54 protein-coding genes, 6 tRNA genes and 1 other RNA gene (1 of these 61 only partly in view) are annotated in these 55,721 nt (G+C 54.1%); 34 read left to right on the top strand and 27 right to left on the bottom strand.

Annotated features, from left to right (window positions below):
* Window positions 1-659, bottom strand: partial view of an N-acetylmuramoyl-L-alanine amidase AmiA gene (gene amiA, locus HVX72_RS06280; protein WP_181822782.1) — the 5' portion only. It extends 211 nt beyond the left edge of the window; 659 of the gene's 870 nt are visible here — the first part of the coding sequence; it begins with the start codon at window positions 657-659; its stop codon lies off the left edge, out of view.
* Between the two features lie 213 nt (window positions 660-872).
* Here amiA and HVX72_RS06285 point away from each other — a divergent pair, with 213 nt between their 5' ends.
* The 4 genes from HVX72_RS06285 to HVX72_RS06300 all read left to right on the top strand — a co-directional run bounded on the left by HVX72_RS06285 (window position 873) and on the right by HVX72_RS06300 (window position 3,364).
* Window positions 873-1,298: a GNAT family acetyltransferase gene (locus HVX72_RS06285; protein WP_181822783.1), complete on the top strand. Its 426-nt coding sequence runs from the start codon at window positions 873-875 to the stop codon at window positions 1,296-1,298.
* Window positions 1,285-1,734: a DUF2919 domain-containing protein gene (locus HVX72_RS06290; protein ID WP_060570560.1), complete on the top strand. Its 450-nt coding sequence runs from the start codon at window positions 1,285-1,287 to the stop codon at window positions 1,732-1,734. The genes HVX72_RS06285 and HVX72_RS06290 overlap by 14 nt, the downstream gene beginning before the upstream one ends.
* Window positions 1,735-1,793: 59 nt before the next feature.
* A complete protein-coding gene (locus tag HVX72_RS06295) occupies window positions 1,794-2,369 on the top strand; it encodes an RpoE-regulated lipoprotein (protein ID WP_042290861.1) in 576 nt (191 codons plus the stop codon).
* A 95-nt stretch (window positions 2,370-2,464) separates the two neighbouring features.
* Window positions 2,465-3,364, top strand: a complete 900-nt coding sequence (locus tag HVX72_RS06300; RefSeq protein ID WP_042290859.1) for a Dyp-type peroxidase — start codon at window positions 2,465-2,467, stop codon at window positions 3,362-3,364.
* Window positions 3,365-3,455: 91 nt separating this feature from the next.
* Here the strand turns inward: HVX72_RS06300 and pbp4b are convergent, their stop codons facing one another.
* Both pbp4b and murP read right to left on the bottom strand, forming a co-directional pair.
* Window positions 3,456-4,754 (bottom strand): penicillin binding protein PBP4B, encoded by a 1,299-nt coding sequence (gene pbp4b / locus HVX72_RS06305; RefSeq protein WP_181822784.1) that lies wholly within the window; start codon window positions 4,752-4,754, stop codon window positions 3,456-3,458.
* Between the two features lie 3 nt (window positions 4,755-4,757).
* A complete protein-coding gene (murP, locus tag HVX72_RS06310; protein WP_181822785.1) occupies window positions 4,758-6,191 on the bottom strand; it encodes a PTS N-acetylmuramic acid transporter subunit IIBC in 1,434 nt (477 codons plus the stop codon).
* 257 nt (window positions 6,192-6,448) lie between these two features.
* Between murP and murR the strand changes: the two genes are divergently transcribed.
* The 7 genes from murR (at window position 6,449) to cysM (ending at window position 13,166) form a co-directional block, all read left to right on the top strand.
* On the top strand, window positions 6,449-7,309 hold the full coding sequence (gene murR / locus HVX72_RS06315; protein WP_042290854.1) for an HTH-type transcriptional regulator MurR: 861 nt from the start codon (window positions 6,449-6,451) through the stop codon (window positions 7,307-7,309).
* A 125-nt stretch (window positions 7,310-7,434) separates the two neighbouring features.
* Window positions 7,435-8,226 (top strand): SDR family oxidoreductase UcpA, encoded by a 792-nt coding sequence (gene ucpA, locus HVX72_RS06320; RefSeq protein ID WP_042290853.1) that lies wholly within the window; start codon window positions 7,435-7,437, stop codon window positions 8,224-8,226.
* Window positions 8,227-8,379: 153 nt separating this feature from the next.
* Window positions 8,380-9,396 carry a thiosulfate/sulfate ABC transporter substrate-binding protein CysP gene (cysP, locus tag HVX72_RS06325; RefSeq protein WP_042290852.1) on the top strand — a complete coding sequence of 339 codons (1,017 nt, stop codon included), beginning with the start codon at window positions 8,380-8,382 and terminating at the stop codon, window positions 9,394-9,396.
* On the top strand, window positions 9,396-10,229 hold the full coding sequence (gene cysT, locus HVX72_RS06330; protein ID WP_042290851.1) for a sulfate/thiosulfate ABC transporter permease CysT: 834 nt from the start codon (window positions 9,396-9,398) through the stop codon (window positions 10,227-10,229). The genes cysP and cysT overlap by 1 nt, the downstream gene beginning before the upstream one ends.
* Entirely contained in the window at window positions 10,229-11,104 is an 876-nt protein-coding gene (gene cysW / locus HVX72_RS06335) for a sulfate/thiosulfate ABC transporter permease CysW (RefSeq protein ID WP_042290850.1), read from the top strand. The genes cysT and cysW overlap by 1 nt, the downstream gene beginning before the upstream one ends.
* Window positions 11,094-12,188 (top strand): sulfate/thiosulfate ABC transporter ATP-binding protein CysA, encoded by a 1,095-nt coding sequence (gene cysA, locus HVX72_RS06340; protein WP_181822786.1) that lies wholly within the window; start codon window positions 11,094-11,096, stop codon window positions 12,186-12,188. The genes cysW and cysA overlap by 11 nt, the downstream gene beginning before the upstream one ends.
* A gap of 66 nt (window positions 12,189-12,254) precedes the next feature.
* On the top strand, window positions 12,255-13,166 hold the full coding sequence (gene cysM, locus HVX72_RS06345; RefSeq protein ID WP_042290846.1) for a cysteine synthase CysM: 912 nt from the start codon (window positions 12,255-12,257) through the stop codon (window positions 13,164-13,166).
* Window positions 13,167-13,387: 221 nt separating this feature from the next.
* Here cysM and HVX72_RS06350 read toward each other — a convergent pair whose 3' ends face one another.
* Complete coding sequence (locus HVX72_RS06350) at window positions 13,388-14,128, bottom strand: type 1 glutamine amidotransferase (protein WP_181822787.1); 741 nt, start codon at window positions 14,126-14,128, stop codon at window positions 13,388-13,390.
* Window positions 14,129-14,140: 12 nt separating this feature from the next.
* Window positions 14,141-15,433, bottom strand: coding sequence for a transcriptional regulator PtsJ (gene ptsJ, locus HVX72_RS06355; RefSeq protein ID WP_181822788.1), 1,293 nt, complete (start codon window positions 15,431-15,433; stop codon window positions 14,141-14,143).
* 82 nt (window positions 15,434-15,515) lie between these two features.
* Here ptsJ and pdxK point away from each other — a divergent pair, with 82 nt between their 5' ends.
* Both pdxK and HVX72_RS06365 read left to right on the top strand, forming a co-directional pair.
* Complete coding sequence (pdxK, locus tag HVX72_RS06360; protein WP_181822789.1) at window positions 15,516-16,382, top strand: pyridoxine/pyridoxal/pyridoxamine kinase; 867 nt, start codon at window positions 15,516-15,518, stop codon at window positions 16,380-16,382.
* Window positions 16,379-16,621 carry a cytoplasmic protein gene (locus HVX72_RS06365; RefSeq protein ID WP_181822790.1) on the top strand — a complete coding sequence of 81 codons (243 nt, stop codon included), beginning with the start codon at window positions 16,379-16,381 and terminating at the stop codon, window positions 16,619-16,621. The genes pdxK and HVX72_RS06365 overlap by 4 nt, the downstream gene beginning before the upstream one ends.
* A gap of 61 nt (window positions 16,622-16,682) precedes the next feature.
* Here HVX72_RS06365 and crr read toward each other — a convergent pair whose 3' ends face one another.
* From crr to cysZ, 5 genes are all read right to left on the bottom strand, one after another.
* Entirely contained in the window at window positions 16,683-17,192 is a 510-nt protein-coding gene (gene crr / locus HVX72_RS06370; protein WP_042290834.1) for a PTS glucose transporter subunit IIA, read from the bottom strand.
* 40 nt (window positions 17,193-17,232) lie between these two features.
* The gene (gene ptsI, locus HVX72_RS06375) at window positions 17,233-18,960 is read right to left on the bottom strand and encodes a phosphoenolpyruvate-protein phosphotransferase PtsI (protein ID WP_042290832.1); all 1,728 of its coding nucleotides are present in this window, start codon (window positions 18,958-18,960) and stop codon (window positions 17,233-17,235) included.
* 46 nt (window positions 18,961-19,006) lie between these two features.
* Window positions 19,007-19,264, bottom strand: coding sequence for a phosphocarrier protein Hpr (gene ptsH / locus HVX72_RS06380; RefSeq protein ID WP_000487600.1), 258 nt, complete (start codon window positions 19,262-19,264; stop codon window positions 19,007-19,009).
* 382 nt (window positions 19,265-19,646) lie between these two features.
* Window positions 19,647-20,618 carry a cysteine synthase A gene (gene cysK, locus HVX72_RS06385; RefSeq protein ID WP_181822791.1) on the bottom strand — a complete coding sequence of 324 codons (972 nt, stop codon included), beginning with the start codon at window positions 20,616-20,618 and terminating at the stop codon, window positions 19,647-19,649.
* Between the two features lie 163 nt (window positions 20,619-20,781).
* Complete coding sequence (gene cysZ / locus HVX72_RS06390) at window positions 20,782-21,543, bottom strand: sulfate transporter CysZ (protein ID WP_181822792.1); 762 nt, start codon at window positions 21,541-21,543, stop codon at window positions 20,782-20,784.
* 230 nt (window positions 21,544-21,773) lie between these two features.
* Here cysZ and zipA point away from each other — a divergent pair, with 230 nt between their 5' ends.
* From zipA to HVX72_RS06405, 3 genes are all read left to right on the top strand, one after another.
* A complete protein-coding gene (gene zipA / locus HVX72_RS06395) occupies window positions 21,774-22,796 on the top strand; it encodes a cell division protein ZipA (protein WP_060570580.1) in 1,023 nt (340 codons plus the stop codon).
* A 72-nt stretch (window positions 22,797-22,868) separates the two neighbouring features.
* Window positions 22,869-24,884, top strand: a complete 2,016-nt coding sequence (gene ligA, locus HVX72_RS06400; protein ID WP_181822793.1) for an NAD-dependent DNA ligase LigA — start codon at window positions 22,869-22,871, stop codon at window positions 24,882-24,884.
* Window position 24,885: 1 nt separating this feature from the next.
* On the top strand, window positions 24,886-25,104 hold the full coding sequence (locus HVX72_RS06405; protein ID WP_060570586.1) for a DUF3820 family protein: 219 nt from the start codon (window positions 24,886-24,888) through the stop codon (window positions 25,102-25,104).
* Here HVX72_RS06405 and HVX72_RS06410 read toward each other — a convergent pair.
* Entirely contained in the window at window positions 25,101-26,099 is a 999-nt protein-coding gene (locus tag HVX72_RS06410) for a bile acid:sodium symporter family protein (protein WP_060570587.1), read from the bottom strand. The genes HVX72_RS06405 and HVX72_RS06410 overlap by 4 nt on opposite strands.
* A 385-nt stretch (window positions 26,100-26,484) precedes the next feature.
* Window positions 26,485-27,249, bottom strand: a complete 765-nt coding sequence (locus HVX72_RS06415) for an outer membrane protein OmpK (RefSeq protein ID WP_181822794.1) — start codon at window positions 27,247-27,249, stop codon at window positions 26,485-26,487.
* A 280-nt stretch (window positions 27,250-27,529) separates the two neighbouring features.
* Between HVX72_RS06415 and xapA the strand changes: the two genes are divergently transcribed.
* The 3 genes from xapA (at window position 27,530) to HVX72_RS06430 (ending at window position 30,661) form a co-directional block, all read left to right on the top strand.
* Complete coding sequence (gene xapA / locus HVX72_RS06420) at window positions 27,530-28,363, top strand: xanthosine phosphorylase (protein WP_181822795.1); 834 nt, start codon at window positions 27,530-27,532, stop codon at window positions 28,361-28,363.
* A gap of 60 nt (window positions 28,364-28,423) precedes the next feature.
* Complete coding sequence (locus HVX72_RS06425) at window positions 28,424-29,680, top strand: nucleoside permease (protein ID WP_181822796.1); 1,257 nt, start codon at window positions 28,424-28,426, stop codon at window positions 29,678-29,680.
* A 96-nt stretch (window positions 29,681-29,776) separates the two neighbouring features.
* Window positions 29,777-30,661, top strand: a complete 885-nt coding sequence (locus HVX72_RS06430; RefSeq protein ID WP_181822797.1) for a LysR family transcriptional regulator — start codon at window positions 29,777-29,779, stop codon at window positions 30,659-30,661.
* 124 nt (window positions 30,662-30,785) lie between these two features.
* Here the strand turns inward: HVX72_RS06430 and HVX72_RS06435 are convergent.
* From HVX72_RS06435 to HVX72_RS06455, 5 genes are all read right to left on the bottom strand, one after another.
* Window positions 30,786-30,919, bottom strand: a non-coding RNA gene (locus tag HVX72_RS06435) — RtT sRNA.
* A gap of 24 nt (window positions 30,920-30,943) precedes the next feature.
* A tRNA-Lys gene (locus HVX72_RS06440) sits at window positions 30,944-31,019 on the bottom strand.
* 4 nt (window positions 31,020-31,023) lie between these two features.
* Window positions 31,024-31,099, bottom strand: a tRNA-Val gene (locus tag HVX72_RS06445).
* A gap of 41 nt (window positions 31,100-31,140) precedes the next feature.
* Window positions 31,141-31,216: transfer RNA gene (locus HVX72_RS06450), tRNA-Val, on the bottom strand.
* 45 nt (window positions 31,217-31,261) lie between these two features.
* A tRNA-Val gene (locus HVX72_RS06455) sits at window positions 31,262-31,337 on the bottom strand.
* A gap of 257 nt (window positions 31,338-31,594) precedes the next feature.
* Here HVX72_RS06455 and gltX point away from each other — a divergent pair.
* Entirely contained in the window at window positions 31,595-33,010 is a 1,416-nt protein-coding gene (gene gltX / locus HVX72_RS06460) for a glutamate--tRNA ligase (protein WP_181822798.1), read from the top strand.
* A 66-nt stretch (window positions 33,011-33,076) separates the two neighbouring features.
* On the opposite strand, the gene HVX72_RS06465 is transcribed toward gltX, so the two are convergent.
* Window positions 33,077-33,475, bottom strand: coding sequence for a YfeC-like transcriptional regulator (locus HVX72_RS06465; protein ID WP_181822799.1), 399 nt, complete (start codon window positions 33,473-33,475; stop codon window positions 33,077-33,079).
* A 2-nt stretch (window positions 33,476-33,477) separates the two neighbouring features.
* Window positions 33,478-33,840: a YfeC-like transcriptional regulator gene (locus tag HVX72_RS06470; protein ID WP_060570075.1), complete on the bottom strand. Its 363-nt coding sequence runs from the start codon at window positions 33,838-33,840 to the stop codon at window positions 33,478-33,480.
* 221 nt (window positions 33,841-34,061) lie between these two features.
* Between HVX72_RS06470 and HVX72_RS06475 the strand changes: the two genes are divergently transcribed.
* From HVX72_RS06475 to HVX72_RS06485, 3 genes are all read left to right on the top strand, one after another.
* Window positions 34,062-34,137, top strand: a tRNA-Ala gene (locus tag HVX72_RS06475).
* Window positions 34,138-34,176: 39 nt separating this feature from the next.
* A tRNA-Ala gene (locus HVX72_RS06480) sits at window positions 34,177-34,252 on the top strand.
* Window positions 34,253-34,449: 197 nt separating this feature from the next.
* Window positions 34,450-36,648 carry a sensor domain-containing phosphodiesterase gene (locus HVX72_RS06485; RefSeq protein ID WP_060570076.1) on the top strand — a complete coding sequence of 733 codons (2,199 nt, stop codon included), beginning with the start codon at window positions 34,450-34,452 and terminating at the stop codon, window positions 36,646-36,648.
* Window positions 36,649-36,693: 45 nt separating this feature from the next.
* Here HVX72_RS06485 and nupC read toward each other — a convergent pair whose 3' ends face one another.
* A complete protein-coding gene (nupC, locus tag HVX72_RS06490) occupies window positions 36,694-37,896 on the bottom strand; it encodes a nucleoside permease NupC (protein WP_042290810.1) in 1,203 nt (400 codons plus the stop codon).
* 343 nt (window positions 37,897-38,239) lie between these two features.
* Between nupC and HVX72_RS06495 the strand changes: the two genes are divergently transcribed.
* Window positions 38,240-39,478: an Nramp family divalent metal transporter gene (locus HVX72_RS06495; RefSeq protein ID WP_181822800.1), complete on the top strand. Its 1,239-nt coding sequence runs from the start codon at window positions 38,240-38,242 to the stop codon at window positions 39,476-39,478.
* Between the two features lie 47 nt (window positions 39,479-39,525).
* On the opposite strand, the gene ypeC is transcribed toward HVX72_RS06495, so the two are convergent.
* Window positions 39,526-39,858 carry a DUF2502 domain-containing protein YpeC gene (gene ypeC, locus HVX72_RS06500; protein WP_042290806.1) on the bottom strand — a complete coding sequence of 111 codons (333 nt, stop codon included), beginning with the start codon at window positions 39,856-39,858 and terminating at the stop codon, window positions 39,526-39,528.
* Between the two features lie 127 nt (window positions 39,859-39,985).
* Window positions 39,986-40,984, bottom strand: coding sequence for an L-glyceraldehyde 3-phosphate reductase (gene mgrA, locus HVX72_RS06505; RefSeq protein WP_181822801.1), 999 nt, complete (start codon window positions 40,982-40,984; stop codon window positions 39,986-39,988).
* A 182-nt stretch (window positions 40,985-41,166) separates the two neighbouring features.
* Between mgrA and HVX72_RS06510 the strand changes: the two genes are divergently transcribed.
* Window positions 41,167-42,822 carry a thiamine pyrophosphate-binding protein gene (locus HVX72_RS06510; protein ID WP_181822802.1) on the top strand — a complete coding sequence of 552 codons (1,656 nt, stop codon included), beginning with the start codon at window positions 41,167-41,169 and terminating at the stop codon, window positions 42,820-42,822.
* On the opposite strand, the gene HVX72_RS06515 is transcribed toward HVX72_RS06510, so the two are convergent.
* Window positions 42,823-44,058: an ion channel protein gene (locus tag HVX72_RS06515; protein WP_181822803.1), complete on the bottom strand. Its 1,236-nt coding sequence runs from the start codon at window positions 44,056-44,058 to the stop codon at window positions 42,823-42,825. It lies immediately after the preceding gene.
* Between the two features lie 204 nt (window positions 44,059-44,262).
* On the opposite strand from HVX72_RS06515, the gene glk reads away from it, so the two are divergent.
* From glk to HVX72_RS06550, 7 genes are all read left to right on the top strand, one after another.
* Complete coding sequence (gene glk / locus HVX72_RS06520) at window positions 44,263-45,228, top strand: glucokinase (protein ID WP_181822804.1); 966 nt, start codon at window positions 44,263-44,265, stop codon at window positions 45,226-45,228.
* A gap of 86 nt (window positions 45,229-45,314) precedes the next feature.
* The gene (locus HVX72_RS06525) at window positions 45,315-45,572 is read left to right on the top strand and encodes a hypothetical protein (protein WP_181822805.1); all 258 of its coding nucleotides are present in this window, start codon (window positions 45,315-45,317) and stop codon (window positions 45,570-45,572) included.
* Window positions 45,573-45,685: 113 nt separating this feature from the next.
* Complete coding sequence (locus HVX72_RS06530) at window positions 45,686-46,006, top strand: metalloregulator ArsR/SmtB family transcription factor (protein ID WP_042290953.1); 321 nt, start codon at window positions 45,686-45,688, stop codon at window positions 46,004-46,006.
* Window positions 46,007-46,047: 41 nt separating this feature from the next.
* Window positions 46,048-47,337: an arsenic transporter gene (locus tag HVX72_RS06535; protein ID WP_181823248.1), complete on the top strand. Its 1,290-nt coding sequence runs from the start codon at window positions 46,048-46,050 to the stop codon at window positions 47,335-47,337.
* A 12-nt stretch (window positions 47,338-47,349) separates the two neighbouring features.
* Window positions 47,350-47,775 carry a glutaredoxin-dependent arsenate reductase gene (gene arsC, locus HVX72_RS06540; RefSeq protein WP_181822806.1) on the top strand — a complete coding sequence of 142 codons (426 nt, stop codon included), beginning with the start codon at window positions 47,350-47,352 and terminating at the stop codon, window positions 47,773-47,775.
* Between the two features lie 163 nt (window positions 47,776-47,938).
* Entirely contained in the window at window positions 47,939-48,478 is a 540-nt protein-coding gene (locus tag HVX72_RS06545) for a DUF2058 domain-containing protein (RefSeq protein ID WP_181822807.1), read from the top strand.
* 76 nt (window positions 48,479-48,554) lie between these two features.
* Entirely contained in the window at window positions 48,555-49,037 is a 483-nt protein-coding gene (locus tag HVX72_RS06550; RefSeq protein WP_181822808.1) for a cold shock domain-containing protein, read from the top strand.
* A 42-nt stretch (window positions 49,038-49,079) separates the two neighbouring features.
* Here the strand turns inward: HVX72_RS06550 and HVX72_RS06555 are convergent, their stop codons facing one another.
* On the bottom strand, window positions 49,080-49,814 hold the full coding sequence (locus tag HVX72_RS06555) for a LytTR family DNA-binding domain-containing protein (protein WP_042290791.1): 735 nt from the start codon (window positions 49,812-49,814) through the stop codon (window positions 49,080-49,082).
* A 14-nt stretch (window positions 49,815-49,828) separates the two neighbouring features.
* Window positions 49,829-51,523 carry a two-component system sensor histidine kinase YpdA gene (gene ypdA, locus HVX72_RS06560; protein WP_120714890.1) on the bottom strand — a complete coding sequence of 565 codons (1,695 nt, stop codon included), beginning with the start codon at window positions 51,521-51,523 and terminating at the stop codon, window positions 49,829-49,831.
* A 386-nt stretch (window positions 51,524-51,909) separates the two neighbouring features.
* Between ypdA and alaC the strand changes: the two genes are divergently transcribed.
* Window positions 51,910-53,148 (top strand): alanine transaminase, encoded by a 1,239-nt coding sequence (gene alaC / locus HVX72_RS06565; RefSeq protein WP_042290790.1) that lies wholly within the window; start codon window positions 51,910-51,912, stop codon window positions 53,146-53,148.
* A gap of 156 nt (window positions 53,149-53,304) precedes the next feature.
* On the opposite strand, the gene ypdK is transcribed toward alaC, so the two are convergent.
* The gene (ypdK, locus tag HVX72_RS06570) at window positions 53,305-53,376 is read right to left on the bottom strand and encodes a membrane protein YpdK (RefSeq protein ID WP_010723117.1); all 72 of its coding nucleotides are present in this window, start codon (window positions 53,374-53,376) and stop codon (window positions 53,305-53,307) included.
* A gap of 367 nt (window positions 53,377-53,743) precedes the next feature.
* A complete protein-coding gene (gene lpxP / locus HVX72_RS06575) occupies window positions 53,744-54,664 on the bottom strand; it encodes a kdo(2)-lipid IV(A) palmitoleoyltransferase (protein ID WP_181822809.1) in 921 nt (306 codons plus the stop codon).
* A gap of 421 nt (window positions 54,665-55,085) precedes the next feature.
* On the opposite strand from lpxP, the gene HVX72_RS06580 reads away from it, so the two are divergent.
* A complete protein-coding gene (locus HVX72_RS06580) occupies window positions 55,086-55,328 on the top strand; it encodes a YfdY family protein (RefSeq protein ID WP_060570087.1) in 243 nt (80 codons plus the stop codon).
* The last annotated feature ends 393 nt before the right edge of the window (window positions 55,329-55,721 follow it).

Consider the following 55,721-nt stretch of genomic DNA (forward strand, 5'->3'; position numbering starts at 1 on the left):
CTGTGCAGCTTGTGCACGGGTTTGATCTTCTTAAGAATGTGCGATCCAAGCGTCAGGCTGTTTTTAATGGTGTCCGTCTGCACCAGGTCGAACAGCACCTGTTGTAACAGGTGATCCCTGTTGGTGGTTTTTTTACCGGCCACCTCGTCGGCGCGGTTTTCGCGGTCGGAAAGGTATTTCGCCATTGCGCTACTGGCGCCGCGATTAGACAATGCGAACACTGACGCGCCTGAGGCGCTTGGGTTTGTAAAACCGTCGGCGTGGATCGACATAAACAGATCGGCGCCGTGCTTATGAGCGATTTCCACGCGATCGTACAGAGGGATAAACGTATCCCCCGAACGCGTCAGGCGGCAGTCGATTCCCTGGCTGCGTAATATTGAACGTACATTTTTGGCGATCGCCAGCACGACATGTTTCTCTTTCGAGCCGTTGCGACCAATCGCGCCGGTATCAATGCCGCCGTGGCCGGGGTCCAGCACCACGATCCGCTTGCCGCCCGATTTTTTTTTCGCGGGCAGGCTGTGTCCGTTGCTGGTTTTCAGGGGAGCTTCTTTTGCTGTGGCGTGGGTCATCCCCGAAATGGTCAGGGCAGCCAGCCCGGCTTTCAGCACCTGGCGGCGCGATGTGAGTGTTTTTAGGGGTTTAAAAGTGCTCATACGGCCTGAGTTGTAAAAATATTTAATCCAGATGTTATATCGTATCGCGTAATCCGTTACGACTGTTGATGTTGAGAATTGTTTTACTTTTCATTTCAATACATGACAGCTCGCTATTATGCCATTTTTTTCACCGCTTCGCGTCAGATATTGGCTGAATCAACGCTTTGCGCCATAATCTTGGTTTTTAGACCCGAAAAGGCGGCAAATACCATGGAGATACGCGTTTTTCGCCAGGAAGATTTCGAAGAGGTGATCACCCTTTGGGAGCGCTGCGATCTGCTGCGTCCGTGGAACGATCCTGAAATGGATATTGAGCGTAAGCTCAATCATGATGTCAGCCTGTTCCTCGTGGCTGAAGTCAGCGGCGAGGTGGTCGGGACGGTGATGGGGGGATACGACGGCCATCGCGGATCCGCTTATTATCTTGGCGTGCACCCGGAGTTCCGGGGACGTGGTATCGCCAACGCGCTGCTCAACCGGCTGGAAAAGAAGCTCATTGCGCGTGGTTGTCCAAAGGTGCAGATCATGGTGCGCGAGGATAACGACGTGGTGCTCGGCATGTACGAACGGCTGGGCTATGAACATACGGACGTGCTCTGTTTGGGTAAGCGCCTGATCGAAGATGAAGAATACTGAGTTTCATCCTGCTGATTACGACGCGCATGGCCATTTGCGCCTGCCTGCGCTGTTCTGGCTGGTATTGTTGCTGCAGGCCCGAACCTGGGTGCTGTTTGTGATTGCCGGTTCCTCCCGGGAACAGGGCAATACGCTGCTGAATTTGTTTTATCCCGATCACGATAATTTCTGGCTTGGATTGCTGCCTGGCGTCCCGGCGGTGCTGGCTTTCCTTCTTAGCGGGCGGCGCTACGCTTTTCCTGCGATCTGGCGAGGGCTTTACGCGGCACTGATCCTGGCGCAGGCGGTGCTGCTGGGCTGGCAGCTTGTGCTATGGCTGCAAGGGGAAGCGGTTAACGGCGTCAGTCTGGCGCTGGTGGTGGCGGATGTCGTGGCGTTGATCTGGCTGATCTCCCATCGTCGGTTACGCGCCTGCTTCACCCTTGAAAAAGAATAACGGCACTTTTTGGCGAACCGGGACTCCAAGCAACGATGATGAATAAAGAAGGAAGTGTGATGAAATCGCTGCGTTTGATGTTATGTGCGATGCCGCTGGCGCTGACCGGGTGTTCGACGCTCTCGTCTGTAAACTGGTCTGCGGCGAATCCGTGGAACTGGTTTGGCTCCTCGACGGAGGTGACCGAGCAGGGCGTTGGCGCATTGACTGCCGCCACGCCGCTTAATGAACAGGCGATAGCCGACGCGCTGGACGGGGATTATCGCCTGCGCAGCGGAATGAAAATCGCCAACGGCAACGTCGTGCGCTTTTTTGAAGCCATGAAGGACGACAAGGTGGCGATGGTCATTAATGGCGAACAAGGCACCCTTAGCCGCATCGATGTTCTCGACAGCGACATTCCTTCCGAAGCCGGGGTCGACGTGGGCACGCCGTTTAGCGATCTCTACAGCAAAGCCTTTGGCAACTGCCAGCCAGCCACTGATGACGACCGCGTCGCGGTGGAGTGTAAAGCGCAAGGCAGTCAGCATATTAGCTATCTCTTTTCCGGCGAATGGCATGGGCCGGAAGGCTTAATGCCGTCTGATGACACGCTTAAAGAATGGAAAGTCAGCAAGATAATCTGGCGTCGTTAATTTGCGTCTGAACAAACCGCTGCGCGTAAAAACAGGGTAAAATAGCCTCCATCAATGCCACGACCGCGTGGCATTCTCATTTTCCAGGAGGAATGATGTCTCAGGTTCAGAGTGGCATTTTGCCAGAACATTGCCGCGCCGCGATTTGGATTGAAGCGAATGTTAAAGGCGACGTTGACGCACTGCGCAGCGCCAGCAAAGTCTTCGCCGATAAGCTGGCGACGTTTGAAGCGAAATTTCCCGAGGCGCATCTGGGCGCGGTCGTGGCTTTTGGACACGACACCTGGCGTGCGCTGAGCGGCGGCGTCGGGGCCGAAGAGCTGAAAAATTTCATCCCTTACGGTAAGGGACTCGCACCGGCCACCCAGTATGACGTCCTGATCCACATTCTTTCCCTGCGTCACGATGTGAATTTCTCCGTAGCCCAGGCGGCGATGGAGGCCTTTGGCGACTGCGTTGACGTTCAGGAAGAAATCCATGGCTTCCGCTGGGTGGAGGAGCGCGATCTCAGTGGTTTTGTTGACGGTACCGAAAACCCGGCGGGTGAAGAAACGCGTCGTGAAGTGGCGGTCATTAAAGACGGTGTGGATGCAGGCGGCAGCTATGTGTTCGTGCAGCGTTGGGAACATAACCTGAAGCAGCTCAACCGCATGAGCGTTCACGATCAGGAAATGATGATTGGCCGTACGAAAGACGCGAATGAAGAGATCGACGGCGACGCGCGTCCGGCCACCTCTCATCTGAGCCGTGTCGATCTTAAAGAAGACGGTAAAGGGCTGAAAATTGTTCGCCAGAGTCTGCCGTACGGCACCGCGAGCGGCACCCATGGCCTGTACTTCTGCGCTTACTGCGCGCGTCTGCATAACATTGAGCAGCAGTTGCTGAGCATGTTCGGTGACACCGACGGTAAACGTGACGCGATGCTGCGCTTCACCAAACCGGTGACTGGCGGCTATTACTTTGCCCCATCACGGGATCGCCTGCTGGCGCTGTAAGCGAATCAACCTGTAACCTGATAAGCGTAACGCCATCAGGAAAGCCGTGCCGGATAAGGCGTTGTTTGAACCCCTATCCGGTACGATGCGGTCATTTTATCGCCGCGTAGACCTGATCCACTACCCACCCATATGTCGCCATCGGCAGCAGGCCACTCTTGAACAGGTTCGGATTCGTTTGGGGATCGGCAACCGGTGAATGAGGTTTATTGCTCAACATCACAATGGCCAGATGGTTTACCGGATCGATAACGGTAAGCGTCCCCGTCCAGCCTGTGTGACCGTAGGCCTGCGCACTGGCCAACGCGCCAAATGTTGGCGTCATGCTGGCATTCCCGTTAACCCGCCAGCCCAGGCCGAACGTGGCGTCCTGCGCCGAGCGTTGGGTAAACATTTTCACCGTCTCCGGGCTGAACAATCTGACGTTGCCGTAGCCGCCGCCGTTGAGCATGGTTTGCATCAGTACGGCGAGATCGCCGGTGGTGGAAAACAGTCCCGCGTGGCCGGAGACCCCTCCCATCGAGTAGTAGGCTTTTTCATCGTGCACTTCGCCCCATAACGTCGTGGTGCGAATGTGCGGGAAATGAATCACGCCATCACGGGTGTTGCCGTTCAGCTCCGTCGCGGCGATCTGCGGTGGACGAAAGCCTTTCTGAAGGGGATTAAACACCGTATGGCTTAAACCCAGCGGACGATAAATGGCGTTTTCGACATAGTGGTCGAGAGGCTGGTCGGTGATGGACTCGACGATAAAGCCCAACAACATATAGTCGACGTCGCTGTAAATATGCTTCGTGCCGGGGCGGTATTCCAGCGGTGTGCGTTTGATCATCGCCAGCGTCGTGGCTTTATCCTGCGAGTACAGTTTCCCGGCGACGGCCTGGTTCGGATACTGCGGGTCAGCAGGGAAGCCGCCGGAGTGATGCAGCAGGTCCGCAATCCGTAACGCATTCTTCCCTTTAATCACATCTTCTGGCGCATCGGCAAAACCAGGAATGTACGTCGAAACGAGATCGTCCGGATGCAGTTTGCCCTCTGACATCAGCTTTTGCAGCGCAAAGTTAGTGGCGTACATTTTGGTGTTGGAGGCGAGGTCGTACAGGGTATCCGTGGTCGCCCTGATAGGCTGAGGCATCAGAACATGACCGTCGTATTTTTTGGCGTCGCCCCAGGCCTTGCGATAGACAATATGGTTATCTTTCACGATGAGCAGATTCACCCCGGGATAGCCCGCCGCCACCTGTTGCGCTATCCAGTTATCCAGCCTGTTCAGACGTTCAGTATCCATTCCGACTTTTTCAGGCGTACTTTCCGTAAGAACCGGAAATGGGGTTGCGCTAAGGCTAAAACTCAGGGCCAGCGCGGACATAAGCAGAAAACGTTTACGCATAATTTAGTCCAGATTGACATTACGGCAGCCAAACAGCGCGGTAAAAATAAAGCCGCCAACGTAAGCCACCAGCATCCCTCCGGCGTACACCGCCATGGCTGGCAGGATCCCTTGCGCAGAGGTCATTAAAGGCAAGGCCACCAGCCCTGACGGACCGAATGCGCTGTTCAGCCCCATAGGCAAACCTGACCAGGCCACCAGACCGATAAACAGCCCGCCTGCGGCGCCGCCCAGACAGGCGGTAATAAATGGTTTCATTCGCGGCAGCGTCACGCCGTAAATAAGCGGTTCACCGACGCCGAGCAGCCCGGGGATTATCGCTCCGCGGATCTGGCTGCGGATGGCGCTGTGTTTTTCCGCGCGCCAGTAGAGCGCCAGCGCCGCGCCGACCTGACCCGCGCCCGCCATAGAAAGAATAGGGAACAGGCTGTTAAATCCCTGACTGCTCATTAACGCCAGATAAACCGGGATAAACCCCTGATGGACGCCAAACACCACCGCAACCAGAAACAGCCCCGCCAGCACGGCGCAGCCTAACGGGTTACTGTTGAGGTGGATAAACAGCCAGGACATTCCTTCGAACAGCCAGCCGCCGAGCGGCATAATCACCAGGTAGGCCAGCGCGGCGGTGACCAGTAAGGTCAGCGTGGCGGTCAGAAGCATATCGAGATCGTCCGGCATAAAGCGGCGAATGACGTTCTCAATTCGCGCACTTGCCCATGCCGCAATCAGTACGCCGATTATGTTCCCGCGAGGATCGATTGTCAGGCCAAAGAAATCCTCAATGCCTGCGTAATAACCGGTGGTCGCGGCGGGGTTATAGCCCAGCAGAAACAGTGAGGCGATGATGGCGCCGTTTACGCCCGTTCCACCAAAGGCCTGTGCGGCGTTATAGCCAATCAGGATCACCAGGAAGGTGAAAAGTCCTTTACTGAAGACCTTCATAAAGTTCAGCGCGTCGGGCAAGGCGCCCTGCGCATCTGCCGGTACGTGCAGCACCGTAGCAAGAAGTGTGGCAATCCCCAGCAGCAGGCCTGCGGCAATAAAACCGGGGATCAGCGGCGTAAAGATAGTGGCAAACCTGGCGAGGAACTGCTGAATGCCGGCGGTCTGTTTTGCTTTGATCTGCTTTTTGGTGTTTGCGGCAATCTCCGCCGCGCCAGCCGTAACGGCAGGGCCGCCGTTTTCAAGGAGGGCATTCATGGCATCCGCTGCCCGCTGCGCTTTGCCGGGGCCAAAAATGACCTGAACCTGATTATCCGACAGCACCACGCCTTTAATGCCCTCCAGCGTTTTGATGCTGGCGTCAATCAGACGACTGTCATGTACCGTCAGGCGTAAACGCGTCATGCAGTTTCCGCACCGGGCAATGTTTTCCGCTCCGCCAACCCGGGAGAGGATTGCCTGCAGGAGATCAACGCTGATTTCTTTTGCCATTCGCTTTATTCCTTCTCCGGTCCCGGGTGAATGCTACCGCCGCCATTTTGTCGAGAGCGCCACAAACTTTACAGCTTAACGGGGCTGCTACTATGGAAAATGAATGGAATCATATATTCTCTGTTTTACATCGCAATGGAATCGTTGAATTGCCGTGTGAAGAATGTGAGGGTAGTCATACTCTGGTAAACAATCGGGTATCCTGCCGGGCAGGCGGTAGAATTGAGAAATCCGTTAACAGGGGAGAGTAAGACGACATGTTTTTTCTGGCGAAAATACGCAGCGCTGAAGCAGAATTTACCGACAATGAACGCAAGATCGCTGAATTTCTGTTGGCTCATCTCAACGAGCTAAAAACCGTCTCCTCCCGTCAGCTCGCGAAGCAGTTGCAGGTTAGCCAGTCGAGTATTGTCAAATTTGCCCAAAAGCTGGGGGCGAAGGGGTTTACTGAATTACGAATGGCGCTGATTGAGGAAAACAGCGCCAGGCGCGAAAAAAAGCAGGATAAAGCGCTACATCTGCACAGCTCAATCACCAGCGAAGACAGCCTGGAGGTCATTGCCCGTAAGCTGAATCGCGAAAAATTATCCGCCCTGGAAGAGACCAGTGGCCTGATGGATTTTGTCCGGCTGAAACAGGTGATTGAAACCATCAGTCGAGCCGGGTTTATTCAGATAACCGGACTGGGCGGGTCGGCGCTGGTGGGACGCGATCTGTCGTTTAAACTGATGAAGATTGGCTATCGCGTGGCCTGTGAAGCGGATACGCATGTGCAGGTGACGGTTGCGCAGGCGTTGCAGAAGGGCGATGTGCAACTGGCGATCTCCTACAGCGGCGCCAAAAAGGAGATCGTACTCTGCGCGCAAGCGGCGCGCGAACGGGGGGCGACGGTGATTGCCATTACTTCGCTTGCTGATTCCCCGCTGCGCCGGCTGGCGCATTACACGCTGGACACGGTTTCGAGTGAGAAGGCATGGCGCAGTTCATCTATGTCGACGCGTACCGCTCAGAACTCGGTCACCGACCTGCTCTTTGTCGGGTTGGTACAGCGCAATGATGTCGAGTCATTACGAATGATCGAACGCAGCAGTGAGTTGATTAATCTGCTCCGGGATTGATTCCGGCGCATTTTTTCCTAAGATTTACCTTAATTAGTGAGCTGTTCCTCAGCACTTATCTGTTTTTAATGTATTTTCGTTGTTAATGGAGTGTAAGACTTCATATTCACAAGGAGAGCATTGAAATGGGTAAACTCACGGGCAAAACAGCATTGATTACGGGCGCATCGAAGGGCATTGGCGAAGGGATCGCCAGAGTGTTTGCTCGCCACGGCGCGAACTTAATCCTGCTGGATATCTCCGATGAGATTGAAAAGCTGGCGGACGAACTGGGTGGACGCGGTCATCGCTGCACGGCCGTGGTGGCGGATGTAACGGATCCGGCGTCTGTCGCCGCAGCGATCAAGCGAGCGAAAGAGGTGGAAGGACGCATCGATATCCTCGTCAACAACGCGGGCGTGTGTCGCCTCGGTGGTTTCCTCGAGATGAGCGATGAAGATCGCGACTTCCATATTGATGTCAACATTAAAGGCGTCTGGAACGTCACGAAAGCCGTATTGCCGGAAATGGTAAAACGTAAAGATGGCCGCATTGTGATGATGTCTTCGGTGACCGGCGATATGGTGGCCGATCCGGGTGAAACTGCTTATGCGTTGTCGAAGGCGGCGATTGTCGGCCTGACCAAATCGCTGGCGGTGGAATTTGCGCAATCGGGGATCCGCGTGAACGCCATTTGCCCGGGCTACGTACGTACGCCAATGGCGGAAAGCATCGCCCGCCAGTCCAACGCGGACGATCCGGAATCGGTGCTGACAGAAATGGCGAAGGCGATACCACTGCGTCGTCTGGCCTGTCCGCTGGAAGTGGGCGAACTGGCGGCGTTCCTGGCCTCCGACGAGTCCAGCTATCTCACGGGCACCCAAAACGTGATTGACGGCGGCAGCACGCTGCCGGAAAGCGTCAGCGTCGGCGTCTGACCGACGTTACACCCCTTCCGCTGACCGGAAGGGGTTCTCTTATTCCCTTTTCAACTTTCAAATCAGCAAACGGTATATAAAACCGTTACTCCTTTCACACTGGTTATAAATATTATGGCTATTAGAAAGTCATTAATTTTATAAGGGTGCGCAATGGCCGTTAACTTACTGAAAAAGAACTCTCTGGCGCTGGTTGCGTCGCTGTTGCTGGTCGGGCAGGCGCAGGCGACGGAACTGCTTAACAGCTCCTATGACGTTTCCCGCGAGCTGTTTGCCGCCCTTAACCCGCCATTTGAACAACAGTGGGCGAAAGATAACGGCGGCGACAAGCTGACCATCAAACAGTCTCATGCCGGTTCTTCAAAACAGGCGCTGGCGATTTTGCAGGGGTTAAAAGCTGATGTGGTCACCTATAACCAGGTCACTGACGTGCAGATCCTGCATGATAAAGGCAAGCTGATCCCGGCGGACTGGCAGAGCCGTTTGCCGAACAATAGCTCGCCATTCTATTCCACGATGGGCTTCCTGGTGCGTAAAGGCAATCCGAAAAACATTCAGGACTGGAACGATCTCGTGCGTTCCGACGTGAAGCTGATCTTCCCAAACCCCAAAACCTCCGGTAACGCGCGCTATACCTATCTGGCGGCCTGGGGCGCGGCAGATAATGCTGACGGTGGCGACAAAGCCAAAACCGAGCAGTTCATGACTCAGTTCCTGAAGAACGTCGAAGTGTTTGATACCGGCGGACGCGGCGCCACCACCACGTTCGCCGAACGCGGGCTGGGCGATGTGCTGATAAGCTTCGAGTCCGAAGTGAACAACATCCGTAAACAGTACGAAGCGCAGGGCTTTGAAGTGGTGATCCCGAAAACCAACATTCTGGCGGAATTCCCGGTCGCGTGGGTCGATAAAAATGTGCAAGCCAACGGGACGGAAAAAGCGGCGAAAGCGTACCTGAACTGGCTGTATAGCCCACAGGCGCAGACCATCATTACCGGTTTTTATTACCGGGTGAATAACCCGGAAGTCATGGATAAGCTGAAGGATCAATTCCCACAGACCGAACTGTTCCGCGTGGAAGATAAGTTTGGCGCCTGGCCGGATGTCATGAAAACCCATTTCGCCAGCGGCGGCGAACTGGACAAACTGCTGGCGGCGGGGCGTAAGTAATGTTTGCTGTCTCCTCCAGACGCGTACTGCCGGGCTTTACCTTAAGCCTGGGCACCAGCCTGCTGTTCGTCTGCCTGATTTTGCTGTTGCCGCTGAGCGCGCTGGTGATGCAGCTCTCGCAGATGAGCTGGGCGCAATACTGGGAGGTCATCACTAACCCGCAGGTGGTCGCAGCCTATAAAGTGACGTTGCTGGCGGCGTTCGTGGCGTCGATTTTTAACGGCGTATTTGGCCTGCTGATGGCGTGGATCTTAACCCGCTACCGTTTCCCGGGGCGCACGCTGCTGGACGCGCTGATGGATCTGCCGTTCGCCTTGCCAACCGCGGTCGCAGGTTTGACGCTGGCTTCACTTTTTTCAGTCAACGGTTTTTACGGCCAGTTTTTGGCGAGCGTCGACATCAAAGTTACGTATACCTGGCTGGGGATTGCGGTGGCGATGGCCTTTACCAGCATTCCGTTTGTGGTACGCACCGTGCAGCCGGTGCTGGAAGAACTGGGCCCGGAATATGAAGAAGCGGCGGAAACGCTGGGCGCAACGCGTCTGCAAAGTTTTCGTAAAGTCGTGTTACCGGAACTGTCGCCTGCGCTGGTGGCGGGAGTTGCCCTGTCTTTTACCCGTAGCCTCGGCGAGTTCGGGGCGGTGATTTTTATCGCCGGGAATATCGCCTGGAAAACGGAAGTGACGTCGCTGATGATTTTCGTGCGGTTGCAGGAATTTGATTACCCCGCCGCCAGCGCGATCGCTTCGGTGATCCTCGCGGCTTCGCTGCTGCTGCTGTTTTCGATTAACACTCTGCAAAGTCGCTTTGGCCGACGCGTGGTAGGTCACTAATGGCGGAAGTTACTCAATTGAAGCGTTATGACGCTCCCCGCATTAACTGGGGAAAATGGTTTCTGATTGGCGTCGGTATGCTGGTTTCAGCGTTCATTTTGCTGGTGCCGATGATTTACATCTTCGTACAGGCGTTCAGCCGTGGGCTGATGCCGGTTATCGAGAATTTATCTGACCCGGACATGCTCCATGCCATCTGGCTGACGGTGCTGATTGCGCTGATCGCGGTGCCGGTGAACCTGGTGTTTGGCGTTCTGCTGGCCTGGCTGGTGACGCGTTTTAACTTTCCCGGTCGCCAGCTTTTGCTCACGCTGCTGGATATTCCGTTTGCGGTATCGCCGGTGGTCGCCGGGCTGGTGTATCTGCTGTTCTATGGTTCCAACGGCCCGCTGGGCGGCTGGCTGGACGAGCATAACCTGCAAATTATGTTCTCCTGGCCGGGGATGGTGCTGGTCACTATCTTTGTCACCTGTCCGTTTGTGGTGCGAGAACTGGTGCCGGTGATGCTCAGTCAGGGCAGTCAGGAGGACGAGGCGGCGATTTTGCTCGGCGCTTCCGGCTGGCAGATGTTCCGCCGCGTAACGCTGCCCAATATCCGCTGGGCGCTGCTGTACGGCGTGGTACTGACCAACGCCCGGGCGATTGGCGAATTTGGCGCGGTGTCGGTGGTGTCCGGCTCAATTCGCGGCGAAACGCTGTCGCTGCCGTTACAGATTGAGCTGTTGGAGCAGGACTATAACACCGTTGGCTCCTTTACCGCCGCCGCGCTGCTGACGCTGATGGCGATTATTACCCTGTTTTTAAAGAGCATGTTGCAATGGCGCCTGGAGAATCAGGAAAAACGCGCGCAACAGGAGGAACATCATGAGCATTGAGATTGCCAATATTAAGAAGTCTTTTGGTCGCACCCAGGTGCTGAACGATATCTCGCTGGATATTCCTTCTGGTCAGATGGTGGCGCTGCTGGGGCCGTCCGGCTCTGGTAAAACCACGCTGCTGCGGATTATCGCCGGGCTTGAGCATCAGACCAGCGGGCATATTCGTTTTCACGGCACTGATGTCAGCCGCCTGCATGCCCGCGACCGTAAGGTCGGGTTTGTGTTTCAGCACTACGCGCTGTTTCGCCATATGACCGTCTTTGACAACATCGCTTTTGGCCTGACGGTGCTGCCGCGTCGTGAACGACCGAATGCGGCCGCTATCAAGACGAAAGTGACCAAACTGCTGGAAATGGTGCAACTTGCGCACCTGGCGGATCGTTTTCCGGCGCAACTTTCCGGCGGGCAGAAACAGCGGGTGGCGCTGGCGCGCGCGCTCGCCGTTGAGCCGCAAATTTTATTGCTCGACGAACCCTTCGGCGCGCTGGATGCCCAGGTGCGTAAAGAGCTCAGGCGCTGGCTGCGTCAGTTGCATGAAGAGCTGAAATTCACCAGCGTGTTTGTGACCCACGATCAGGAAGAAGCGACCGAAGTGGCGGATCGGGTCGTGGTGATGAGCCAGGGCCATATTGAACAGGCCGACGCGCCGGATCAGGTCTGGCGCGAACCGGCCACCCGCTTCGTGCTGGAGTTTATGGGCGAGGTGAACCGACTGCAGGGCACTGTTCGCGGCGCGCAGTTCCACGTCGGCGCGCACCGCTGGCCGCTGGGTTATACCCCTGCGTATCAGGGGCCGGTCGATCTGTTCCTGCGTCCGTGGGAAGTGGACATTAGCCGTCGTACCAGTCTCGACTCGCCATTGCCGGTACAGGTGATCGAAGCCAGCCCGAAAGGCCACTATACCCAGTTAGTCGTGCAGCCGCTGGGATGGTATAACGAACCGCTGACGGTGGTGATGCAGGGCGACGATACCCCGGCGCGCGGAGAACGCCTGTTTGTCGGCCTGCAAAATGCCCGTCTGTATAATGGCGAGCAGCGCATTGAGCGCAATGAAGATGTGGTATTGGCAGAAATAGCGTAATCCCGGGATGATTTTACCCAGGCCCGATAAGCGTAGCGCCATCGGGCATTGAGTTGGACAAAAGACGTGAACACACTAGAACAAACAATCGGCAATACGCCTTTGGTGAAATTGCAGCGGATGGGGCCGGACAACGGCAGTGAAATCTGGCTCAAACTGGAAGGTAACAATCCCGCCGGGTCGGTGAAAGATCGCGCTGCGCTATCGATGATCGTGCAGGCGGAAAAGCGCGGGGAAATTAAACCAGGCGACGTACTCATTGAAGCAACCAGTGGAAATACCGGGATTGCGCTGGCGATGATTGCCGCGCTGAAAGGCTACCGCATGACCCTGCTGATGCCGGACAACATGAGCCAGGAGCGACGCGCGGCAATGCGCGCTTATGGCGCAGAGCTGATTCTGGTCAGCAAAGAGCAGGGCATGGAAGGGGCGCGCGACTTAGCGTTAGCCATGTCAGAACGCGGAGAGGGTAAACTGCTCGATCAGTTTAACAACCCTGATAACCCGCTGGCGCATTACAGCACCACCGGGCCGGAGATCTGGCAGCAAACTGCCGGGCGCATCACCCATTTTGTCTCCAGTATGGGCACGACCGGCACAATCACTGGCGTGTCGCGTTTTCTGCGCGAGCAGGCGAAGCCTGTCACCATCGTTGGCCTGCAACCGGAAGAGGGCAGCAGCATTCCGGGGATCCGCCGTTGGCCTGCGGAATATATGCCGGGAATATTTAACGCCTCGCTGGTTGACGAGGTACTGGATATTCATCAGCAGGCTGCGGAAAACACCATGCGCGAGCTGGCGGTGCGGGAAGGGATTTTCTGCGGTGTCAGTTCCGGTGGCGCGGTGGCCGGGGCGATTCGTGTGGCGCAGGCGACGCCGGGCGCCGTCGTTGTGGCGATTATCTGCGATCGTGGCGATCGTTACCTTTCCACGGGTGTGTTTGGCGAAGAGCATTTCAGCCAGGGGGCGGGGATATAACCAATGCCGGTCAGTGTGTCACTGACCGGTTTGACGTAGATTAGGCTTTTTCTTTTAAATCAGCAGTCAGCAGTCAGCAGTCAGCAGTTCACGAACGAAGTTATCCGTTTTCTCTGCCGCAGGCGCTTTGCGGTCATACGTTCTGGGAAAAACAGCAATGGTCTTTCCCTGCCTTCCTTGCGATAAGAAATCCTTCGTTGTTCTGACAAGGCGTCCTGCGTTTAGTTGCACCCGCGACCGGGGTAATTTTCTGAATGTGCTTGCAGAAGTTTATCCAGAAACCGCCACAGCGTTTCATTCATTTCCTGGTAATTCCATTCGCGCATTTCCTTTACCGAACGGATGAACGTTTTCCCTGCGGCTTCCGCCAGCTCCTGTTGGGAGTGCCTAATTAACCCTTCGACGGACTCGGCGGTAAATTCCATGTGGCACTGGAAGCCGTAAATGAAATGACCAAACTGCACAATTTGTCGCGGACAGCCTTTACTTTCCGCAATGACGGTCGCCTGATCGGTTAATCCCGGCATATCGTTATGCCAGTGACCGACACTCAGTGGAGAATCAAAGTGAGAGAAAAACGGATGCTCTTTGCCTGTTGCGGTCAGCGTAATAGGGAAATGACCGATCTCTTTTTCCGGGCTTTTGCAGACCTTTGCGCCCAATGCTTCGCCAATCAATTGCGCGCCAAGACAGATGCCCACCACAATACGTCCGGCGCTTATCGCCTGATTAATGAGATGCTGTTCCGCCAGCGAGTCAAAGTACGGACATTCTGCAAGCGTTGTTCGCGGCGACTGGGGGCCGCCAAATACAACCAGCATGTCAAAGCCGTCCGCGTTCTTCGGCACGGGTTCTCCGGCATAAACGCGAGACCATGAGAGGGTATAGCCCCGTTGTTCTGCCCATGGCAGATAGGCGCCGGTGGATTCAAATGATTCGTGAACAACAAAATGTACTCGCACGCTCTTCTCCTGTTAGCCATTCAGCGCCTGATAAATATCAGCCGCCAGGGTGTTGATATCGCTGTCGCTCAATGTCGACAGCGTGATACGCAGACCGTGTGCAGGTTCGTTCACGCCAAACGCCTCACCTTCGCGCACCAGCCAGCCTGATTTCGCCAGCATAAAAGCGGTTTTCTGACTGATGTCCTTCAGTGGCAGCCACAGATTCAGACCGTCGCCCGGCGGTACGGCCAGGCCATACTGGCCCAGCGCCCCGGCCAGCTTTTGCTGGCGGGACGCATAAAACTGCCGGGTATGGTTCAGTGAGCGCTGAAAATCACTGTCGTTCAGGCAGGCAGAAGCGAGATCCTGAAGGAGATGACTGACCCACTGGCTGCCCGCGTTCAGGCGCAGACGCAGTTTCTGCGACGTCAGCGGATCGCTGGAAACGATGGCGAGACGCAGGTCCGGGCCGAGCGTTTTCGACATTGAACGCACCACCGCCCAGCGCAGGGTTTCCGCGGCGATAACCGGATGCCAGGCTGATGTCGAGAGCAGGGCGAAATGATCGTCGATAATGACTAACACCTGCGGATAGCGGGCAAGTATGTTTTGTAACGCGGCGGCACGCGTGGCGCTCAGGCTGCATCCGGTTGGATTATGCGCGCGTGGGGTAATAATCACCGCGCGTGCGCCCAGGCGTAAAGCCTGCTCCAGCATGTCCGGTTGCATGCCTTCCTCGTCAACGCGCACGGGCGTGGCGCGAAAACCGCTGTAGCGCAGCATATTAATGCTGCTCAGAAAGCACGGATCTTCCACCGCCACGCTGTCGCCCGGCAGCAGGTGGGCGCTCAGCAGGCGTTCAATGGCATCAATGGCGCCGCTGGTAATATCAATTTCGCCTTCGGCAGGGGTGGCATCCTTCATCCATGTTTGCGCCCACTGTTGTAACGCGGGCGATAACGCTTCATCGCCGTACAAGCGGTGAGTATGCGTGAGCGTTTTTAGATAGCGTCCCAGCTCGGGCAGACGATCCGCTGCGGGATTGCCGCCGGAAAGATCGACAAGCGGAGTGTGCGGATCGCTTCCTTCCAGCGCAACTGGCGCAGAGGCGCCGTTTATCACCGTGCCGTTGCGCCCCTGACTCAGCGCCAGTCCGGAGATGACCAGCCGTTTGTAGGCCGCAGCGACAGTATTTCGGTTGACGTTTAGCGCCTGGGCCAGTTCGCGCACGGGAGGTAAGGTATCCCCCGAACGTAACGCTCCGCTGGTGATATGCTGGCGGATGCTGTCAAAGATTTCGCTGGCGGTTTTTCCGTCGATCATTATTGACCTATGACAAAATGAATTTTAGCATATGACGATAATAGTGAGGCGCCAGCCCGTTGTCCAGTGAGAGGAGATGTTTATGGCGCAGGAGAGTGATATACAGTCAGTGCTTTTTAGCGATAGCCATCGGGCGTTACAAACCGACATCGTCGCCGTTCAGTCACAGGTGGTGTACGGCAGCGTGGGTAACAGCATCGCGGTGCCGGCTATTAAGGCAAAAGGTTTGCGCGTCACGGCGGTACCTACGGTGCTGTTCAGCAATACGCCGCATTACGAGACGTTTTATGGCGGCATTATTCCTGCCGACTGGTTTAACGGCTATTTACAGGCGCTGAGTGAGCGCGACGCCCTGCGCGAGCTGAAGGCGGTGACCACCGGTTACATGGGCAGCGCAGAGCAAATCGTCCTGTTGGCGCAATGGTTGCAGAACGTGCGCCAGCACCACCCCAATATCACCATTTTGGTTGATCCGGTGATAGGGGACGTGGACAGCGGTATGTATGTGAAAGCGGAAATCCCGGAGGCTTACCGTCAGCATCTGCTGCCAGTGGCGCATGGGCTGACGCCAAATGTCTTTGAACTGCACATGCTGAGCGGCAAACCGTGCGATACGCTTGATGAGGCAGTGATTGCGGCGAGGTCGCTGCTCACCGATACGCTGAAGTGGATTGTGATCACCAGTGCTCCCGGACAAAACCGTGACGCTATCAACGTGGCGGTGGTGACGGCTGAATCGGTGGATATTATTGAACATCCACGGGTGGAAACCGATCTGAAAGGCACTGGCGATCTGTTCTGTGCGGAGCTGGTGAGCGGCATTGTACGTGACATGACGTTAACCCGAGCCACGCAACTGGCGGCAGAGAGGGTGCTGGACGTCATGATGTGGACCCAACAATGCGGCTGCGACGAATTAATACTGCCGCCGACAGGGGAGGCGCAATGAAAAGTTATCGCTTAGTGGTTCGTCAACAAGGGCGGGTGGTCGGTCATTTCGACACCAGTGGAGTGGATGCGCTGGCGGATATTTGCGTGGCGCGCGCCATGTTTGGCGTTGCGGGAGGGTATCAGTGCGAATTGTTGGTCGCAGACGCCGAAAAACGGATGCTGGAAAGTGGACCGGACGGCATGAAAATCCTGATGCGCGAGAAGTGCTATCGTCCGGTCACCGCCACGCTGCTGTAAAGGTGAAATTGACGGATAAAAAAATAGCGCCGGAAGGCGCTATTTTTCACTGCAGCAAGAATTACTTCTTGATGCGGATAACCGGAGTTTCACCCACGGTCACGCTACCGGACAGTTTGGTCAGTTCTTTGATCTCGTCCATGTTGGAGATAACGACCGGCGTCAGAGTGGACTTGGCTTTTTCTTCCAGCAGCGGCAGATCGAATTCGATGACCGGGTCACCCACTTTCACGCGCTGGCCTTCTTCCGCGATACGCTTGAAGCCTTCGCCTTTCAGCTCAACGGTGTCGATACCGAAGTGAACGAACAGCTCGATACCGCTATCGGATTCGATAGAGAACGCATGGTTGGTTTCAAAGATTTTGCCGATGGTACCGTCAACAGGCGCGACCATTTTGTTACCGGTTGGTTTGATGGCGATACCATCACCAACGATTTTTTCCGCAAAAACTACATCCGGCACGTCTTCGATGTTGACGATCTCGCCAGAGAGCGGAGCAACAATCTCAATAGTTCCGGTGTCTTTCTTATCATCAGAAACCAGAGATTTCAGTTTATCAAACAAACCCATGATCTTCTCCTAAGCAGTAAATTGGGCCGCATCTCGTGGATTAGCAGATTGTTTTTTCTTCAATGAACTTGTTAACCAGCGTCATTAACTCGTCCGTTGTCGGTTGAGCAAGAGCCTGCTCTGCTAACACCTTCGCATCTTCGAAGTTCGTGTTACGGATAATCTTCTTAATGCGCGGGATAGAAATGGCGCTCATAGAGAATTCGTCCAGACCCATCCCCAGCAACAGAAGTGTAGCACGTTCGTCGCCTGCAAGCTCACCACACATGCCAGTCCATTTACCTTCTGCATGAGAAGCATCAATAACTTGCTTGATCAAGTTCAGCACGGACGGTGACATTGGCTGGTAAAGATGTGAAATCATATCATTACCACGGTCAACTGCCAGCGTGTACTGCGTTAAATCATTGGTGCCGATACTAAAGAAATCAACTTCTTTGGCTAAATGACGCGCAATCGTCGCCGCAGCCGGTGTTTCCACCATCACGCCAATCTCGATTGCTTCGTCAAATGCTTTACCTTCGTCACGCAGTTCCTGTTTGTAGATTTCGATCTCTTTCTTCAGTGCGCGCACTTCTTCAACAGAGATGATCATCGGGAACATAATGCGCAGTTTACCGAAAGCGGACGCGCGCAGGATAGCGCGAACCTGGTCACGCAGGATCTCTTTGCGATCCATGGCGATACGCACAGCGCGCCAGCCCAGGAACGGGTTCTCTTCTTTCGGGAAATTCATGTACGGCAGCTCTTTGTCGCCGCCGATGTCCATAGTACGCACGATAACTGCCTGAGAGCCGCAGGCTTCAGCAACAGCTTTGTACGCCGCAAACTGTTCTTCTTCAGTCGGTAGCGCGTCGCGGTCCATAAACAGGAATTCAGTACGATACAGGCCAACGCCTTCGGCGCCGTTACGCTCTGCGCCTTCGACGTCACGTACGGTACCGATGTTTGCGCACACTTCAACCTGATGGCCATCCAGGGTGATTGCCGGCAGATCTTTCAGTTTCGCCAGTTCCGCTTTCTCGGTGGCAACCTGTTCCTGCACGGCGCGCAGTTTTTCAATTTCTTCGTTAGTCGGGTTGACGTAAACCTGGTTGTTTACGGCATCCAGAATCAGATAGTCGTCGTTTTTAACCTGAGAGGTAACGCTGCCGGTACCCACGATAGCAGGCAGTTCAAGAGAACGCGCCATGATTGAGGTGTGGGAGGTACGGCCGCCCGCGTCGGTGATGAAACCCAGCACTTTTTGCAGGTTCAGCTGTGCGGTTTCGGACGGGGTCAGGTCAGCGGCAACCAGGATAACCTCGTCTTTGATTGCGCTCAGGTCGATGATCGCCAAACCCAGGATGTTGCGCAGCAGGCGCTTACCGATATCACGCACATCAGCCGCACGTTCTTTCAGGTATTCATCATCCAGTTCTTCCAGGGCAGTGGCCTGACCTTCGATAACTTCATGCGCAGCTGCGTCAGCCGTCATGTGCTTATCTTTAATCAGGGCTATGATTTCCTGCTCCAGCTCCTCATCTTCGAGCAGCATGATATGCCCTTCGAAGATGGCTTCTTTTTCTTCACCGAACGTTTCACCAGCTTTGGTTTTGATCGCTTCTAATTGCGCAGATGCCTTGGCACGACCGCTCAGAAAACGTTCAACTTCCTGATCAACCTTGTCGGCAGAAACTTTTTTCCGGTCAATGACGATTTCGTCTTCTTTCAGCAAAAGTGCCTTGCCGAAAGCGATACCCGGGGATGCTAAAATGCCTGAAATCATAACCCTACCTTACTTGTGACTGATTTTTAAAAGAACCCGGAAAAACTTATTCCAGTTCCGCCATCAGCTTGACCAGATGTTCAACCGCTTTCTGCTCGTCTTCACCTTCCGCAGAAATGGTGACAACGGTGCCCTGAGTCAGACCCAGAGTTTGCAGTTTGAACAGGCTTTTTGCGCTTGCGCTTTTGCCGTTGGAAGTCACAGTAATCTCAGACGTGAAGCCTTTCGCTTCTTTAACAAACTGAGCAGCAGGGCGGGTATGCAGACCGTTCGGAGCGGTAATGGTAACTTCTTGCTGGAACATTGTATTTCCCCAACTTATAGGTTTAGTGTTGTGGAACTAAAGTCTAGCCTGGCGGTTCGACTTTAGCCTGTATTGTTAGTGCCGACGTAAACGGACGCGACACACCAGGTGTTATACGCAATCCGTTGCAGGCAACTTCTGGCCGCTGACGTTTCGCTCGTCATTAAACATTATGCCGCGAAATCAAGAATTGAACCAAATCATAAAATCGATTCAGCAAGGAGTTTTCCTGTAACGATTAATTTCGCGCTTCAAAATAATTAGTCAGGTTAAATACCAGACCCAACGGGGTGAATCAATGCCAGGTGGGGTGAAAGTTTGAAGCAGGCCACAAAAAAGCACCTGAAAAGGTGCTTTTTTACGCGTTTTTAACAAGCTGGCATCACTGTTGCAGTTCTTTCTCAGTAAAGAGATCGGCAAACAATGCGGTGCTCAGATAACGCTCACCCGAGGACGGTAGGATAACCACAATATTCTTATTGGTAAAGCTTTCATCTTCCTGCAATTTAAGCGCGGCAGCGACGGCTGCGCCGGAGGAGATGCCCGCCAGAATCCCTTCTTCTTCCATCAGACGGCGTGCGGTAGAAATCGCCTCTTCATTGGTGATGCCAATGACTTTATCAATCAGTTTGAGATCAAGGTTGCCTGGAATAAAGCCCGCGCCGATGCCCTGAATTTTGTGCGGGCCTGGCTTCAGCTCTTCGCCAGCCAGGGCCTGCGCGATAACCGGAGAATCCGTCGGTTCGACGGCGACCGTGATGAGGTCTGCTTTACCCTTTGTGCCTTTGATGTAGCGGGATACGCCAGTCAGCGTACCGCCTGTACCCACGCCAGAAATAAATACATCCACCTGACCATCGGTATCTTCCCAGATTTCCGGGCCGGTGGTTTTTTCATGTATCTCCGGGTTCGCCGGGTTGCTGAACTGCTGAAGCAGCAGGTATTTCGCCGGATCGCTGGCGACAATCTCTTCCGCTTTCTGAATCGCGCCCTTCATGCCTTTCGCGCCTTCGGTCAGCACCAGATTCGCACCCAGCGCTTTCAGCAGTTTGCGGCGCTCGATGCTCATCGTTTCCGGCATGGTTAGCGTCAGCTTATAGCCGCGCGCGGCAGCGACGTAAGCCAGTGCGATACCGGTGTTGCCGCTGGTCGGTTCAACCAGTTCCACGCCCGGTTTCAGTACGCCGCGTTTTTCGGCATCCCAAATCATATTGGCACCGATACGGCACTTCACGCTGAAGCTCGGGTTACGTGACTCCACCTTCGCCAGAATGCGTCCGTTACCGATGCGGTTCAGTCGAACCAGCGGCGTATGACCGATAGTCAGCGAGTTATCTTCAAAAATCTTACTCATGGCCTGTCCTTAACTGTATGAAATTGGGATACCTTCCCAGCATACCCGTCAGACGGATAGGGGGAAGTAAGGATTTCGCATATCTATATGCTATGAGGAAATAATGACGATCAGTATGGAATAAGAAACGGCATATACCAGCGGCTGGCGTCTCATCTTTACATTATTTCCACAAGGCATGCTTCGCGCGATAGCAATCGACCCACATCGCCGTTGCGCCGCACACTGCAACCGGCATGATAAAAAGATTCAGCACCGGGATAAGGGTAAACAGGCTGGTGAGCGCGCCAAACTGCATATTGGTGACCTTGCGCGCGCGCAGGGCAGAACGCATCTCTTTAAACGGCACTTTATGGTTATCGAAAGGATAATCGCAATACTGGATCGCCAGCATCCAGGCACTGAACAAGAACCAGAGCACCGGGGCGACAGTTTGACCAATACCGGGAATGAAATAGAGGATCAGCAGGACGATGGCGCGCGGTAAATACCAGGCGAATTTTTGCCATTCGCGTTTCATGATGCGCGGCAGATCTTTCATGATGCCCAGCACGCCAGTATCTGGCGGCGTGGCCCCGGTCAGACGCGCTTCCAACTGTTCCGCCAACAGACCGTTAAACGGTGCGGCAATCCAGTTGGCGACCGTCGAAAAGAAATAGCCAAAGACCAACACCACCGAGATCACGGCGATCGGCCAGAGCAGATAACTCAGCCACTGCAGCCAGTCCGGGACATGCCGCATTAACGACGGGATCCAGGCATCCAGTTGGGTAAACAGCCACCAGAAGGCGCCGCCCATCAGCACGATATTGACCAGCAGGGGCAAAATAACAAAACGGCGGATCCCAGGTTGCGAGACCAGCTTCCACCCCTGAGCGAAGTAGTACACACCGCTGCGTGGTGCGGTGACGGATGATGACACCATAGTCAGGACAGACTCCTTTTAGTATTAGTCCTAAGTGAACCCGGGTATCTTACCGGGTAATTGCATTCAGGACAGTTCGGAAATGTTCGAAAAAACAGCAAAAAGCACGATTTCCTTCATCTTTATGCCGGGAAAGCTAAGAGTACACTTGCACTTGACGTAATCGGCAAATACTCTTAGTGAGTAAATGTTTGCCGTGGTGGCAAGGTGTTAGAACAACAGAGAATATAATGATGCAGGATTTGCGTCTGATATTAATCATTGTTGGCGCGATCGCCATAATCGCTTTACTGGTACATGGTTTCTGGACCAGCCGTAAAGAACGATCTTCTATGTTCCGCGATCGTCCACTGAAACGCATGAAATCAAAACGCGACGATGAGCCGTTTGACGACGATATCGACGCTGACGAAGGCGTGGGTGAAGTTCGTGTTCACCGCGTGAATCATGCCCCCGGCAGCCCGCAGGAGCATGAAGCCCCTCGCCAGTCGCCGCAACACCAGTACCAGCCGCCTTATGCGTCTGCGCAGCCGCGTCAGCCGGTCGCGCCGCCGCCTGACGCGACGGTGCCGCCGCAGCACGCTCCGCGTCCGGTACAGCCGGTTCAGCCGCAGCCTGCCCCGCAGCAACCCATTCAGCCGCAGGCCGCGCCGCAACAACCTGCGCCTGAGGCGCAGCAAACTGCCGCGCCTCAGGTACAGCCTGTTCAGCAGCCCGCTTCGCCAGCGCCGCAGGCGGCCTCGCAAGCATTCCAGCCGGCTGAGCCAGTAGCAGAGCCGCAACCAGAACCGGTGGTAGAAGAAACGCCGGCCCCTGCGCCAGAAAAACCGCAGCGTAAAGAAGCGGTAATCATCATGAACGTTGCCGCTCATCACGGTAGCGAACTGAATGGCGACGTCCTGCTCAACAGTATCCAGCAAGCGGGCTTTAAATTCGGCGACATGAATATCTTCCACCGCCACCTGAGTCCCGACGGCAGTGGTCCGGCGTTGTTCAGCCTGGCGAATATGGTTAATCCGGGAACCTTTGACCCGGAAATGACCGACTTCACCACGCCTGGCGTGACCATTTTCATGCAGGTGCCGTCTTATGGCGACGAACTGCAAAACTTTAAGCTGATGCTTCAGTCTGCGCAGCATATCGCTGATGAAGTGGGTGGCGTAGTGCTGGACGACCAGCGCCGGATGATGACGCCGCAAAAACTGCGTGAGTATCAGGACCGCATCCGCGAAGTGAAAGACGCTAACGCCTGATACACTAAAGGCACGACACATACTTTTCTGAACCCCCGCCTGTCGGGGGTTTTTTATCATTGATGGTGCGATATGGAATCAATCGAACAACAACTGACAGAACTGCGAACCACGCTTCGCCATCATGAGTATCTTTACCATGTGATGGATGCGCCGGAAGTGCCCGACGCGGAGTACGATCGTCTGATGCGCGAACTGCGCGAGTTGGAAGCCCGGCACCCGGAATTGATCACCCCGGACTCGCCTACCCAGCGGGTTGGGGCGGCGCCGTTGGCCTCGTTCAGCCAGATTCGTCATGAAGTACCGATGCTGTCGCTGGACAACGTGTTTGACGAAGAGAGCTTCCTGGCGTTTAACAAACGCGTTCAGGATCGCTTAAAAAGCACGGATAAACTGACCTGGTGCTGCGAGCTAAAGCTCGATGGTCTGGCGGTCAGCATTCTGTATGAAAACGGCATATTGGTCAGGGCCGCAACCCGTGGCGACGGAACCACCGGAGAAGACATTACCACCAACGTGCGCACCATCCGCGCCATCCCGCTACGTCTGCATGGCGATAACATTCCTGAGCGTCTGGAAGTGCGCGGAGAAGTCTTTCTGCCCCAGGCCGGTTTTGAAAAAATCAACGAAGAGGCGCGTCGTACCGGGAGCAAAGTCTTCGCTAACCCGCGTAATGCGGCCGCGGGTTCGCTACGCCAGCTTGACCCGCGTATTACAGCGAAGCGACCGCTGACTTTCTTCTGTTACGGCGTTGGTATCCTGGAAGGGGGCGAATTGCCCGATACCCACCTGGGCCGACTGATGCAGTTTAAGGCGTGGGGATTGCCGGTGAGTAATCGCGTTACGCTGTGCGACTCTCCGGAAGCGGTTCTGGCGTTCTACCGTCAGGTGGAAGAAGATCGCCCAACGCTGGGCTTCGATATTGACGGCGTGGTGATCAAAGTGAATTCACTGGCGCTGCAGGAACAGCTTGGCTACGTTGCCCGCGCGCCGCGCTGGGCAGTGGCGTTTAAATTCCCGGCCCAGGAACAGATGACCTTTGTCCGCGACGTGGAATTTCAGGTGGGGCGTACGGGCGCTATCACGCCTGTCGCGCGGCTGGAGCCCGTACAGGTGGCTGGCGTGTTGGTCAGTAACGCCACGCTGCACAATGCCGATGAAATCGCCCGTCTTGGGCTGCGGATTGGCGACAAAGTGGTTATTCGCCGGGCGGGCGACGTGATCCCGCAGGTCGTCAATGTGGTGCTCTCCGACCGTCCGGATGATACGCGTCCGGTTGAATTTCCGGCCCAGTGCCCGGTTTGCGGTTCTGACGTCGAGCGCGTGGAAGGCGAAGCCGTTGCCCGCTGTACCGGCGGCTTAATCTGCGGCGCGCAGCGGAAAGAGTCGCTGAAACATTTCGTTTCCCGTCGGGCGATGGACGTTGACGGAATGGGCGACAAAATTATCGACCAGTTGGTTGAGAAAGAGTATGTGCATACGCCTGCGGATCTGTTCCGGCTGACGGCAGGAAAACTGACCGGGCTGGACCGCATGGGGCCGAAGTCGGCGCAAAACGTGGTGGACGCGCTGGAAAAGGCGAAGGAGACAACGTTCGCGCGTTTTCTCTATGCGCTGGGTATTCGCGAAGTCGGTGAAGCGACCGCCGCGGGATTAGCCGCGTACTTCGGTACGCTTGACGCCTTAGAAGCGGCGTCGATAGATGAGTTGCAGAAAGTGCCTGACGTGGGAATTGTGGTGGCGACCCATGTGTTTAATTTCTTTGCGGAAGAGAGCAACCGCGAGGTTATTGGCCAACTACTGGCGGAAGGCGTGCGCTGGCCCGCGCCGGTTGCAATCAATCCCGCAGAGATCGACAGTCCCTTCGCCGGTAAAACGGTGGTTCTGACCGGCAGCCTGAGCCAGATGTCCCGTGATGACGCCAAAGCGCGTCTGGTGGCTCTTGGGGCGAAAGTGGCGGGCAGTGTGTCGAAAAAAACCGATCTGGTGATTGCCGGTGAAGCGGCAGGATCGAAGCTGGCGAAAGCCCAGGAGCTGGGCATCGACGTCATTGACGAAGCGGAAATGCTCCGCCTGCTGGGTGCCTGAAATGGAAAAAGAGCAGCTCATTGAGATCGCCAACACGGTGATGCCGTTCGGGAAATATAAAGGGCGTCGGCTGATTGATGTGCCGGAGGAGTATTTACTGTGGTTTGCCCGCAAGGATGAATTTCCGCCGGGTAAACTGGGCGAACTGATGCAAATTGCGCTGCTCATTAAAACCGAGGGGCTGACGCAGTTGGTTCAGCCCCTGAAACGGCCGCTTTAAACTTTCGCGGCGCGGCTCTCCTGCTGCGCCTGCATTTTTTCGGTCTGCTGCTTGTAGCGGCGTGCCATTACCGCACAGACCATCAGTTGAATCTGGTGGAAGATCATCAGCGGTAATACCATCATGCCGATCACCGACGTTGGAAACAGAATGTTGGCCATGGGGATACCGTTGGCGAGGCTCTTTTTTGAGCCGCAGAATACGATGGTGATTTCATCCGCTTTATTGAAGCCGCATTTGCGGGCGACAAAAACGTTTACCGCAATAACGACAGTTAATAGCACAATACTGACAACGACGATAAACAGCAGCGACCCCCAGCCTACCTTGTGCCAGATACCGTTAACCACCGCTTCGCTGAAGGCAGAGTAAACGACCAGCAGGATGGATGTCTGGTCGGTTTTCGCAATCCATTTCTTATTTTTCGCCACCCATTTACCGATCCATGGTCGGGAAAGATGACCAAGGACAAAGGGCAGCAGCAGTTGCAGCATGATTTTACCGACCTGCTCCAGACTGCCTTCCGCGCCGTGCATGTTCATCACCAGACCGACCAGCAGTGGCGAAAGGAAAATCCCCAGCAGGCTCGACGCCGATGCGGAGCAGACCGCCGCCGCCACGTTGCCGCCGGCCAGCGAAGTAAAGGCGATAGCCGACTGAACGGTGGCAGGCAGAATGCAGAGATACAGGAAACCGGTGTAGAGCATCGGATCGACGTTGACGGGCGCCCACCAGGCAAACAGTACGCCGAGCACAGGGAACAGAATAAAGGTGCTGCACATCACCCACAGGTGTAAGCGCCAGTGGCTTCCGCCCGCGATAATGGCTTCGCGCGAGAGCTTCGCGCCATGCATAAAGAACAACAGCGCAATGGCGGCGGTCGTCACGCCTTCGACGACAGGGACAAAAGCCCCTTCTGCGGGAAAAAACGACGCCAGCAAAACAACGGCGATCAGTGTCAGCGTAAAGGGATCAAGAATACGAAAAAGCGTCATAACGACTCCAGGGATTCAGTACTGACAGTGTGTGTATCGACTACAGAAATAACAAAGGCGTACTGCGTCTGCATATTAATGGAATCGATAGAGTATACACCGCATGTCGCTGATGCCCAGGAAAGAAGCGCTAGCGAGTAAGGGCATAGTATTTTTCCCGGCCGGGTGAAAGGTGCGTTGTGCCTGTGTGGGCGCTCAATCAGATATATACGTTTGTCTGCTGGTTGCCAGCGGCGGCTTTTGCCCCGCAGCCGCAGTTTTGCAAGGAAGGGATGGATATATTACGGGTCATCATAGCGCGCACCTGTTCCGAAATGACGGACCATCAAGATATCGACACAGGAGCGCAAAACTTCAGCGATGCCAGCCTTTGGCAGCCCTGTAGTCAGAAGTTAAATTTCGCCGAGTAGATAACCCCATCCTGAAGGAACGACTCTCCCAGCTTATTATCAGCGTAGCGGTACTGAATGCCTGCCGTCAGGTTCGGGGTTGCGTTCCACCATACCGCCACGGCGCCATTCAATCCATCTTTGCCTCCGTTTCCGGCGGCATAGGCGGGGTCGCGATCAAACTCGTATTCGTTCCAGTTGGTGAGGGTGAATTTCTCGCTTCCGAGAGTAAAACTGTATCCGGCAACCCATCCCATTACGTAACCATTGTCACCGCTATAATATGTCTGGTCGGTATAGCGTTTTGCAATAAATGGCTTTAACCAATAACCCGTGCCGGTAAAGTTATATCCCAGACCATACAAAAACATGTCATCATGGAAATGAATATGATTGGGGGAACCGTAGGTCCCATATGCATGCAAATAAAGATTTAATCCGGTATCGCCAAGATAAATACGATTGGTGTTTTTAAACGTATAGCGCTGTTCACTCCCCGGTTTTTCATTCCGTGAGCGATAAAAATTTTCCCAGTCGAAGAAAGCATATATTTCACCCCAGCTAAAATTAGCGCCACCTTCAAGTTCCAGATAACCAAAGTCGTCTTTGTGGGATTTGCTGCTGGTTCGGTGTGTGGTATCAGACGTCCAGTCCAGGTAGTGAAGACCGATATCGGCAAATCCACCTGTTAACTCCGCGTGGGCAGATTGCGATAACGTTAACGCGGCGGTAAAACTTAAGATAATAATATTTTTATTCATAGGGTATATTCCAGTATCCGGAAATAGATTGTTTTCGAATAATTGTTTTATTATTTTGCTCTTGTCAGCAACAGGTATGGTATTTATGTGATGGGTGAGAAATCCAATACATAATTATTACTAATCGATAGCGAGGCGATCTTAATTGCCCTATGGCGATCGATATCATTTCCATATCGATCGTCATGAGAAAGTGTATTGGAAAGTTGCAATGCTCTCTCGCTATAAAAAGAGGGTGCTGAACACAATTCATTCGATATGTAGATTTTAAGGACATCCCATGACTCATTCCGACCTGTCACAGAATCCGTGGTATTGCGTTGATATCATTCGCGGTTACTCACCTGGTTTTACGCCGCGCGTGGCCTTTATTCTCGGTTCTGGTTTAGGCGCGCTTGCTGAAAAGATCGAAGACGCCGTGGCGATTTCGTACGAGAAGCTGCCGGGGTTCCCGGTAAGCACGGTTCATGGTCATGCCGGTGAACTGGTTCTCGGCTATCTGGCAGGTGTGCCGGTTGCCTGTATGAAAGGGCGCGGGCACTTCTATGAAGGACGGGGGATGACCATTATGACGGACGCAATCCGTACCCTCAGGCTGCTGGGCTGCGAGTTATTGTTCTGTACTAACGCTGCCGGATCGCTGCGCCCGGAAGTGGGACCAGGAAGCCTGGTGGCGCTCAGCGACCATATTAATACCATGCCGGGTACGCCGATGGTGGGGCTGAATGACGAACGTTTTGGCGAGCGTTTCTTCTCGCTGGCCAATGCTTATGACGCCGATTATCGCTCGGTTCTTCAGACGGTGGCGGCGGAAGAGGGCTTTACCCTCAATGAAGGGGTATTTGTTTCTTACCCTGGACCGAACTTTGAAACAGCCGCAGAGATTCGCATGATGCAAATTATTGGCGGTGATGTGGTGGGGATGTCTGTGGTACCTGAGGTGATTACCGCCCGCCATTGCGGACTGAAGGTGGTTGCCGTTTCTGCAATAACTAACCTCGCGGAAGGGTTGGGCGATGTGACGCTCTCCCATGCGCAAACGCTCGCGGCAGCAGAACTTTCCCGGCAAAATTTTATCAACCTCATTTGCGGTTTCCTGCGCAAACTGGCCTGAGGCACATAACAATAAGACCCCGGCTTACGGGGTCGTACTCTACGGCAAGGAAGGAAAAGAATGCGTATTGCGACACGCTTAAAAATCATGTCTTTTTTGCAATATTTTATCTGGGGAAGCTGGTTGGTGACTCTGGGCTCTTACATGATTAACACCTTACATTTTACCGGAGCCAACGTGGGCATGATCTACAGCTCAAAAGGGCTGGCGGCGATTATTATGCCGGGGATTATGGGGATCATCGCGGACAAATGGCTACGCGCAGAACGTGCGTACATGCTGTGTCATCTGGTTTGCGCTGGCGTGTTGCTGTACGCAACGACCGTCACTGATTCGGACACCATGTTCTGGGTAATGCTGGTCAATGCGATGGCCTACATGCCGACAATTGCGCTCTCTAACAGCATTTCTTATTCCTGCCTGGCGCAGGCGGGGCAGGATCCGGCGACGGCATTCCCGCCTGTTCGCGTTTTCGGCACGATTGGTTTTATCGTCGCGATGTGGGCCGTCAGTCTGATGGGGCTGGAACTTAGCAGCGCGCAGTTGTATATCGCTTCTGGCGCATCGCTGCTGCTAACGATGTATGCTTTTACGCTGCCGAAGATCCCGATTGCGGAGAAGAAAGCGACCGCATCTTTAGTCAGTAAGCTGGGGCTGGATGCTTTTGTGCTATTCAAAAAACCGCGTATGGCGATCTTCTTTCTCTTCGCGATGATGCTGGGTGCAGTGCTGCAAATTACCAACGTATTCGGTAACCCGTTCCTGCATGACTTTGCCCGCAACCCGGAATTTGCCGACAGTTTTGTGGTGAAATATCCCTCAATATTGCTTTCGGTTTCCCAGATGGCGGAAGTGGGCTTTATTCTGACGATCCCGTTCTTCCTGAAGCGATTTGGTATTAAAACGGTCATGCTGATGAGCATGCTGGCATGGACGCTGCGCTTTGGCTTCTTTGCTTTTGGCGACCCATCGCCGTTGGGTTTTGTCATGCTGCTGATGTCGATGATTGTCTACGGCTGCGCCTTCGACTTCTTTAACATTTCAGGTTCTGTTTTTGTGGAGCAGGAAGTGGACGCGCGAATTCGCGCCAGCGCCCAGGGGCTGTTTATGACCATGGTCAATGGCGTCGGCGCATGGGTTGGCTCGATACTGAGCGGCCTGGCGGTAGATTATTTTTCGGTTGACGGCGTGAAGGACTGGCAAACTATCTGGTTAGTCTTTGCGGCGTACGCTCTGGTGCTGGCGGTGATATTCGCGCTGTTCTTTAAGTATAAGCATGAGCCAGAAAAGTTAATGGCCAGGTCGCTGGCACATTAATCTCTCTCGCGGCGGGTCATCTACCCGCCGTTTTATCTTATGAGCGGCAATGTGGTAACGTTGCGATGTCTCCCTCTAAACTGGAACGCACTTATCATGGAACGCGCGCATCGCATCGATCTCAAGCTACTGCGGTATTTTCTTGCGGTTGCGGAAGAACTGCATTTTGGCCGGGCGGCAGCGCGTCTGAACATGTCGCAGCCTCCGTTGAGTATTCATATCAAAGAGCTCGAGCAGCAGCTGGGGACGTTGCTGTTTGTGCGTCATTCGCGCAGCGTGGCGCTAACGCATGCGGGTAAAATCCTGATGGAGGAGTCCCGGCGGCTGCTGGCGAGTGCCAATCAGGCAATGGCGCGAGTTGAACAGATCGGGCGGGGCGAGGCGGGGCGAATCGAACTTGGCGTGGTCGGTACCGCAATGTGGGGGAGGATGCGTCCGGCGATGCGCAGTTTTCTAAAAGAAAACCCCAACGTAGAAGTGCTCTTTCGCGAAAAATCACCGGGTATGCAAATGGCGCTGTTAGAGCGTCGGGAACTGGATGCCGGGATCTGGCGAATGGCGATCGAGCCTCCCTCCGGATTTACCAGCCTGCGTCTGCATGAGTCTTCATTTCTGGTCGCCGTCCCTGAGGATCATACGTTGGCCTCTCGTGAGTCAATCCCCCTCGCCGCGTTGCGGAATGAATACTTCGTCACCCTTCCGTCGGTACATTCCGATTGGGCATTTCTCCAGCGCGTATGCCAGCAGGCGGGTTTCTCCCCGATGATCATTCGTGAAGTGGTGGAGCCGCAGACGGTGTTGGCGATGATAAGCATGGGGATGGGGATCACGCTGATGGCGGATGGATACGCGCAGATGAACTGGCCAGGGGTGGCGTTTCGACCTCTGGAAGAGCGGATACCGGCGGACCTGTATGTGGTTTATGAGAAGCAGCAAGCAACGCCCGCACTGGAGCGGATGATTGAGTCGTTAACGGCGTAGCGGCATTTTACCGGATGATGGCATGCTCTTATCCAGTCTACAAAACGGCGCCGTGGCCTTTCCAGTTATTAAATTCTGCATTCTGCATATAGCAAAAAGGCGCCTTTAGGGCGCCTTTTTACATTGGTGGGTCGTGCAGGATGACTCGGCTTCGCCTCGCCCTTCGGGCCGTCGCCGCAAGCGGCTCCGTTGTCTCACTACGTTCGACCCGAACCTGCGGCAGGTTCGAATCATTAAATTCTGCATATAGCAAAAAGGCGCCTTTAGGGCGCCTTTTTACATTGGTGGGTCGTGCAGGATTCGAACCTGCGACCAATTGATTAAAAGTCAACTGCTCTACCAACTGAGCTAACGACCCGAAGTGGTGGGTGATGACGGGATCGAACCGCCGACCCCCTCCTTGTAAGGGAGGTGCTCTCCCAGCTGAGCTAATCACCCACTTCGGTACTTCACAATAAGAAATTTAGCTGGCGAGAAAGTGGTGGGTGATGACGGGATCGAACCGCCGACCCCCTCCTTGTAAGGGAGGTGCTCTCCCAGCTGAGCTAATCACCCACTTCTCAATTTCTTATCTACACGGCGGAGACTACATAAAGTAGTTGGTGGGTGATGACGGGATCGAACCGCCGACCCCCTCCTTGTAAGGGAGGTGCTCTCCCAGCTGAGCTAATCACCCCCGCTGTGTGGAGTCGCATTATAGGGAGAGTTGAAAATGAGTCAACGCATTTTCTAAAGAAATTGTTCGTTCGTCGTAAATTTAAGCAAAACGATCGCAAATCGATCCATCAGGTATGATTTCTATACGAAAATAGCAAAGCCCACGGTTCGGGCCGTAACAACATTGAGGAATCAGGTGGGAGTGATAGAATACCGAACGTCAATTTTTCCCGGATTTGCCGGCTGTCGGCATCTTTATCAACGTAAGGCCATTTCATGAAAATCAAAACTCGCTTCGCGCCAAGCCCGACAGGCTATCTGCACGTCGGTGGTGCGCGTACTGCTCTCTATTCCTGGCTATTTGCACGTCACCACGGCGGTGAGTTTGTGCTGCGTATTGAAGACACCGATCTCGAACGTTCTACCCCGGAAGCTATCGAAGCCATTATGGATGGCATGAACTGGCTGAGCCTGGAATGGGATGAAGGCCCGTATTTCCAGACTAAACGTTTTGATCGTTATAACGCCGTGATTGATGAGATGCTGGAAGCGGGCACCGCCTATAAATGCTATTGCTCGAAAGAGCGTCTGGACGCGCTGCGTGAAGAGCAGATGGCAAAAGGCGAGAAGCCGCGTTATGACGGTCGTTGCCGCCACGGTCACGAGCACCATGCTGACGATGAGCCGTGCGTCGTGCGTTTCGCAAACCCGCAGGACGGCTCTGTCATTTTCGACGATCAGATCCGTGGACCAATCGAGTTCAGCAACCTTGAACTGGACGATCTGATTATCCGTCGTACCGACGGGTCTCCGACTTATAACTTCTGTGTCGTTGTGGACGACTGGGATATGGAAATCACGCATGTTATTCGTGGTGAAGACCATATCAATAACACGCCGCGCCAGATCAACATTTTGAAAGCGCTGAACGCGCCGGTGCCGGTGTATGCGCACGTTTCCATGATCAACGGCGACGACGGAAAAAAACTGTCCAAGCGTCATGGCGCGGTAAGCGTCATGCAGTATCGTGACGACGGCTACTTGCCGGAAGCATTGCTGAACTATCTGGTACGTCTCGGTTGGTCCAGTGGCGATCAGGAAATCTTCACCCGTGAAGAAATGATCAAACTGTTCTCCCTGGGAGCGGTCAGCAAATCCGCCAGCGCGTTTAATACTGAGAAATTGCAGTGGCTGAACCACCACTATATCAATACGCTGGCGCCGGAATATGTGGCTACGCACCTTCAGTGGCATATCGAACAAGAAAATATCGATACCCGTAACGGCCCGCAGCTGGCTGAACTGGTGAAACTGCTGGGCGAACGTTGCAAAACGCTGAAAGAGATGGCTCAAAGCTGCCGTTATTTCTATGAGGATTTCGCTGAGTTCGACGCCGATGCCGCGAAGAAACACCTGCGTCCGGTTGCGCGTCAGCCGCTGGAAGTGGTGCGTGACAAACTGGCGGCAATCAGCGACTGGACGGCTGAGAACGTGCATCATGCGATTCAGGCTACTGCCGATGAGCTGGACGTCGGGATGGGCAAAGTGGGGATGCCGTTGCGCGTCGCCGTCACCGGCGCGGGTCAGTCTCCAGGCTTAGACGTTACGGTACACGCGATCGGTAAAACCCGTAGCATCGAGCGTATCAATAAAGCGCTGGCGTTTATTGCTGAGCGTGAAGCACAACAGTAATCCGTTATGGAACCAGGCCGGAGAGGGCGGTTATGCCTCCCGGCCTGTTATCCGCTGACGTTGCGCTTATTGCGCTTCCGATTCCTCAATGCCCAGACGGGCGAGAAAACGACGAATACCTTCGCGCGAAAGAAATAACGCCAGCTTTTCCTGTTCCGTTTCTGACATATTCTCTACGGCATCAACGATCTGCCGAAAGGCATGACTGCGTGCGCCGGGATGGTAATCGGCCAGCGGTTCTTCGGCCTGATAAAATGCGTAATGATTGCGAAACGCAGGGATGTTCAGAATGAATTCCCGCACGCGGCTGTCGATGTGTACCAGTCTTGCCCGACCGCCTTTCACGCCAGGAAATTTTTCCGTTTCCCATTTTTGCTCACGGATCCAACGATTGACGGTTTGTCTGGCGACCCCGAGGCAGTCCGCCAGCTCTTCGGTGGTCATCTTGCTGCGTAATCTTTTCATAATTATTTGCTGTCGCGGATCCCTAAGCGTTGTAACAAACCGGTAATCCCTTCCCGAAGTAGCAAGGAAGTGATTTTTTTCTGTTCCGCAGGCGTCATTTCTTTCGCCAGCTTGATCAGCAAAGCTTCAAGCGACGCATCGCCAGGGGACGACAATGCGTCCGATAACCCCTCCGCCGAACGCTCTGCGCTGCGGATATATTCACGAACCTGTTCGTTTACGTGCACCAGACGCGCTTTACCGCCCTGAACGCCCGGTTTCGGCGATGTCACCCATCCCTCTTTACGCACCCATTTATTGATGGTCTGTCGGCTGTAACCGGTCAGATTGGCGAGTTCTTCCGGCGTCATCCGCTCCTTGAACATAACAATTCCCTGAATAGTCGTGTGGTTAATTAGTGGTTCATTTTATAGCACCATTTTAGTAGAAACCGTGACGCGTTTAACTACTGAATGCGAGTTGATACGCAATGTTCTTCATTTGTTTGCTTTTTCAGCGATTAGCGTCAGGGGCTTTAATTTGCCGTTGACACGTGCGAAGGGAATTCATATGATGCCGCCCGTCAACTCGACAAGCTTTACGTGACGGGGCTATAGCTCAGCTGGGAGAGCGCTTGCATGGCATGCAAGAGGTCAGCGGTTCGATCCCGCTTAGCTCCACCAAAAATTGCACCCAACAATTTTGGTACGTAAAGAGATCGTGGGGCTATAGCTCAGCTGGGAGAGCGCTTGCATGGCATGCAAGAGGTCAGCGGTTCGATCCCGCTTAGCTCCACCACATTCCGAACCCTCGCTGCGAAGCGGGGGTTTTTTTATCTCAGCAATTCTTCCTGTTTTGTAATACAGTTTCTGATGAGACAGAGCCTGTTTGACACAAGGTTGCCTCGTTTTCTGGTCGCCATAGGTTTGCTTCGCGGTGTGAATAAACTTATCATTTATGTGATTAATCGTGCGTTTCGTGAGAGCAGTCAATCTATGCCAGTTAAGCATAACCTGATAAATAATATAAGAATATTCGCGCTTGCGATAACGCTCTCCATTGCTGCAATTCAGTTTTCACGCCTTATTTCTCCTCTTGCTATCGTTGACGCCAGCTATATTTATCTCTCCTGGTTACCGCTGTGTGTGATGCTGGCCATTCTGCTTATTTTTGGCAGACGCGGCGTGGCGCCGATTGTGCTCGGCATGTTAATCACCAACGAATGGAATTTGCACCTGCCGTTTACCCAAAGTCTGGTGCTGCTCTTTTGCCAGATGCTGTCTGTTCTGGGCGTGTGCGCGCTGGTGCGTTGGCGGCTGGGCTCGCGCTGGCGACATGGTTTACCAAACCGGAATATCTGGCGTCGGGTAATATGGCTAGGTTTTGTCGCCCCGATAGGGATGAAGCTGAGTATGTATCTGGCGGGTTATTACCTCGACTTTCCGGTCGCTGTTTCCACCTTTTTTGGCACCGCAGTGGCGATATTTACCATTGTCGACATCCTGAGCCTGATCTCTGCCGCGCTGATTTTTACGATGCTTTTCTATTATCCGATGCGGATGATAGTGAACCCCCGCTATGCGCGAATCTTCTGGCGCAGAGACATCGCCCCGGCCCTTGAGAAAAAACAGCGCGCGTTCACGCTATGCTGGCTGGCAGTCCTGGCTGCGCTGTTGGCGATCATGTGCGCTCCCTTCGACAATGATTACATCGCGGGGTATATGGTGCCGGTCTTTTTCATTGTCTTTACCATCGGCGTCGGCAAACTCAGCTACCCGCTGTTGAACCTCAGTTGGGCGGTGTCGACGCTGTGCCTGCTGACCTATAACCGAAATTTCCTGCAGGGCGTCGGCTCGGAGTATTCGCTGGCGTTTATTCTTTCCGCGCTGATCTCGTTCAGTATCTGTTTGCTGTATATGACGCGCATTTATCAGCGCAGCAGTTGGCTCAATCGCCGCTGGCACCAGCAGGCGCTGACCGACCCGCTAACCCGCCTGCCGAATTTGCGCGCGCTGGAGCAATTTCTGCAAAACGAGGCGGGGCAGAGCGTGTGCTGCCTGCGGCTGGATAACCTGGAATTTTTGAGCCGGCACTATGGCATGCTGATGCGCGTACACTGTAAACGGACGGTATACCGCACCCTCGAACCTCTGCTGCTGGATAACGAAAAGATCTTCCAGTTACCTGGCAGCGAATTATTACTGGTGCTGAACGGCCCCGAAATGGACGCGCGTTTGCAGCATATGCTCGACCTGCTCAACAGCCGCAAAATTATCTGGAACAATACCGGGCTGGATATGGGGTACGGCGCTTCATGGGGCGGCTGGGACGGAAAGGCGGAGACCTTACAGCCTTTGCTTGGGCAACTAAGCTGGCTGGCCGAGCAGTCCTGTGCGCATCACCGGGTGATGGCGCTCACCAACAGCCTTGAAGTCGCCACCGGACAGACGACCGAACGCGTACTGTTGCTCAATAAAATTCGTAAAGCGCTGGATGACGGCGATCTGCTGCTTTACGCGCAGCCGATCCGCGACTGTGAAGGCAAAGGCTATGATGAAATTCTGGCGCGGCTGAAAAGCGATGACGGGGTTATGACGCCGGATCAGTTTATTCCGCTGATCGCTCAGTTTAACCTCAGCGCACGCTTTGATCTGCTGGTGGTTGAAGCCTTGCTGACGTGGCTTTCAGCGCATCCTTCCAGTGAACCAGGGCCACGCTTCTCGGTTAATTTAATGCCGCTAACGCTGCTGCAAAAAGAGACCGCCCCGCGGATCATTCGCCTGTTTAATCGCTACGGCATCGCGCCGCAAACCGTGATTATCGAGATTACCGAAGAACAAGCGTTCTCTAACTCGGAAGTCAGTATGCAAAATATTGAACAACTGCATAAGTTTGGCTTCAGAATCGCTATCGATGATTTCGGTACCGGATACGCCAACTATGAGCGCCTGAAGCGCCTGCAGGCTGACATCATTAAAATTGATGGCGTGTTTGTGAAGGACATCCTGAACGATTCGCTGGATGCCATGATTGTGAAGTCGATAACCGATCTGGCGAAAGCAAAATCCTTGAGCGTGGTCGCCGAATACGTTGAAACGCCAGCGCAGCGGGATCTGCTGTTAAGTATGGGCGTGAACTATTTGCAGGGCTATTTGATTGGGCGGCCTCTGCCGCTTGACGCGTCGCAGACGTAAAAAAGCCGGAGAAAGCGTCTCCGGCTTTTTCATTACGCTGTTGCCTTACAGAACCAGCGCGGCGATAGACGCAGAGAGCACGCTCACCAGCGTAGAACCGTAGACCAGTTTCAGACCAAAGCGGGAAACAACGTTACCTTGTTCCTCGTTCAGACCTTTGATGGCGCCGGCAATAATCCCGATGGATGAGAAGTTAGCGAAGGACACCAGGAACACCGACAGGATCCCTTCCGCGCGCGGAGAGAGCGTAGAGGCGATTTTCTGCAGATCCATCATTGCGACGAATTCGTTGGAAACCAGTTTGGTCGCCATAATACTGCCCACCTGCAGCGCTTCGTTGGACGGCACCCCCATCACCCACGCAACCGGGTAGAAGATATAGCCCAGGATGCCCTGGAAGGAGATGCTGTAGCCGAACCAGCCGGTCACGGTAGCGAACAGGGCGTTCAGCGCGGCGATCAGGGCGATAAAGCCGATCAGCATGGCCGCAACGATAATCGCGACTTTAAAGCCAGCCAGGATGTACTCACCCAGCATTTCGAAGAAGCTCTGGCCTTCGTGCAGGTTAGACATCTGGATATTCTCTTCGCTGGCATCAACGCGGTACGGGTTGATCAGCGACAGAACGATAAAGGTACTGAACATGTTGAGCACCAGCGCAGCCACCACATACTTCGGCTCCAGCATGGTCATGTACGCGCCAACGATAGACATGGAAACGGTCGACATCGCTGTCGCCGCCATGGTGTACATACGGTTGCGGGACATTTTGCCGAGAATATCTTTATAGGCGATAAAGTTCTCAGACTGGCCGAGGATCAGCGAACTTACCGCGTTGAAGGATTCCAGTTTACCCATGCCGTTGACTTTGGATAACAGGAAGCCGATCGCGCGGATGATCACCGGCAGAACGCGGATGTGCTGAAGAATACCAATCAAAGCGGAGATAAAGACGATTGGGCAGAGCACCTTCAGGAAGAAGAAAGCCAGACCCTGATCGTTCATGCTGCCAAAGACGAAGTTGGTACCTTCATTGGCGAATCCGAGCAGTTTTTCGAACATTTCGGAAAAGCCTTTCACGAAGCCCAGCCCGACGTTGGAGTTCAGGAAGAACCACGCCAGTAAAACTTCGATAACAAGCAACTGAATAACATAACGAATGCGAATTTTTTTACGGTCACTGCTTACCAGCAATGCGAGGATCGCAACAACGGCTAGCGCCAGGACAAAATGAAGGACGCGGTCCATATTTGCTCCAAATATGAGGCAGGTTTAATTTCCGTGCACATTCTATGTAACAGATACAAAGAAAACGAGATCTAACACACACTATAATCAGGACCTGTGACGAGATTCAAAAATAGTGATCACGCATACACTTCTGTTATGTCTAGTACCGAAGTGAATAGTTACGTCCTTGTGCTAATCTTATAACGATTGTTAAACATGCCGCGGGCATTTTCCGTATCCGCAGACCTTATCGTTCCAGCCTATCTGAGAAATCATTATCACCTGTCGCCGTTGCATTTGATAACCATTCTCATTAGGCGTAGCATTAAACATAGCAAAGGCTATATTTCCGGGGCACAAGATGACAGACGATCGCGTTGAGCGTAGCAGTGGAAGGGCAGCGCGCAAGTTAAGGCTCGCATTAATGGGACCTGCGTTCATCGCAGCTATCGGATATATCGATCCGGGCAACTTTGCCACTAACATTCAGGCGGGCGCCAGCTTTGGCTATACGTTGCTGTGGGTGGTGGTTTGGGCAAACCTGATGGCAATGCTGATTCAGGTGTTGTCAGCGAAGCTGGGCATCGCGACCGGCAAGAATCTGGCCGAACAGATTCGCGACCATTATCCCCGTCCGGTGGTGTTGTTTTACTGGGTGCAAGCGGAAATTATTGCGATGGCGACCGATCTCGCAGAGTTTATCGGCGCGGCGATTGGCTTCAAACTGATCCTTGGCGTCTCGCTTCTGCAAGGGGCGGTGCTAACCGGTATTGCCACGTTTCTGATCCTGATGCTGCAGCGTCGGGGGCAAAAGCCGTTGGAAAAAGTGATCGGCGGCCTGCTGCTGTTTGTGGCAGTGGCGTATATTGTCGAACTGATTTTTTCCCAGCCAGGCCTTACGCAATTAAGTAAAGGGATGATCATTCCCAGCTTGCCGAACGGCGAGGCGGTTTTTCTGGCCGCCGGGGTGTTGGGCGCAACGATAATGCCGCACGTCATTTATCTACACTCGTCTCTTACCCAGCATTTACACGGTGGAACGCGCCAGCAGCGCTATGCTGCAACGAAATGGGATGTCGCGATTGCGATGACGATTGCCGGATTCGTCAACCTGGCGATGATGGCGACCGCGGCTGCGGCGTTTCACTTCAGTGGTCATACCGGTGTAGCTGACCTCGATCAGGCCTATCTGACCCTTGAACCTTTGCTCAGTCATGCGGCGGCAACGGTTTTCGGACTGAGTCTGGTCGCTGCAGGACTGTCATCAACGGTTGTGGGAACGCTGGCCGGACAGGTGGTCATGCAGGGTTTTGTGCGTTTCCATATTCCTTTATGGGTTCGCCGTGTCATCACCATGATGCCGTCATTTATTGTCATTTTACTGGGGTTGGATCCGACGCGGATACTGGTGATGAGCCAGGTGCTGTTGAGCTTTGGTATCGCGCTGGCGCTGGTGCCGTTGCTGATCTTTACCAGTGATGGCGCGCTGATGGGTGAGCTGGTGAATACCCGCAGAGTGAAAATAATAGGCTGGATGATTGTCGTGCTGGTTGTGGTGCTGAATATCTGGCTGCTGGTGGGAACGGCGCTGGGACGGTAAAGAATAAGCCGGGTGAAACTACCCGGCTTAGTGAGGTATTGAACGGCTTAATCGTGGTGTCTGTGACCGTGGCCGCGTCCACGTCCGCGATGGTCGTCACGGTCGCGCCAGCCTTCACGGTATCCGCGCTCGTAAGCTTTGCGTTTATCCCAGCCGCGGTGTTTGCCGTTATCATGTCGCCACCAGCGGTCGCCACGCCATTCATAGTGACGATGCCAGTAATCACGGTCGCGCCAGTAGCCACCGTCCCAGTATCTGCCATAGTCGTCGCGATCGCCAATGTGTAATTTTATCGATGGCAACAGGGTGATTTCTCCCGCGTTTGCGGCCAGCGGTGCAAAAGCCAGCAAGGCTGCCGCGAGAATCAGTGACCTGAACATACTTTTTTCTCCTTCACGATCGAAGCCGTAATCGGCCTGTTAACGCAATTTTACGAGGTAGTAAAGTTGCGTTTTATCGCCTTAACTCTTAAATGATGAAGGAGAGCACGAAATGCTAAAGGCGTCGTTAATCTTCGCCCTTCAGTATGCTGTCGATCGCGGCGCACTCCTGCGGGGTGAACGCCCGGTTCGCCAGCATTCCAACGGCATCTTCGATCTGCGCGGGCTTACTGGCGCCAATCAGCACCGAAGTGACGTTATCGTTACGCAGCACCCACGCGAGCGCCATTTGCGACAGCTTTTGTCCACGCTTTTCCGCCAGCGCGTTCAACTGACGCACTTTTTCCAGCTTTGCCTCTGTCAACTGTTCCGGTCTGAGGAAACGGCTTCCGCTCGCCGCGCGGGAGTCGGCTGGAATACCATTAAGATAACGATCGGTGAGTTGTCCGCCTGCGAGCGGTGAAAAGGCGATACTACCCACCCCTTTTTCCTGCAATAGCGCGAGTAATCCGTCTTCAACCCAGCGCTCAAAGAGGGAGTATTTAGGCTGATGAATCAGACACGGTGTGCCTAAATCATTGAGGATATCGATGGCTTCACGGGCGCGGTCGGCAGGGTAGTTCGATAGCCCTACGTACAGCGCTTTGCCCTGACGCACCACATGGTCCAGCGCTTTCATGGTTTCCAGCAGCGGCGTGTCGGGATCCGGACGATGGTGGTAGAAAATGTCCACGTACTCCAGCCCCATGCGTTTCAGGCTTTGATCGAGGCTGGCAATCAGGTATTTGCGGGAACCCCAGTCGCCATACGGGCCGTCCCACATGGTGTAGCCCGCTTTGGTGGAGACGATCAGCTCATCGCGCCAGGGAAGAAAATCTTCCTGCAGAATGCGGCCAAAGTTACGCTCAGCCGACCCCGGCGGAGGACCGTAGTTATTGGCAAGGTCGAAATGCGTGATGCCGAGGTCAAACGCCCGTTGTAGCAGCGCCCGACTGTTCTCCACCTGGGTGGTATCACCGAAGTTATGCCACAGTCCGAGCGATACGGCAGGCAGCTTCAGGCCGCTCTGACCGCAGCGGTGGAACGTCATATTCTGATAGCGATTTTCATCAGGCTGGTAAACCATTGTGTTTCCTCGCGGTGAGTTCAGCTTTACAGTGTATACGTTTACACTGCCTCTTTTTCAAACACATTCTGCGCCGCGCCGCCTGTAAAGGCTGCTTTCCACTCCCATCGCGGATACTTTCTGGACAGGCCACACGGTTATTCAATACTCAACATGTGATGACCTTCAAAAGGAAAGCTGTCATGCAAAATCCCTATAGCGTTGCGGATTACCTGCTTGATCGACTGGCAGGCTGTGGGATTGAACATCTGTTTGGCGTACCGGGCGATTACAATTTGCAGTTCCTTGATCATGTCATTGACCACCCGGCTGTCCGCTGGGTGGGGTGTGCGAATGAACTGAATGCCGCTTACGCCGCCGACGGTTATGCCCGCGTGGCGGGGGCTGGGGCGCTGCTCACTACCTTTGGCGTTGGGGAACTGAGCGCGATTAACGGTCTGGCAGGCAGCTATGCTGAATACGTGCCCGTATTGCACATCGTCGGCGCTCCCTGTAGCGGGGCGCAGCGCCGGGGAGAACTGATGCACCACACGCTGGGGGATGGGGATTTTCAGCACTTTTACCGTATGAGCCAGACTATCTCTGCCGCCAGCGCGGTGCTGGATGAACACAACGCCTGCTATGAAATTGATCGCGTAATGCAAATTATGCTGACCTCTCGTCGTCCTGGCTACCTGATGTTACCCGCAGACGTGGCGAAGCGCCCGGCGTTCCCGCCGACCAGAGCGCTCTCTTTGACGTTGCCAGAATCGCAGGAGAGCGTGGTCACCGCGTTCCGCTATCAGGCTCGCAAGATGCTGATGAACAGCAGTCGTGTGGCGTTGCTGGCTGACTTTCTTGCCTGGCGATTCGATTTACAGCCAATCCTGCAACGCTGGATGGCCGAGACGCCCATGCCTCACGCGACCTTGCTCATGGGCAAAGGGCTGTTTGACGAACAGCAGCCGGGTTTTGTTGGCACCTACAGCGCAGGAGCCAGCAGCGAATATGTTCGTGAGATCATCGAAGGCGCGGATACTACCATTTGCGTGGGGACGCGTTTTGTCGACACGCTTACTGCCGGATTTACCCAACAGTTTGCGGCGCAGCGCACGATAGACATTCAGCCGCAGGGCGCCCGGGTCGGCCAGACCTGGTTCAGCGGTTTATCGATGGAACAGGCCGTGACCACCCTGCGAGAGCTGTGCCTGGAGCTGTCGTTTGCGCCGCTACCCGTGAAGCCCGCGGGCGAATCAGCGAGGGACGAAAAAGGACCGCTGACCCAGGAAAACTTCTGGCATACCGTGCAGCAGGCCCTCCAGCCAGGGGATATCCTTGTGGCGGATCAAGGAACGGCGGCCTTTGGCGCAGCCAGTCTGTCACTGCCGACCGGCGCGGAACTGCTGGTGCAACCGCTGTGGGGATCGATTGGTTATGCGCTCCCGGCGACCTTTGGCGCGCAGTTGGCGGCGCCCGGGCGGCGGGTGATACTGATAACCGGCGATGGCGCGGCACAACTGACGATTCAGGAAATAGGATCGATGTTGCGGGAAGCATTGTCGCCTGTCATTCTGCTGCTTAACAACGACGGATATACCGTTGAACGGGCGATCCACGGTGAAACACAGCGTTATAACGACATTGCGCCGTGGAACTGGACCCAGATACCCCGCGCTTTCAGCCTGAAGGAAGGCGCGGCGTGCTGGCAGGTCAGTCAGGCTATCCAACTGAAAGAGGTGCTGGCGCGCCTGTCGCAGCCACAGCGGCTGTCGTTGGTTGAAGTGATACTGCCAAAAGCCGACGTACCGGCGCTGCTGCGCGCGGTGACCCGGGCGCTGGAGTCACGCAACAGCGGATGACTATTTTTCCCGTCGGTGAGCCAGCATCATCGGCTTGCCGGCCAGCAGCAGCCAGGCCGGCAGCATAACGATGCACAACAGCGGCAGCAGATTGGCGTCGGGCACCACCACGGCGGCCATAAATAAACTGAGCCAGGCGTCGCGGGTAACAACCAGCACCATGCCGAGAATCGCGCAGGAGACGGTAATCGCCGCCGGTACCGCGTCGACATGCGCGTGCAGCATCAATCCTAATGCGACGCCGACAAAGACAGCCGGGAAGATTCGCCCGCCGCGAAATCCGCAGGCGGCCGCCACTACCAGCGCCGCGAGTTTGATCACCGCCAGCAGGAAAAAGTCCGTAGCGCTAAGGGTCTGACTGAACGCCATCTGTTGCATTTCATCCAGGCCTTTAAACAGCGACAGGGGACCGCCAATCACCCCCAGTACGCCGAGCATGAATCCGCCGACGCCAAGAATAAGCACCGGGTTTTTCAGCTGGTGTAGCAAAAAATGCAGACGCGGCAGGCACCATACCGCCACCATCCCTGCGGCTATGGCGATCGCCGCGACCACCGCGCCGCTGAAAATATCCACCAGCCGCATCTGCGTGTAATGGGCAATGGGCAGCGAAAAATGAGGATGGAAGAACAGACTGGTGGTCAAGGACCCTGCCGCTGCGGCCATCAGCGGGGCGAAAAGACGATCCCAGAGCGGAACATCGTCAGAACTGTTCAGCGTTTGCGAAAAGATCAGCGCGGCAGCGACAGGGGTGCCAAACAACGCGCCAATCGTGCCTGCGGAAGCCAGTATCGTCCAGTCGAGTGAGTTTACCCGCGGCATTAAACGACTGCCCAACGCTACCGCCAGCGCAATATTCACGGCCATGATGGGATGTTCCGGCCCGAGGCTAACCCCGCCTGCCAGCCCCAGCACCAGCGCCACAATCAGGCCTGGCAGCGCGCCAGGCGCGACCGGGGCGCTGATCAACGGCTCGGTCGCCGGATCGGGTCCGGCGTGACCCGGGCTGTAGCGGATCACCAGTCCCACCAGTACGCCGGTCAGCGTCAGGATGAGCATTATCCAGGCTGGGGAATCCGGGACAAGTCCGAAACTGCCCGGCAGGCGCTGCCACAGGACAAGCTGCAATACTGAAGCAAATTTCATTACTACAATAAGGACTAAACTTGACGCTATCCCAAGAATTAACGCGGGAAGCGACAATAACAGCATGGTTCTGGCTCGCGGATGGAGCATGGTTTTTTCCTTAATGCCGAATCTCGCGCTCAGTTTGCCGCAGTTGCCTTTCAGCGACGCGGCAAATGGTGCTGAAACGATAAAGTTATTGTGTGACCGGGATCGATATTTTCAGGGGACTCGCCTTTCTGGCGTTGTTGTTATGCCCCTGTGAATTTACAGTGTGGCAAAGACTTATTTTGACTTTAGCGGAGCAGTAGAAGAATGACAAAGTATGCTTTAGTGGGCGATGTGGGCGGCACCAACGCGCGCCTTGCTCTGTGTAACGTCGACAGCGGTGAAATCTCGCAGGCCAAAACGTATTCCGGCCTCGATTATCCCAGCCTCGAAGCCGTTGTCCGGGTTTACCTCGACGAACATCAGGCGAGCGTGGAAGATGGGTGTATCGCGATCGCCTGTCCGATCACCGGCGACTGGGTCGCTATGACCAACCATACCTGGGCATTTTCTATTGCGGAGATGAAAAAGAACCTCGGCTTCAGCCATCTCGAAATCATCAATGATTTCACCGCGGTGTCGATGGCGATCCCGATGCTGAAGAAAGAGGATTTAATCCAGTTTGGCGGGGCGGAGCCGGTTGAAGGTAAGCCTATTGCGGTGTATGGCGCCGGAACCGGGCTGGGCGTGTCGCATCTGGTACACGTCGACAAGCGCTGGATCAGCCTGCCGGGTGAAGGGGGGCATGTGGATTTCGCCCCTAACAGTGAAGAAGAGGGGATCATCCTGGAAGTGCTGCGCGCCGAAATCGGTCACGTTTCCGCCGAACGCGTACTTTCCGGACCGGGTCTGGTGAATCTGTACCGGGCGATTGTCAAAGCAGATGGCCGTCTGCCGGAAAATCTACAGCCAAAAGACATCACCGGGCGGGCGCTGGCGGACAGCTGTATCGACAGCCGTCGCGCGCTGTCGCTTTTCTGCGTGATCATGGGGCGCTTTGGCGGCAACCTGGCGTTGAACCTTGGTACCTTTGGCGGCGTGTACATCGCTGGCGGCATCGTGCCGCGTTTCCTTGAATTTTTCAAAGCCTCCGGCTTCCGCGGCGCTTTTGAAGATAAAGGACGTTTTAAGGCTTATGTGCAGGATATTCCGGTTTATTTGATTATTCATGATAATCCCGGTCTGCTTGGCGCAGGCGCGCATCTGCGCCAGACGTTAGGGCAAATTCTTTAGTTGGATGCCGGACGGCCGCTTGCGCTGTCCGGCGCCGGATACTCCTTTTCTTTGTCAACATGACCTGAATGTTGTCGATTGGCTATATGAAGCTGACATGGGAAAACACGCTTCCTGACACAGATAGCCAGGACATTCTTCTCAACAAACTCTCTCTGGATAGCCGCGAGACCCATACGCATTATGGTCAGCGTATATTTGAAAAATCATCGAACTTGCCCGTGGCCGCCAAAAAAAATATTGATGGCTGGAAGGGCCTGAGGACAATGACCGCGCTAATCGGTTTTACGTCCGACAGGGTATGTTGCGCATTAGAAACACCGTTTTCGAAGGCCTTGTCGTAACCATATCTTCTCCCCCCTGACGCGCCTTAATTTAGTGCTGTGACAGCCCCATCATTTCAATGCGAACAAATATGATTTACCATATGTGTCTGGAAAGGCTTATGGAGCGAGAAATGCGGCAACCTGTTCAACTTTTCAAAATTCTCTCGGACGAAACCCGACTCGCCATTGTCATGCTACTTCGGGAATCCGGGGAGATGTGCGTTTGCGAAATCTGCGCGGCTACCGCCGTCTCACAGCCTAAGATCTCGCGGCATATAGCGATTCTGCGCGAGGCCGGGCTTGTCCTTGACCGTCGTGAAGGTAAATGGATCCACTATCGTCTGTCACCACATATGCCGGCGTGGGCGGCCGAGACGATCGCGATCTCCTGGCAGTGTCTGCGCGACGACGTGCGTGACGGGTTGGCGAAGTCTGCCCGCACCTCCTGTTAAATCAAATATCATATACGTATAAACATATGTTAGAGCCTGAAATGCTGTTGGCAGGGAGTCTTTTTTTACTTACGCTGGTACTGGTTATCTGGCAACCCAGAGGGCTCAGTATCGGCTGGAGCGCGACGATCGGGGCAGTTCTGGCGCTGGGCACGGGCGTCATTCATTTCGATGATATCCCCGTAGTCTGGAATATCGTCTGGAACGCGACCGCCGCTTTTATCGCCGTGATCATTATCAGTTTGTTACTCGATGAGTCCGGTTTCTTTGAATGGGCCGCGCTACACGTCGCCCGATGGGGGAAGGGACGTGGGCGCTTGCTGTTCACCTGGATAGTTTTGCTCGGCGCCAGCGTTGCCGCGCTGTTTGCCAACGACGGCGCCGCGCTGATCCTGACGCCGATCGTTATTGCGATGCTGCTTGCGCTGGGCTTCAGCAAAGGCGCCACGCTGGCCTTTGTCATGGCGGCGGGGTTCATCGCGGATACCGCCAGTCTGCCGCTGATTGTTTCTAACCTGGTGAATATCGTTTCGGCCGATTTCTTCAGTCTGGGCTTTACGCAGTACGCCTCGGTTATGATCCCCGTGGATCTGGCCGCGATTGCCTCGACGCTGGTGATGTTGCACCTTTTCTTTCGCCGGGATATTCCGGCAACGTATGAGATCTCCCGACTCAACGCTCCCGCCAGTGCGATTAAAGATCCGGCGACCTTCAGAGCAGGCTGGATGGTTCTTCTGTCCCTACTTGTCGGTTTCTTTGTTCTGGAACCGTTGGGGATCCCCGTCAGTGCGATAGCGGCAGTGGGCGCGGCAGTGCTGTTTGCGGTGGCGAAAAGAGGCCGTGTGATTAATACTGGCAACGTCCTGCGCGGCGCTCCCTGGCAGATCGTGATTTTCTCGCTGGGCATGTATTTGGTGGTTTACGGACTGCGCAATGCGGGACTGACGCTGTATCTGTCTGGCGTGTTGAATCTGCTGGCGGACAAAGGGATCCTCGCCGCAACCTTTGGGACCGGCTTCCTGACGGCGTTTCTTTCGTCGGTCATGAATAATATGCCGACCGTGCTGATTGGCGCGCTGTCGATTGACGGGAGCGCCGCGAATGGCATCGTCAAAGAAGCGATGATTTATGCCAATGCGATCGGCTGCGATTTAGGGCCGAAAATCACGCCTATTGGCAGCCTGGCGACTCTGCTGTGGCTGCATGTGCTGGCTCAAAAGAATATGACTATCACCTGGGGCTATTACTTCCGCACGGGGATCGTCATGACCCTGCCCGTTCTGTTCGTGACGCTCGCCGCGCTGGCCTGGCGGCTCTCTGTCACTTTTTAATGAGATACTGAAATGAGCAACATTACCCTTTATCACAACCCGGCCTGTGGCACTTCCCGTAACACGCTGGAGATGATCCGTAACAGCGGTCACGAACCGACAATTATTTATTATCTTGATACCCCGCCCACCCGCAATGAACTGAGTAAGCTCATTGCCGATATGGGGATAACGGCGCGTGAGTTATTGCGTCAGAACGTTGAACCGTATGCCCTGTTGGGTCTTGAAGAAGACCGCTTTACCGACGAGCAGTTGATCGATTTTATGCTTCAGTATCCGATCCTGATTAATCGACCGATCGTGGTCACGCCGCTTGGCACCCGCTTGTGCCGGCCTTCGGAACGTGTGCTGGATATTCTTCCTGACGGTCAGAAAGGCGCATTTACCAAAGAAGATGGAGAAAAGGTGATTGACGAGACAGGGAAACGGCTGAAGTAATCTGCCGCCGCGTGACGTTATCCAGGGGAACAAACAACCCGATTTAAGCGGCAATGTCAGCGGCGTTCCTCGTGCTGATTATCGTCATCCCGAAAAATCGGTCTGCGCTACGTCAGCTTGCAGGTATAATCACAAAAACTCCCTAACAGATTCAGACGGCAAGATGACAAAACTTACCTTACAGGAGCAAATGCTCAAAGCGGGACTGGTCAGCAGTAAAAAGATGGCTAAAGTCCAGAGAACGGCGAAGAAATCACGTGTTCAGGCGCGGGAAGCCAGAGAAGCGGTGGAAGAAAATAAAAAAGCCCAGCTTGAGCGTGACAAGCAACTCAGCGAGCAGCAGAAACAGGCCGTTCTGGCGAAGGAACTGAAAGCGCAGGTGAAGCAGCTCATCGAAATGAACAGGATCACCGTGGCCAAAGGCAATATTGGTTTTAACTTCACCGACAATAATCTGATCAAGAAAATCGACGTTGATAAGCTCACTCAGACGCAGCTGATCAATGGTCGTCTGGCCATTGCCCGTTTGGTCAACGACAGCAGCGGCGAAAATGAATACGCGATTATTCCGGCGAGCGTTGCCGATAAGATTGCCCAGCGTGATGCGAGCTGTATTGTCCTGAACAGCGCGTTGAGTGCGGAAGAAGCTGAAGAAGACGATCCGTATGCTGATTTCAAAGTGCCTGATGATTTGATGTGGTAATGAACGGCTATTCATCCCGGCCTTTAGGCTTTACACTGCGCGCGTTAAAATAATCCGGTATGAACAACAGGCGGTAATGGCGATGAACGGAACAATCACAACGTGGTTTAAAGATAAAGGCTTCGGATTTATCAAAGATGAAAATGGCGATAATCGCTACTTTCATGTGATTAAGGTCGCCAATCCGGAGCTGATTAAGAAAGATGCTCAGGTCACCTTCGAACCCACCACCAACAACAAAGGGCTGTCGGCGTATGCGGTGAAGGTCATTCCGGACAGCAAATATATTTACATTGCGGGCGAGCGGCTTAAGCTTACCTCGATCAAATCGTTTGTGGTCTTCAGCGAAGAAGTGCCTGTCGATGCCCCCATCGATAAAGAAAATGCGGTGTTGTCGGTCGGTGTTCTGATGAGCAATATCCGTCCAAAATCTGCCGTGAAGCCGGGCGAGATGCGGACCGTGAAAAAGCTGGCGATCACCACCTTTCAGGGAACGACGTTGATCTTTTCCGAAGATGAGATTGACGTGGACGCCACGGTGAAGTTGCTCGCAATCTAACATTGCGGCGTGCAAACGGGCGCGATGCGCCCGGTTACCCCTTCACAGATGCATAAGCTGTCTGAACTCTTTCACCTTACTTCGGCTCACCGGCACCTCAAATTCCAGATCTTTTAGCCGCAATATATAGGTATTGTTGAACCAGGGTTCGATCTCGCGAATTTTGTTCAGGTTAACGCAGAACGAACGATGGCAGCGGAAGAAATGGGCAGGCGGCAGCTTATTGCAGAACTCCGTGAGGTTGACAGGCATAACGTATGAATCACGCCGCGTATAGACAAACGTCATTTTTTCATGCGCTTCGGCGTAATAAATATCGTTGATCGGCGTGACGATGATCCGCTCGTCTTTAACCAGATTGATGGTGTCATTTTCCCGTATAACCGCGCCCGCCGTTGCCGCGCCGGACTGCTGCAGGTGCCAGGCTGCTTCCAGTTTTTGCAGCATTCCAACAATGCGGGACTCCTGATACGGCTTGAGAATATAGTCAAATGCTTCCAGTTCAAACGCTTCCACCGCATGCTCTTTCCACGCAGTGATGAACACAATAAAGGGCTTATGCGCGAACTGACTGATATTCTGCGCCAGCAGCACGCCGTCGAGGGACGGGATGTTGATATCCAGAAAAATGGCGTCAACGCGGTTATGCTGTAAAAACTTCAACACGTCCAGCCCGTCGTCAAACGTGCCGACAATATCCATCTGGCTATGCTCTTTAATCAGCCAGCTCAGTTCCTGCTGGGCAAGGAATTCATCTTCAACAATGATAACCTTCACTGTATTCCTCCGGATTAAAGCAATAACGTGGCCGGTGAGGCGGCAGTCCGCTGATTGGGAACATAAAAGGCAATCTCGGTGCCCGGTTCCAGACGCCGTATATGCAGACCCTCCCCGTATAACAGCTTAACGCGATGATGGACGTTAAGCAGGCCGATTTTATTGCCAGGCATTTCATTGGACTCGACGCGCGCGATCACTTTCGGGTCGATGCCGTGACCGGTATCGCGCACCGCGATGCGCACCCGATTGCCGCATTCCGCCACGCTGATGGTCACCACGCCTTTCCCTTTACAGGGCTGAATACCGTGGACAATAGCGTTTTCCACCAGCGGCTGAATCAGCAGGCTGGGAATCGCGCAGTTAACCTCTTCGTCGATGTCATATATCACCGTTAACTTATCGCCAAAGCGGGCCTGCTCAATGGCGATATAATCTTTTATCTGATACAGCTCTTTCTTAATGTCGATCTGTTCGTCGTCTTTTAATTCGATGTTATAGCGCAGGTATCGCGACAGGTTAAAAATCAGCTGACGGGCGGTGTCCGGATTCAGTCGGATCGACGACGATATCGCGTTCAGCGCATTAAACAGGAAATGAGGATTAATTTTACTTTGAAGCGCGCGAAGCTCTGCCTTATTTGCCATTTCCCGCAGTTGTTCAGTGCGCGACACTTCCAGTTGGGTCGAAATGATCTGCGACAGTCCCACCGCCATCTCCTGCAGGGATGAAGTGATCTGGTGCGCATGGCAGTAGTAAATCTTCAGCGTACCGGTCACCACACCTTTTTCCCAAAGCGGAATCACCAGCATCGAATGAATTTCCGGCGTTCGGTGCGCTTCATCATTGTTTTTAATAATGATTTTTCCGTAATTGATCGCCTGCCGGGTGGTGGGGCTAATCATGTCGTCGCGATCGCGGTAGTTTGTTTCACCGACGCCTACATAGGCCAGTACATGCTGAGTATTGGTGATCGCCACGGCGTCGGCATGAATATCATGGCGAATGATTTCGCAGATCTGACGTAGCGATTCGCTGTTCACGTGGCGAAACAGGGGCAGGGTTTTGTTAGCGATGTCCAGCGCCAGTTTGGCCTGACGCGCCGCGCTGGCCTCTTTTTCCCCTTCAACGCTTCGCACCAGCAGCACAATAAAGCCAATGCAGACGCTGCCGAGGATCATGGGAATGCCGATCTTGGAAACGATATCCAGCCCCAGAGCGGTCGTCGGCGCCCAGACGATCACCAGAATCATGGTCAGCGTTTCGCACAGCATGCCGCCTAATATCCCCACGCGCCAGTGCTGCGCTTTAGGGACCCGCTGGTTGATCCAGCCTGCGATGCAGCCAGCCAGTATGCTGGTGATAAAGCAGGGGACGGCGGTGACGCCGCCGATATCGATCAGATAGCGGTGGGTACCGGCAATCACGCCGGTGATGATGCCTACCCAGGGACCAAACAGAATCCCGCCGGACATCACGGCGATGATCCGCACATTCACCAGCGAACCTTCTACCGGAACGCCTGACCAGGTGCTGAACAGGGCGAACAGCGAAAAAATCGCGGTGACGGCGAGTAGCTCTTTGGGCGTATGGGCCGACTTATGCAGCAGTTCGCGAAACAGTCGGATGCGGATAAGAAAGAACAAGCAGAAAAGCATCAGCGCTGCCCGATCAAACACCGCCAGCAGCATAGTAAATATTTCGTGCACGGAGGACTCTGGCCAAAAGGGGAAAACACTATGATAGGTAACCGTGGCGCCGATCACCAGCGTACTCATCAACCTTTCTAATGAGGAAAAACCCTGTTTTTAAAAGGGGATAGTTAATAAAGCGGTTTAATGACAGGGCCCTTGCAAAAACAGTGTGCCGATTGGTTATTAGTTTAAGGACAAAATGTTATTAAAAAGTAACCTTCGAAACCAGTAAAACTACGAAGTTTCCCCGTTTAAAATAGTACTTCCCCTTTTTGTGGGTGAAAAAATATTTTCCTTTCCCTCTCGACAGCGAGAAATTATTCAGGCTATTTTCTAAGCGTGCCACCATCGTGGCAGCGTCGCTCGGACGGTCCGGGCGCTAACGTTAATCTGAGGAAATTATGGCTGACTCTCGCCCTGAACGTCGCTTTACGCGTATCGATCGTCTCCCTCCCTATGTGTTTAACATCACAGCTGAACTGAAGATGGCTGCGCGTCGGCGCGGCGAAGACATTATCGATTTCAGTATGGGAAACCCGGACGGCGCGACGCCGCCTCACATTGTCGAAAAATTGTGCACCGTAGCCCAGCGCCCGGATACGCACGGTTATTCCACCTCTCGCGGTATACCGCGCCTGCGCCGGGCGATCTCCCGCTGGTATCAGGAACGGTATGCGGTCGATATCGATCCGGAATCTGAGGCTATTGTTACCATCGGTTCGAAAGAGGGGCTGGCCCACCTGATGCTGGCTACGCTCGATCATGGCGATACCGTGCTGGTACCCAACCCCAGTTATCCCATCCATATTTACGGCGCAGTGATAGCCGGTGCCCAGGTGCGATCGGTGCCGTTGGTGGAAGGCGTCGATTTCTTCAACGAGCTTGAGCGTGCGATCCGCGAAAGTTATCCGAAGCCGAAGATGATGATTCTCGGTTTTCCATCGAACCCAACCGCCCAGTGCGTGGAACTGGAATTTTTTGAGAGGGTCGTGGCGCTGGCGAAGCGCTATGACGTGCTGGTGGTTCACGATCTGGCCTATGCCGACATCGTGTATGACGGCTGGAAAGCGCCGTCGATCATGCAGGTGCCCGGTGCGCGCGACGTGGCGGTGGAGTTTTTCACCTTGTCGAAAAGCTACAACATGGCGGGCTGGCGCATTGGTTTTATGGTCGGCAACAAGACGCTGGTCAGCGCGCTGGCGAGAATTAAAAGTTACCATGATTACGGCACTTTTACGCCGCTGCAGGTCGCGGCGATTGCGGCGCTGGAAGGAGACCAGCAGTGCGTGCGAGACATTGCTGAGCAGTACAAGCGCCGCCGTGACGTTCTGGTGAAAGGGCTGCATGAAGCCGGGTGGATGGTTGATATGCCCAGGGCGTCTATGTATGTATGGGCAAAAATCCCGGAACAGTATGCGGCAATGGGGTCGCTGGAGTTCGCCAAAAAACTGCTGAATGACGCAAAGGTCTGCGTGTCGCCGGGCATCGGTTTCGGTGACTATGGCGATACGCACGTGCGCTTTGCGCTCATTGAGAATCGCGATCGTATTCGTCAGGCTATCAGAGGTATCAAAGCAATGTTCCGCGCGGACGGGCTGTTGCCTGCTGCGGCAAAGTCCGTTTCTGAATCCGCCAGCTAAACCACCGTTTTAGCGGTGTACCGGGCGGGTGGACATTTTGCCTGATGGCGCTGCGTTTATCAGGCCTTTAGCCGTAAACTCATAAAGCAATGACATAACGCCGACAAAAGCAAACAGGAGCCTGGCGGCTCCTGTTTTTTTGCTGCATTGCTGTCTTTAGATCATCAGGGCAAACGTACCGGCCCAAACGATGACCATAAAAGAAATGCCCATAAAGAAATATTTCACGTTTCATCTCTCCGCGTCGTGACTGATACGCCTGAATGAATTTTCATCTCATTTGATTATAGAGAGCCGGTACCCGCAACACGGAAACTCGGAATGTTCCCGAACTGACCTCTGGCACCGCCTCAGAATTCTGTGCTTCTTTGCTCCAGACGGCGCTAATGTACGCCTAAAAATGGAGTGAGACAAGTGGCATTTTCTTATTTACTTTTAGTAACTTACAAGTGTCGTGATTCGGCGACAGTTTAATTTCCGCCAGTAATAAATTGCACTTCAGCGACGCCAATATCAGGGCAGAAGAGACGCAATAAAACCGGAATAAAATCAAGGTTATTCTGGTTGCAGCAATAAAAAAGGCCTTGCGGCCTTTTTAAACGTAGAGGGATGCTTCACCTAACGGACGGGTTTTGAAGCGGCGGTGGATCCAGAGATACTGCTCCGGCGCGCGCATGATCTCTTTTTCGATGATTTTGTTCATGTAGGCTGCCGCCTGGCTTTCATCCGTCGGATAGCCTTCCATTTGTGGGGTGATATACAGACGATAACCGTGGTTGTCGGCCTTTCTCACCATCGTGACGGTGAGCATTGCCGCCCCCGACAGTCGTGACAGCACATAGGTACCATTCGTGGTAGCGACACTCTTCACGGCGAAGAAAGGTGCGAAGGAACTGCCTTTCGGGCCGTAATCCTGATCCGGCGCAAACCACACGGCTTCGCCTTTTTTCAGCGCGCCGACAATACCGCGAAGGTTGTTTCTGCCAATCATCGCTTTGTTGGAACGCATACGGCCCCGGGTTTGCACCCACTCCATCAGCGGATTGTTATGCGGACGGTAGGTCGCCATCATCGGCTGGCAAAGACCCATGACGCGTCCTCCCAGCTCCAGCGACATAAAGTGCACGCCCACAACCATAACGCCGCGGTTCTGCATCTGGGCGCGTTTCAGGTTATCCAGGCCTTCAACGTCAAACCATTTACGCACGCGACGGTCGGGCCAGAACCAGGCCATGCCGGTTTCCAGCAGCGCCATACCGAGCGAGCGGAAATTTTCAACGATCATCGTTTCCCGCTGTTCGGCGGTATAAGACGGAAAGCAAAGCTCAAGATTTTTACGCGCAATGGATTCGCGGCGTTTCAGAAACGGACGGGCGAGCGTACCGGTACGGGTACCAAGCGCGCGCAGGACAGGGTAAGGCAATTGCACCAGTAACCAGAGAACACCCAGACCAAACCAGGTGAGCCAGTAGCGCGGATGCAAAAACGCGCGGGAAAATTTGCATGTTGGGAACATAGAGACCTTCTGCCGATAATAAATGTTGTATCGCAGAAGATGTGGAGTCCAACGCGGTACACTCAATTCTTAGTCCATCATGTACGACAATGGTTCCCGTAAAGAGTGTAAAACTGCTTCAGGATAAAACCACGAGGGGCATGAATGCTGGACACATAATGTACCATCACCCGATCAACGTCAGCTACAAATAATTAATCAAGAAGCGTAAATATTTTTATGGTGAGGATAAAATAATTACGCTGTTTATAATTGGTTGTTTTTAAGGATGTTAAAAAAGAACAATACGGAATATTCGCATAACGTACGGTTGTTAAATAAAAGTTGCAATATTTGCCGGGGCTATCGCTTTGGCATAAGATGGAAAGTGTAAGGAGAGTAAGGGCTTACGCTACGGCTACACGCAAAAGGAGGCACGGCGATGATCTTTTTCTGGGCGTTTCTGGCGGTAAGTATACTGGGCGTTAGCGGCTATGTCGGCCAGGTTTTAGGCTGGGGTTCCGCCGTCTGCGCCTTCATCGGGATGGTTGTGCTCGCCGCTATCATTTACTATCTGACGATGTGGTTGACCGTTGGTGACGAAATGGTCACGGGATTGTTTCTTTTCCTTTCTCCCGCCTGCGGCCTGATGATTCGTTTTATGGTGGGCTACGGAAAACGTTAATTAATCTGAAGGTAATGTACTTTCATTTGTATGCAGCATTGTTATTTTTATTTCACCGGCATTCGCATTCATGCGCATAATAATCTGAGAGTGCGAATGCCATTTTCAGATTGATCGCGAAAATGGAACATAGCCGTGGCTATCTTTTTCAGAATCTGCTTTTTTAATGACAATTATCCTAATAATAATCTTTAGGCCAGTCGCAGGTTCGCTTAAATTAACCTTAAGCTGTACTCAGAAAATTCTTCATTATCGTCATCCACACATACCGGCGCGCCGTTTTCCGTCTTTTTTAGTCTCCCTTTATCCTCATTCTCCATTGAAAAACAGCCTGCCCAGATAGTGTTTGCATCAGCACCGTTGTGTGTGTATTTTTATGCAATAAATGTGCAT

Origin of the sequence: Citrobacter sp. RHB21-C05 (assembly GCF_013889015.1) — a bacterium.
In the GTDB taxonomy this organism is placed as follows: Bacteria; Pseudomonadota; Gammaproteobacteria; order Enterobacterales; family Enterobacteriaceae; genus Citrobacter_A; species Citrobacter_A sedlakii.

Excerpts from the sequence above, each read along its gene's own strand:
- HVX72_RS06410 (WP_060570587.1), bottom strand. The coding sequence starts at position 26,099 with ATGACGCTTTTTCGTATTCTTGATCCCTTTACGCTGACACTGATCGCC.
- HVX72_RS06515 (WP_181822803.1), bottom strand. The coding sequence starts at position 44,058 with ATGCTCCATCCGCGAGCCAGAACCATGCTGTTATTGTCGCTTCCCGCG.
- HVX72_RS06290 (WP_060570560.1), top strand. The coding sequence starts at position 1,285 with ATGAAGAATACTGAGTTTCATCCTGCTGATTACGACGCGCATGGCCAT.
- pdxK (WP_181822789.1), top strand. The coding sequence starts at position 15,516 with ATGGCGCAGGAGAGTGATATACAGTCAGTGCTTTTTAGCGATAGCCAT.
- mgrA (WP_181822801.1), bottom strand. The coding sequence starts at position 40,984 with ATGGTTTACCAGCCTGATGAAAATCGCTATCAGAATATGACGTTCCAC.
- HVX72_RS06425 (WP_181822796.1), top strand. The coding sequence starts at position 28,424 with ATGCGTATTGCGACACGCTTAAAAATCATGTCTTTTTTGCAATATTTT.
- HVX72_RS06470 (WP_060570075.1), bottom strand. The coding sequence starts at position 33,840 with ATGTTCAAGGAGCGGATGACGCCGGAAGAACTCGCCAATCTGACCGGT.
- HVX72_RS06510 (WP_181822802.1), top strand. The coding sequence starts at position 41,167 with ATGCAAAATCCCTATAGCGTTGCGGATTACCTGCTTGATCGACTGGCA.
- HVX72_RS06545 (WP_181822807.1), top strand. The coding sequence starts at position 47,939 with ATGACAAAACTTACCTTACAGGAGCAAATGCTCAAAGCGGGACTGGTC.
- ucpA (WP_042290853.1), top strand. The coding sequence starts at position 7,435 with ATGGGTAAACTCACGGGCAAAACAGCATTGATTACGGGCGCATCGAAG.
- cysK (WP_181822791.1), bottom strand. The coding sequence starts at position 20,618 with ATGAGTAAGATTTTTGAAGATAACTCGCTGACTATCGGTCATACGCCG.
- HVX72_RS06465 (WP_181822799.1), bottom strand. The coding sequence starts at position 33,475 with ATGAAAAGATTACGCAGCAAGATGACCACCGAAGAGCTGGCGGACTGC.
- ptsI (WP_042290832.1), bottom strand. The coding sequence starts at position 18,960 with ATGATTTCAGGCATTTTAGCATCCCCGGGTATCGCTTTCGGCAAGGCA.
- ptsJ (WP_181822788.1), bottom strand. The coding sequence starts at position 15,433 with ATGATCGACGGAAAAACCGCCAGCGAAATCTTTGACAGCATCCGCCAG.
- cysA (WP_181822786.1), top strand. The coding sequence starts at position 11,094 with ATGAGCATTGAGATTGCCAATATTAAGAAGTCTTTTGGTCGCACCCAG.
- lpxP (WP_181822809.1), bottom strand. The coding sequence starts at position 54,664 with ATGTTCCCAACATGCAAATTTTCCCGCGCGTTTTTGCATCCGCGCTAC.
- cysZ (WP_181822792.1), bottom strand. The coding sequence starts at position 21,543 with ATGGTGTCATCATCCGTCACCGCACCACGCAGCGGTGTGTACTACTTC.
- HVX72_RS06365 (WP_181822790.1), top strand. The coding sequence starts at position 16,379 with ATGAAAAGTTATCGCTTAGTGGTTCGTCAACAAGGGCGGGTGGTCGGT.
- HVX72_RS06495 (WP_181822800.1), top strand. The coding sequence starts at position 38,240 with ATGACAGACGATCGCGTTGAGCGTAGCAGTGGAAGGGCAGCGCGCAAG.
- HVX72_RS06525 (WP_181822805.1), top strand. The coding sequence starts at position 45,315 with ATGAAGCTGACATGGGAAAACACGCTTCCTGACACAGATAGCCAGGAC.
- glk (WP_181822804.1), top strand. The coding sequence starts at position 44,263 with ATGACAAAGTATGCTTTAGTGGGCGATGTGGGCGGCACCAACGCGCGC.
- HVX72_RS06405 (WP_060570586.1), top strand. The coding sequence starts at position 24,886 with ATGGAAAAAGAGCAGCTCATTGAGATCGCCAACACGGTGATGCCGTTC.
- alaC (WP_042290790.1), top strand. The coding sequence starts at position 51,910 with ATGGCTGACTCTCGCCCTGAACGTCGCTTTACGCGTATCGATCGTCTC.
- cysW (WP_042290850.1), top strand. The coding sequence starts at position 10,229 with ATGGCGGAAGTTACTCAATTGAAGCGTTATGACGCTCCCCGCATTAAC.
- ligA (WP_181822793.1), top strand. The coding sequence starts at position 22,869 with ATGGAATCAATCGAACAACAACTGACAGAACTGCGAACCACGCTTCGC.
- HVX72_RS06580 (WP_060570087.1), top strand. The coding sequence starts at position 55,086 with ATGATCTTTTTCTGGGCGTTTCTGGCGGTAAGTATACTGGGCGTTAGC.
- gltX (WP_181822798.1), top strand. The coding sequence starts at position 31,595 with ATGAAAATCAAAACTCGCTTCGCGCCAAGCCCGACAGGCTATCTGCAC.
- zipA (WP_060570580.1), top strand. The coding sequence starts at position 21,774 with ATGATGCAGGATTTGCGTCTGATATTAATCATTGTTGGCGCGATCGCC.
- HVX72_RS06430 (WP_181822797.1), top strand. The coding sequence starts at position 29,777 with ATGGAACGCGCGCATCGCATCGATCTCAAGCTACTGCGGTATTTTCTT.
- arsC (WP_181822806.1), top strand. The coding sequence starts at position 47,350 with ATGAGCAACATTACCCTTTATCACAACCCGGCCTGTGGCACTTCCCGT.
- HVX72_RS06535 (WP_181823248.1), top strand. The coding sequence starts at position 46,048 with ATGCTGTTGGCAGGGAGTCTTTTTTTACTTACGCTGGTACTGGTTATC.
- nupC (WP_042290810.1), bottom strand. The coding sequence starts at position 37,896 with ATGGACCGCGTCCTTCATTTTGTCCTGGCGCTAGCCGTTGTTGCGATC.
- ypeC (WP_042290806.1), bottom strand. The coding sequence starts at position 39,858 with ATGTTCAGGTCACTGATTCTCGCGGCAGCCTTGCTGGCTTTTGCACCG.
- xapA (WP_181822795.1), top strand. The coding sequence starts at position 27,530 with ATGACTCATTCCGACCTGTCACAGAATCCGTGGTATTGCGTTGATATC.
- pbp4b (WP_181822784.1), bottom strand. The coding sequence starts at position 4,754 with ATGCGTAAACGTTTTCTGCTTATGTCCGCGCTGGCCCTGAGTTTTAGC.
- HVX72_RS06415 (WP_181822794.1), bottom strand. The coding sequence starts at position 27,249 with ATGAATAAAAATATTATTATCTTAAGTTTTACCGCCGCGTTAACGTTA.
- HVX72_RS06550 (WP_181822808.1), top strand. The coding sequence starts at position 48,555 with ATGGCGATGAACGGAACAATCACAACGTGGTTTAAAGATAAAGGCTTC.
- HVX72_RS06285 (WP_181822783.1), top strand. The coding sequence starts at position 873 with ATGGAGATACGCGTTTTTCGCCAGGAAGATTTCGAAGAGGTGATCACC.
- murP (WP_181822785.1), bottom strand. The coding sequence starts at position 6,191 with ATGGCAAAAGAAATCAGCGTTGATCTCCTGCAGGCAATCCTCTCCCGG.
- HVX72_RS06485 (WP_060570076.1), top strand. The coding sequence starts at position 34,450 with ATGCCAGTTAAGCATAACCTGATAAATAATATAAGAATATTCGCGCTT.
- HVX72_RS06530 (WP_042290953.1), top strand. The coding sequence starts at position 45,686 with ATGCGGCAACCTGTTCAACTTTTCAAAATTCTCTCGGACGAAACCCGA.
- HVX72_RS06295 (WP_042290861.1), top strand. The coding sequence starts at position 1,794 with ATGAAATCGCTGCGTTTGATGTTATGTGCGATGCCGCTGGCGCTGACC.
- cysT (WP_042290851.1), top strand. The coding sequence starts at position 9,396 with ATGTTTGCTGTCTCCTCCAGACGCGTACTGCCGGGCTTTACCTTAAGC.
- ptsH (WP_000487600.1), bottom strand. The coding sequence starts at position 19,264 with ATGTTCCAGCAAGAAGTTACCATTACCGCTCCGAACGGTCTGCATACC.
- crr (WP_042290834.1), bottom strand. The coding sequence starts at position 17,192 with ATGGGTTTGTTTGATAAACTGAAATCTCTGGTTTCTGATGATAAGAAA.
- HVX72_RS06300 (WP_042290859.1), top strand. The coding sequence starts at position 2,465 with ATGTCTCAGGTTCAGAGTGGCATTTTGCCAGAACATTGCCGCGCCGCG.
- cysP (WP_042290852.1), top strand. The coding sequence starts at position 8,380 with ATGGCCGTTAACTTACTGAAAAAGAACTCTCTGGCGCTGGTTGCGTCG.
- murR (WP_042290854.1), top strand. The coding sequence starts at position 6,449 with ATGTTTTTTCTGGCGAAAATACGCAGCGCTGAAGCAGAATTTACCGAC.